Source organism: Streptomyces sp. H27-C3, from assembly GCF_030063415.1.
GTDB lineage: Bacteria > Actinomycetota > Actinomycetes > Streptomycetales > Streptomycetaceae > Streptomyces.
Map to the genome: position 1 here is coordinate 11,100 of NZ_JASITA010000032.1, position 53,877 is coordinate 64,976.

Annotated in this window: 62 protein-coding genes, 1 tRNA gene and 4 pseudogenes; 41 read left to right on the plus strand and 26 right to left on the minus strand. The window is 67.4% G+C overall.

Annotated features, from left to right (window positions below; translation table 11 throughout):
* Positions 1-70: 70 nt before the first annotated feature.
* Complete coding sequence (locus QMK30_RS27380; protein ID WP_283521008.1) at positions 71-1,126, plus strand: UDP-N-acetylmuramate dehydrogenase; 1,056 nt, start codon at positions 71-73, stop codon at positions 1,124-1,126.
* Positions 1,127-1,327: 201 nt separating this feature from the next.
* On the opposite strand, the gene QMK30_RS27385 is transcribed toward QMK30_RS27380, so the two are convergent.
* On the minus strand, positions 1,328-2,404 hold the full coding sequence (locus QMK30_RS27385; protein ID WP_283521009.1) for an adenosine deaminase: 1,077 nt from the start codon (positions 2,402-2,404) through the stop codon (positions 1,328-1,330).
* Positions 2,405-2,523: 119 nt separating this feature from the next.
* A complete protein-coding gene (locus tag QMK30_RS27390; protein WP_283521010.1) occupies positions 2,524-3,750 on the minus strand; it encodes a pyridoxal phosphate-dependent aminotransferase in 1,227 nt (408 codons plus the stop codon).
* Between the two features lie 182 nt (positions 3,751-3,932).
* Between QMK30_RS27390 and QMK30_RS27395 the strand changes: the two genes are divergently transcribed.
* The 9 genes from QMK30_RS27395 to QMK30_RS27435 all read left to right on the plus strand — a co-directional run bounded on the left by QMK30_RS27395 (position 3,933) and on the right by QMK30_RS27435 (position 16,304).
* A tRNA-Trp gene (locus QMK30_RS27395) sits at positions 3,933-4,005 on the plus strand.
* A 106-nt stretch (positions 4,006-4,111) separates the two neighbouring features.
* Complete coding sequence (secE, locus tag QMK30_RS27400) at positions 4,112-4,399, plus strand: preprotein translocase subunit SecE (RefSeq protein ID WP_283521011.1); 288 nt, start codon at positions 4,112-4,114, stop codon at positions 4,397-4,399.
* 74 nt (positions 4,400-4,473) lie between these two features.
* Positions 4,474-5,451 carry a transcription termination/antitermination protein NusG gene (gene nusG / locus QMK30_RS27405; protein ID WP_283521012.1) on the plus strand — a complete coding sequence of 326 codons (978 nt, stop codon included), beginning with the start codon at positions 4,474-4,476 and terminating at the stop codon, positions 5,449-5,451.
* A 169-nt stretch (positions 5,452-5,620) separates the two neighbouring features.
* Positions 5,621-6,058, plus strand: a complete 438-nt coding sequence (rplK, locus tag QMK30_RS27410) for a 50S ribosomal protein L11 (protein ID WP_283521013.1) — start codon at positions 5,621-5,623, stop codon at positions 6,056-6,058.
* 79 nt (positions 6,059-6,137) lie between these two features.
* Positions 6,138-6,860, plus strand: a complete 723-nt coding sequence (gene rplA / locus QMK30_RS27415) for a 50S ribosomal protein L1 (protein ID WP_283521014.1) — start codon at positions 6,138-6,140, stop codon at positions 6,858-6,860.
* A 377-nt stretch (positions 6,861-7,237) separates the two neighbouring features.
* Positions 7,238-7,798 carry a 50S ribosomal protein L10 gene (rplJ, locus tag QMK30_RS27420; protein ID WP_283521015.1) on the plus strand — a complete coding sequence of 187 codons (561 nt, stop codon included), beginning with the start codon at positions 7,238-7,240 and terminating at the stop codon, positions 7,796-7,798.
* 83 nt (positions 7,799-7,881) lie between these two features.
* Positions 7,882-8,259: a 50S ribosomal protein L7/L12 gene (gene rplL / locus QMK30_RS27425; RefSeq protein ID WP_283521016.1), complete on the plus strand. Its 378-nt coding sequence runs from the start codon at positions 7,882-7,884 to the stop codon at positions 8,257-8,259.
* Positions 8,260-8,823: 564 nt separating this feature from the next.
* On the plus strand, positions 8,824-12,306 hold the full coding sequence (gene rpoB, locus QMK30_RS27430; protein WP_283521017.1) for a DNA-directed RNA polymerase subunit beta: 3,483 nt from the start codon (positions 8,824-8,826) through the stop codon (positions 12,304-12,306).
* A gap of 98 nt (positions 12,307-12,404) precedes the next feature.
* Positions 12,405-16,304 carry a DNA-directed RNA polymerase subunit beta' gene (locus tag QMK30_RS27435; RefSeq protein WP_283521018.1) on the plus strand — a complete coding sequence of 1,300 codons (3,900 nt, stop codon included), beginning with the start codon at positions 12,405-12,407 and terminating at the stop codon, positions 16,302-16,304.
* 110 nt (positions 16,305-16,414) lie between these two features.
* Here QMK30_RS27435 and QMK30_RS27440 read toward each other — a convergent pair whose 3' ends face one another.
* The 9 genes from QMK30_RS27440 to QMK30_RS27480 all read right to left on the minus strand — a co-directional run bounded on the left by QMK30_RS27440 (position 16,415) and on the right by QMK30_RS27480 (position 24,425).
* The gene (locus QMK30_RS27440; RefSeq protein ID WP_283521019.1) at positions 16,415-16,678 is read right to left on the minus strand and encodes a hypothetical protein; all 264 of its coding nucleotides are present in this window, start codon (positions 16,676-16,678) and stop codon (positions 16,415-16,417) included.
* On the minus strand, positions 16,675-16,938 hold the full coding sequence (locus QMK30_RS27445; RefSeq protein WP_283521020.1) for a hypothetical protein: 264 nt from the start codon (positions 16,936-16,938) through the stop codon (positions 16,675-16,677). Before QMK30_RS27445 ends, QMK30_RS27440 begins: the two co-directional genes overlap by 4 nt.
* Before the next feature lie 40 nt (positions 16,939-16,978).
* Positions 16,979-17,845: a peptidoglycan-binding protein gene (locus QMK30_RS27450; RefSeq protein ID WP_283521021.1), complete on the minus strand. Its 867-nt coding sequence runs from the start codon at positions 17,843-17,845 to the stop codon at positions 16,979-16,981.
* A 107-nt stretch (positions 17,846-17,952) separates the two neighbouring features.
* Complete coding sequence (locus QMK30_RS27455; protein ID WP_283521022.1) at positions 17,953-18,603, minus strand: hypothetical protein; 651 nt, start codon at positions 18,601-18,603, stop codon at positions 17,953-17,955.
* On the minus strand, positions 18,600-18,860 hold the full coding sequence (locus QMK30_RS27460) for a hypothetical protein (RefSeq protein ID WP_283521023.1): 261 nt from the start codon (positions 18,858-18,860) through the stop codon (positions 18,600-18,602). The genes QMK30_RS27455 and QMK30_RS27460 overlap by 4 nt, the downstream gene beginning before the upstream one ends.
* Complete coding sequence (locus QMK30_RS27465) at positions 18,853-21,231, minus strand: hypothetical protein (RefSeq protein ID WP_283521024.1); 2,379 nt, start codon at positions 21,229-21,231, stop codon at positions 18,853-18,855. Before QMK30_RS27465 ends, QMK30_RS27460 begins: the two co-directional genes overlap by 8 nt.
* A complete protein-coding gene (locus tag QMK30_RS27470) occupies positions 21,218-22,486 on the minus strand; it encodes a hypothetical protein (protein WP_283521025.1) in 1,269 nt (422 codons plus the stop codon). Before QMK30_RS27470 ends, QMK30_RS27465 begins: the two co-directional genes overlap by 14 nt.
* Before the next feature lie 38 nt (positions 22,487-22,524).
* Positions 22,525-23,682, minus strand: coding sequence for a hypothetical protein (locus QMK30_RS27475; RefSeq protein ID WP_283521026.1), 1,158 nt, complete (start codon positions 23,680-23,682; stop codon positions 22,525-22,527).
* A gap of 20 nt (positions 23,683-23,702) precedes the next feature.
* Positions 23,703-24,425 (minus strand): hypothetical protein, encoded by a 723-nt coding sequence (locus QMK30_RS27480; protein ID WP_283521027.1) that lies wholly within the window; start codon positions 24,423-24,425, stop codon positions 23,703-23,705.
* A 39-nt stretch (positions 24,426-24,464) separates the two neighbouring features.
* Here QMK30_RS27480 and QMK30_RS27485 point away from each other — a divergent pair, with 39 nt between their 5' ends.
* On the plus strand, positions 24,465-24,902 hold the full coding sequence (locus QMK30_RS27485; protein WP_283521028.1) for a hypothetical protein: 438 nt from the start codon (positions 24,465-24,467) through the stop codon (positions 24,900-24,902).
* 15 nt (positions 24,903-24,917) lie between these two features.
* Here the strand turns inward: QMK30_RS27485 and QMK30_RS27490 are convergent, their stop codons facing one another.
* The 4 genes from QMK30_RS27490 to QMK30_RS27505 all read right to left on the minus strand — a co-directional run bounded on the left by QMK30_RS27490 (position 24,918) and on the right by QMK30_RS27505 (position 26,834).
* Positions 24,918-25,268 carry a hypothetical protein gene (locus QMK30_RS27490; protein ID WP_283521029.1) on the minus strand — a complete coding sequence of 117 codons (351 nt, stop codon included), beginning with the start codon at positions 25,266-25,268 and terminating at the stop codon, positions 24,918-24,920.
* Positions 25,269-25,333: 65 nt separating this feature from the next.
* A complete protein-coding gene (locus QMK30_RS27495; RefSeq protein ID WP_283521030.1) occupies positions 25,334-25,624 on the minus strand; it encodes a hypothetical protein in 291 nt (96 codons plus the stop codon).
* A 103-nt stretch (positions 25,625-25,727) separates the two neighbouring features.
* The gene (locus QMK30_RS27500) at positions 25,728-26,318 is read right to left on the minus strand and encodes a phage tail tube protein (protein ID WP_283521031.1); all 591 of its coding nucleotides are present in this window, start codon (positions 26,316-26,318) and stop codon (positions 25,728-25,730) included.
* A 108-nt stretch (positions 26,319-26,426) separates the two neighbouring features.
* On the minus strand, positions 26,427-26,834 hold the full coding sequence (locus tag QMK30_RS27505; protein ID WP_283521032.1) for a phage tail termination protein: 408 nt from the start codon (positions 26,832-26,834) through the stop codon (positions 26,427-26,429).
* A gap of 309 nt (positions 26,835-27,143) precedes the next feature.
* Here QMK30_RS27505 and QMK30_RS27510 point away from each other — a divergent pair, with 309 nt between their 5' ends.
* Positions 27,144-27,416 (plus strand): hypothetical protein, encoded by a 273-nt coding sequence (locus QMK30_RS27510; RefSeq protein WP_283521033.1) that lies wholly within the window; start codon positions 27,144-27,146, stop codon positions 27,414-27,416.
* Between the two features lie 119 nt (positions 27,417-27,535).
* Here QMK30_RS27510 and QMK30_RS27515 read toward each other — a convergent pair whose 3' ends face one another.
* From QMK30_RS27515 to QMK30_RS27525, 3 genes are read right to left on the minus strand one after another with little or no spacing between them, the layout of a single operon-like run.
* A complete protein-coding gene (locus QMK30_RS27515) occupies positions 27,536-27,760 on the minus strand; it encodes a MerR family transcriptional regulator (RefSeq protein WP_283521034.1) in 225 nt (74 codons plus the stop codon).
* On the minus strand, positions 27,757-28,533 hold the full coding sequence (locus QMK30_RS27520) for a hypothetical protein (protein ID WP_283521035.1): 777 nt from the start codon (positions 28,531-28,533) through the stop codon (positions 27,757-27,759). The genes QMK30_RS27515 and QMK30_RS27520 overlap by 4 nt, the downstream gene beginning before the upstream one ends.
* A gap of 56 nt (positions 28,534-28,589) precedes the next feature.
* Positions 28,590-28,856 (minus strand): WhiB family transcriptional regulator, encoded by a 267-nt coding sequence (locus QMK30_RS27525; protein ID WP_283521036.1) that lies wholly within the window; start codon positions 28,854-28,856, stop codon positions 28,590-28,592.
* A 200-nt stretch (positions 28,857-29,056) separates the two neighbouring features.
* Between QMK30_RS27525 and QMK30_RS27530 the strand changes: the two genes are divergently transcribed.
* From QMK30_RS27530 to tuf, 6 genes are all read left to right on the plus strand, one after another.
* Positions 29,057-29,536 (plus strand): helix-turn-helix domain-containing protein, encoded by a 480-nt coding sequence (locus QMK30_RS27530; RefSeq protein WP_283521037.1) that lies wholly within the window; start codon positions 29,057-29,059, stop codon positions 29,534-29,536.
* A gap of 146 nt (positions 29,537-29,682) precedes the next feature.
* On the plus strand, positions 29,683-30,342 hold the full coding sequence (locus QMK30_RS27535; protein ID WP_283521038.1) for a hypothetical protein: 660 nt from the start codon (positions 29,683-29,685) through the stop codon (positions 30,340-30,342).
* A gap of 361 nt (positions 30,343-30,703) precedes the next feature.
* Entirely contained in the window at positions 30,704-31,075 is a 372-nt protein-coding gene (gene rpsL, locus QMK30_RS27540; protein WP_003948652.1) for a 30S ribosomal protein S12, read from the plus strand.
* A 2-nt stretch (positions 31,076-31,077) separates the two neighbouring features.
* Complete coding sequence (rpsG, locus tag QMK30_RS27545) at positions 31,078-31,548, plus strand: 30S ribosomal protein S7 (RefSeq protein WP_283521039.1); 471 nt, start codon at positions 31,078-31,080, stop codon at positions 31,546-31,548.
* Positions 31,549-31,586: 38 nt separating this feature from the next.
* A complete protein-coding gene (gene fusA, locus QMK30_RS27550) occupies positions 31,587-33,716 on the plus strand; it encodes an elongation factor G (RefSeq protein WP_283521040.1) in 2,130 nt (709 codons plus the stop codon).
* A gap of 150 nt (positions 33,717-33,866) precedes the next feature.
* Positions 33,867-35,060 carry an elongation factor Tu gene (gene tuf / locus QMK30_RS27555; protein ID WP_283521041.1) on the plus strand — a complete coding sequence of 398 codons (1,194 nt, stop codon included), beginning with the start codon at positions 33,867-33,869 and terminating at the stop codon, positions 35,058-35,060.
* Between the two features lie 102 nt (positions 35,061-35,162).
* Here tuf and QMK30_RS27560 read toward each other — a convergent pair.
* The 6 genes and pseudogenes from QMK30_RS27560 to QMK30_RS27585 form a co-directional block, all read right to left on the minus strand.
* Positions 35,163-37,237 (minus strand): annotated as a pseudogene (locus tag QMK30_RS27560) (PIG-L family deacetylase).
* A gap of 174 nt (positions 37,238-37,411) precedes the next feature.
* Positions 37,412-37,951: a hypothetical protein gene (locus QMK30_RS27565; RefSeq protein ID WP_283521042.1), complete on the minus strand. Its 540-nt coding sequence runs from the start codon at positions 37,949-37,951 to the stop codon at positions 37,412-37,414.
* The gene (locus QMK30_RS27570; protein WP_283521043.1) at positions 37,948-38,871 is read right to left on the minus strand and encodes a hypothetical protein; all 924 of its coding nucleotides are present in this window, start codon (positions 38,869-38,871) and stop codon (positions 37,948-37,950) included. Before QMK30_RS27570 ends, QMK30_RS27565 begins: the two co-directional genes overlap by 4 nt.
* Positions 38,872-38,970: 99 nt before the next feature.
* Positions 38,971-39,558 (minus strand): Uma2 family endonuclease, encoded by a 588-nt coding sequence (locus QMK30_RS27575; RefSeq protein WP_283521044.1) that lies wholly within the window; start codon positions 39,556-39,558, stop codon positions 38,971-38,973.
* A 49-nt stretch (positions 39,559-39,607) separates the two neighbouring features.
* Positions 39,608-40,438 carry a helix-turn-helix domain-containing protein gene (locus QMK30_RS27580; RefSeq protein WP_283521045.1) on the minus strand — a complete coding sequence of 277 codons (831 nt, stop codon included), beginning with the start codon at positions 40,436-40,438 and terminating at the stop codon, positions 39,608-39,610.
* Positions 40,439-40,635: 197 nt separating this feature from the next.
* The gene (locus tag QMK30_RS27585; protein WP_283521046.1) at positions 40,636-41,115 is read right to left on the minus strand and encodes an ATP-binding protein; all 480 of its coding nucleotides are present in this window, start codon (positions 41,113-41,115) and stop codon (positions 40,636-40,638) included.
* A 160-nt stretch (positions 41,116-41,275) separates the two neighbouring features.
* On the opposite strand from QMK30_RS27585, the gene QMK30_RS27590 reads away from it, so the two are divergent.
* The 3 genes from QMK30_RS27590 to QMK30_RS27600 are packed head-to-tail and all read left to right on the plus strand — an operon-like array spanning position 41,276 to position 42,542.
* Positions 41,276-42,148 (plus strand): helix-turn-helix domain-containing protein, encoded by an 873-nt coding sequence (locus QMK30_RS27590; RefSeq protein WP_283521047.1) that lies wholly within the window; start codon positions 41,276-41,278, stop codon positions 42,146-42,148.
* Entirely contained in the window at positions 42,145-42,354 is a 210-nt protein-coding gene (locus QMK30_RS27595) for a DUF397 domain-containing protein (RefSeq protein ID WP_283521048.1), read from the plus strand. Before QMK30_RS27590 ends, QMK30_RS27595 begins: the two co-directional genes overlap by 4 nt.
* A 5-nt stretch (positions 42,355-42,359) precedes the next feature.
* Positions 42,360-42,542, plus strand: a complete 183-nt coding sequence (locus QMK30_RS27600; protein WP_283521049.1) for a DUF397 domain-containing protein — start codon at positions 42,360-42,362, stop codon at positions 42,540-42,542.
* Positions 42,543-42,647: 105 nt separating this feature from the next.
* Here QMK30_RS27600 and QMK30_RS27605 read toward each other — a convergent pair.
* Both QMK30_RS27605 and QMK30_RS27610 read right to left on the minus strand, forming a co-directional pair.
* Positions 42,648-43,413 (minus strand): annotated as a pseudogene (locus QMK30_RS27605) (HARBI1 family protein).
* 113 nt (positions 43,414-43,526) lie between these two features.
* Positions 43,527-43,783: pseudogene (locus QMK30_RS27610) on the minus strand (2-oxo acid dehydrogenase subunit E2); the annotation flags it as partial.
* A gap of 410 nt (positions 43,784-44,193) precedes the next feature.
* Between QMK30_RS27610 and QMK30_RS27615 the strand changes: the two are divergent.
* The 20 genes and pseudogenes from QMK30_RS27615 (at position 44,194) to rplR (ending at position 53,838) form a co-directional block, all read left to right on the plus strand.
* Complete coding sequence (locus tag QMK30_RS27615) at positions 44,194-44,403, plus strand: hypothetical protein (protein WP_283521050.1); 210 nt, start codon at positions 44,194-44,196, stop codon at positions 44,401-44,403.
* Positions 44,404-44,679: 276 nt separating this feature from the next.
* A pseudogene (locus QMK30_RS27620) lies at positions 44,680-44,878 on the plus strand (DUF397 domain-containing protein).
* Positions 44,879-45,326: 448 nt separating this feature from the next.
* On the plus strand, positions 45,327-45,635 hold the full coding sequence (rpsJ, locus tag QMK30_RS27625) for a 30S ribosomal protein S10 (protein ID WP_014054162.1): 309 nt from the start codon (positions 45,327-45,329) through the stop codon (positions 45,633-45,635).
* A 14-nt stretch (positions 45,636-45,649) separates the two neighbouring features.
* Entirely contained in the window at positions 45,650-46,294 is a 645-nt protein-coding gene (gene rplC, locus QMK30_RS27630; protein ID WP_283521051.1) for a 50S ribosomal protein L3, read from the plus strand.
* A gap of 7 nt (positions 46,295-46,301) precedes the next feature.
* A complete protein-coding gene (gene rplD / locus QMK30_RS27635) occupies positions 46,302-46,952 on the plus strand; it encodes a 50S ribosomal protein L4 (protein WP_283521052.1) in 651 nt (216 codons plus the stop codon).
* Positions 46,952-47,362 (plus strand): 50S ribosomal protein L23, encoded by a 411-nt coding sequence (gene rplW, locus QMK30_RS27640; protein ID WP_283521053.1) that lies wholly within the window; start codon positions 46,952-46,954, stop codon positions 47,360-47,362. The genes rplD and rplW overlap by 1 nt, the downstream gene beginning before the upstream one ends.
* Positions 47,363-47,401: 39 nt before the next feature.
* The gene (gene rplB, locus QMK30_RS27645; RefSeq protein WP_283521054.1) at positions 47,402-48,238 is read left to right on the plus strand and encodes a 50S ribosomal protein L2; all 837 of its coding nucleotides are present in this window, start codon (positions 47,402-47,404) and stop codon (positions 48,236-48,238) included.
* Between the two features lie 12 nt (positions 48,239-48,250).
* Positions 48,251-48,532 (plus strand): 30S ribosomal protein S19, encoded by a 282-nt coding sequence (gene rpsS / locus QMK30_RS27650; protein ID WP_283521055.1) that lies wholly within the window; start codon positions 48,251-48,253, stop codon positions 48,530-48,532.
* A gap of 41 nt (positions 48,533-48,573) precedes the next feature.
* On the plus strand, positions 48,574-48,921 hold the full coding sequence (gene rplV / locus QMK30_RS27655; RefSeq protein ID WP_283521083.1) for a 50S ribosomal protein L22: 348 nt from the start codon (positions 48,574-48,576) through the stop codon (positions 48,919-48,921).
* Positions 48,921-49,787, plus strand: a complete 867-nt coding sequence (rpsC, locus tag QMK30_RS27660; RefSeq protein ID WP_283521056.1) for a 30S ribosomal protein S3 — start codon at positions 48,921-48,923, stop codon at positions 49,785-49,787. Before rplV ends, rpsC begins: the two co-directional genes overlap by 1 nt.
* Positions 49,788-49,792: 5 nt before the next feature.
* Complete coding sequence (gene rplP / locus QMK30_RS27665; protein ID WP_119286204.1) at positions 49,793-50,212, plus strand: 50S ribosomal protein L16; 420 nt, start codon at positions 49,793-49,795, stop codon at positions 50,210-50,212.
* Positions 50,212-50,436, plus strand: coding sequence for a 50S ribosomal protein L29 (gene rpmC, locus QMK30_RS27670; protein WP_138894199.1), 225 nt, complete (start codon positions 50,212-50,214; stop codon positions 50,434-50,436). The genes rplP and rpmC overlap by 1 nt, the downstream gene beginning before the upstream one ends.
* Positions 50,436-50,726 (plus strand): 30S ribosomal protein S17, encoded by a 291-nt coding sequence (gene rpsQ / locus QMK30_RS27675; RefSeq protein WP_283521057.1) that lies wholly within the window; start codon positions 50,436-50,438, stop codon positions 50,724-50,726. The genes rpmC and rpsQ overlap by 1 nt, the downstream gene beginning before the upstream one ends.
* A gap of 104 nt (positions 50,727-50,830) precedes the next feature.
* Positions 50,831-51,199, plus strand: a complete 369-nt coding sequence (rplN, locus tag QMK30_RS27680) for a 50S ribosomal protein L14 (RefSeq protein ID WP_073768975.1) — start codon at positions 50,831-50,833, stop codon at positions 51,197-51,199.
* 2 nt (positions 51,200-51,201) lie between these two features.
* Positions 51,202-51,525, plus strand: a complete 324-nt coding sequence (rplX, locus tag QMK30_RS27685; protein ID WP_283521058.1) for a 50S ribosomal protein L24 — start codon at positions 51,202-51,204, stop codon at positions 51,523-51,525.
* Positions 51,525-52,082, plus strand: a complete 558-nt coding sequence (rplE, locus tag QMK30_RS27690; protein WP_028812366.1) for a 50S ribosomal protein L5 — start codon at positions 51,525-51,527, stop codon at positions 52,080-52,082. The genes rplX and rplE overlap by 1 nt, the downstream gene beginning before the upstream one ends.
* Positions 52,083-52,084: 2 nt before the next feature.
* Positions 52,085-52,270 (plus strand): type Z 30S ribosomal protein S14, encoded by a 186-nt coding sequence (locus tag QMK30_RS27695; RefSeq protein WP_004571834.1) that lies wholly within the window; start codon positions 52,085-52,087, stop codon positions 52,268-52,270.
* A 221-nt stretch (positions 52,271-52,491) separates the two neighbouring features.
* On the plus strand, positions 52,492-52,890 hold the full coding sequence (gene rpsH / locus QMK30_RS27700; RefSeq protein ID WP_283521059.1) for a 30S ribosomal protein S8: 399 nt from the start codon (positions 52,492-52,494) through the stop codon (positions 52,888-52,890).
* Positions 52,891-52,911: 21 nt separating this feature from the next.
* Positions 52,912-53,451: a 50S ribosomal protein L6 gene (gene rplF / locus QMK30_RS27705; protein ID WP_283521060.1), complete on the plus strand. Its 540-nt coding sequence runs from the start codon at positions 52,912-52,914 to the stop codon at positions 53,449-53,451.
* A gap of 3 nt (positions 53,452-53,454) precedes the next feature.
* Positions 53,455-53,838: a 50S ribosomal protein L18 gene (rplR, locus tag QMK30_RS27710; RefSeq protein ID WP_283521061.1), complete on the plus strand. Its 384-nt coding sequence runs from the start codon at positions 53,455-53,457 to the stop codon at positions 53,836-53,838.
* Positions 53,839-53,877: the final 39 nt, after the last annotated feature.

Consider the following 53,877-nt stretch of genomic DNA (forward strand, 5'->3'; position numbering starts at 1 on the left):
GCGGGTGGGGGGGGGGTGCGGTGGGGGCCCCCCCCGGCGGGGGGGGCCCACGGACCGTACCCTTGTCCCTGTGCAGGAACTTCATGACGCCCCCCTCGCCCCCCTGACCACCTTCCGTCTCGGCGGCCCCGCGACCCGACTCATCACGGCCACCACCGACACCGAGGTGATCGCCGCCGTGCGCGAGGCGGACGCCGCGGGCACCCCGCTGCTGATCATCGGCGGCGGCAGCAACCTGGTCATCGGTGACAAGGGCCTCGACGGCACCGCCCTGCGCATCGCCACCCGGGGCTTCGACCTCGATGGCGCCTCGCTGGAACTGGCGGCCGGCGAGGTATGGACCGACGCGGTGGCCCGCACCGTCGAAGCGGGACTCGCGGGCATCGAATGCCTCGCAGGGATCCCCGGCTCCGCGGGCGCGACGCCGATCCAGAACGTCGGGGCGTACGGCCAGGAAGTCTCCAGCACGATCACCGAGGTCGTCGCGTACGACCGCTCCACGGGGGACACGGTCACGCTCACCAACGCCGAGTGCGACTTCTCGTACCGGCACAGCCGCTTCAAGCAGGACCCCGCGCGTTACGTCGTCCTGCGCGTCCGCTTCGAGCTGGAGGACGCGGGCGGGCTCTCGGCGCCCATCAAGTACCCCGAGACCGCGCGCGTCCTCGGGGTGCGGGCGGGCGAGCGGGTCGCGGCGGCGGTCGCGCGCGAGACGGTGCTGAAGCTGCGGGCGGGCAAGGGCATGGTCCTGGACGCCGAGGACCATGACACCTGGTCTGCGGGGTCCTTCTTCACCAACCCGATCCTGACGGCCGAGGAGTACGCGGCGTTCCGCGCCCGGGTGTACGAGAAGCTCGGCCCCGAGGTCGCCCCGCCGGCGTTTCCGGCGGGGGAGGGGCTCACCAAGACGTCCGCGGCATGGCTCATCGACAAGGCGGGCTTCACCAAGGGATACGGGAGCGGGCCCGCCCGTATCTCCGGCAAGCACACGCTGGCTCTCACCAACCGGGGCGCGGCCACGACCGAGGATCTGCTGGCGCTCGCGCGGGAGGTCGTTGTCGGGGTGCGGGAGGCGTTCGGGGTGACGCTGGTCAATGAGCCGGTGACGGTGGGCGTCAGCCTGTAGGGGGCCGGGCCGGGTGGCGGGTGTGGGTTGCCTGCGGCACCTTTCCCGTACCCGCCCCTTCCCACAACCGGGGCTCCGCCCCGGACCCCGGTCATCGAACGCCGGACGGGCCGGAGTGGTCGGGGTGGGACGCCGGACGGGCTGAGTGGGCGGGGACACGTCCGGGCACTGGTCCGGAGTGGTCCGGGTGCGCGGTCGGACTCAGCTCACCACCCACTCCTCGATCCCCGCCAGCAGCTTCGCCTTCGTGTCCTCCGGCGCTGCCGAGCCGCGTACCGACTGCCGTGCCAGCTCCGCCAGTTCCGGGTCCGTGAAGGCGTGGTGGCGGCGGGCGAGGTCGTACTGCGCGGCCAGCCTCGATCCGAAGAGCAGCGGGTCGTCCGCGCCCAGCGCCATCGGTACCCCGGCGTCGTACAGCGTGCGCAGCGGTACGTCCTCGGGCTTCTCGTAGACGCCCAGCGCCACATTCGACGACGGGCACACCTCGCAGGTCACCCCGCGCTCCGCGAGCCGGCGCAGCAGCCTCGGGTCCTCGGCCGCCCGTACGCCGTGCCCGATCCGTGAGGCGTGCAGATCGTCCAGGCAGTCCCGTACGGAAGAGGGGCCGGTCAGCTCCCCGCCGTGCGGCGCCGCGAGCAGGCCGCCCTCGCGGGCGATGGCGAAGGCGCGGTCGAAGTCCCTGGCCATGCCGCGGCGCTCGTCGTTGGAGAGCCCGAAGCCCACGACGCCCTGGTCCGCGAACCGCACCGCGAGCCGTGCCAGCGTCCGCGCGTCCAGCGGATGCTTCATCCGGTTCGCCGCGACCACCACCCGTATCCCCAGGCCGGTGTCCCGGGCCGCGCTCCGCACCGCGTCGAGGATGACCTCCAGCGCGGGGATCAGGCCGCCGAGCGTGGTGGCGTACGACGTCGGATCCACCTGGATCTCCAGCCAGCCCGAGCCGTCCCGCACATCCTCCTCGGCCGCCTCCCGCACGAGCCGCTGGATGTCCTCCGGCGACCGCACGCAGGACCGCGCGATGTCGTAGAGCCGCTGGAAACGGAACCAGCCCCGCTCGTCGGTGGCCCGCAGTTTCGGCGGCCTACCGCCGGTCAGCGCCTCCGGCAGGTGTACGCCGTACTTGTCGGCCAGCTCGATCAGGGTCCCGGGCCGCATCGATCCGGTGAAGTGAAGATGCAAGTGAGCCTTCGGCAGCAGACGCAGGTCCCGGTCGGCGGCCGGGTCACGGGCACAGACACTCGAAGGGTTGAGGGGGTGTCCCCCTGGTGAGGCCAACATCCCAAGATCTTGCCGCACGCACGCGCCCCCGGGAAGCGCCTTTCTCCCAACGAGTACTTGCCCGAACGCAGAAACGGGCTCCCGGCCGGAGCCGGGAGCCCGTCACAGCGCAGGAGGGATCAGTCGCGCGCTTCCGCGAGGAGCTTCTGCATCCGCGAGACACCCTCGACCAGGTCCTCGTCGCCCAGCGCGTAGGAAAGCCGCAGGTAGCCCGGCGTACCGAAGGCCTCGCCCGGTACGACCGCGACCTCGGCCTCGTCCAGGATCAGCGCGGCGAGCTCGACCGTGGTGGCCGGGCGCTTGCCACGGATCTCCTTGCCGAGCAGCGCCTTCACCGACGGGTACGCGTAGAAGGCACCCTCCGGCTCCGGGCACAGCACGCCGTCGATGTCGTTCAGCATGCGCACCACGGTGTGGCGGCGGCGGTCGAAGGCGGTACGCATCTCGGCGACCGCGTCCAGGTTGCCGGAAACGGCGGCCAGCGCCGCGATCTGCGCGACGTTGGAGACATTGGACGTGGCGTGCGACTGGAGGTTCGTCGCGGCCTTGACGACGTCCTTCGGGCCGACGATCCACCCGACACGCCAGCCGGTCATGGCGTACGTCTTGGCGACGCCGTTGACCACGATGCACTTGTCGCGCAGCTCGGGCACGATCGCCGGCAGCGAGGTGAACTTCGCGTCGCCGTAGACCAGGTGCTCGTAGATCTCGTCCGTCAGCACCCACAGACCGTGCTCGACGGCCCAGCGGCCGATCGCCTCGGCGTCGGCCTCGTTGTAGACGGCGCCCGTCGGGTTGGACGGCGAGACGAAGAGCACGACCTTCGTGCGCTCGGTACGGGCCGCCTCCAGCTGCTCGACGGAGACCCGGTAGCCGGTGGTCTCGTCGGCGACGACGTCGACGGGGACACCGCCCGCGAGCCGGATCGACTCGGGATACGTCGTCCAGTACGGCGCCGGGACGATGACCTCGTCGCCCGGGTCGAGGATCGCGGCGAAGGCTTCGTAGATGGCTTGCTTGCCGCCGTTGGTGACCAGGATCTGCGAGGCGTCCACCTCGTAGCCCGAGTCACGCAGCGTCTTCGCTGCGATCGCGGCCTTGAGCTCCGGGAGCCCCCCGGCAGGTGTGTAGCGGTGGTACTTCGGGTTGGAGCAGGCCTCGATCGCGGCCTCGACGATGTATCCGGGCGTCGGGAAGTCGGGCTCGCCGGCGCCGAAGCCGATGACCGGACGACCCGCCGCCTTCAGGGCCTTGGCCTTGGCGTCGACGGCAAGGGTTGCGGACTCGGAGATCGCGCCGATTCGGGCGGAAACCCGGCGCTCGGTGGGAGGAGTTGCAGCGCTCATACGGCCCATCGTCCCAGACGGGAAACCCGCGCGGCACACAGGTTTCAAAGGGCGGACAGGAGCTTTCTGTTCGACGCCGGGCCGACGACCACGTACACTCACCTGTCGTTGGCCCTCACCGACCACACCGCCGTGCGCACTCCGTGCACTCGGTCGGATGCGGTAGGTTGGGCGAACCACAAAGGGTCGTAGCTCAATTGGTAGAGCACTGGTCTCCAAAACCAGCGGTTGGGGGTTCAAGTCCCTCCGGCCCTGCTACACACTCCTTCGCCGGGATGTGTGCGCATGTACGTATTTCTATGGACTGCCGTGCGGCTCGACCGGGCGCGGCACGGCCACGACCCGGAATCAGGTGAGAAGCGTGACGGACGCCGTGGGCTCCATCGACATGCCTGATGCCCAGGACGAGACGCCGGATTCCAAGAAAAAGTCCCGCAAGGGCGGCAAGCGCGGCAAGAAGGGCCCCTTCGGCCGTCTCGCGCTTTTCTACCGCCAGATCGTTGCCGAGCTGCGCAAGGTCGTCTGGCCGACTCGCAACCAGCTGACGACCTACACCGCCGTGGTGATTGTTTTCGTCGTCGTCATGATCGGCATTGTTACCGTGATCGACATGGGCTTCGCCGAAGCCGTCAAATACGTCTTCGGCTAACCCGGCGTAGGGCGCCTCTCCGGGCGCCCCTTTCGCACGTTCCACCCATATGTATCCAGGAAGAAGCAGCCACCGTGTCTGACCCGAACCTGAACGACGCCGCTGAGTCGGGCGTGAGCTTCGAGTCCGCAGAGGACGAACTCGACATTGTCGAGGCGGCTGACGCTGTCGACCCGGACGAGGCCGAAGCGGCCGACGCCGCCGCCGAGCCGGCCGAAGAGGCCGCCGTGCACATCGAGTCCCCCGAGGACATCGCCGGCGTCGATGAAGTCGTCAACGCCGAAGAGATCGCCGAACCGGAGGCCGACGAGGTCGCCGCCGCTGTCGACGAGGTGGCCGAGGCCGAGGCTGACGCCGAGGAAGAGGGCGTCGTCGCCGAGGTGTCCGAGGACACCGATGAGGCCGAGCCCGCCGTGGAGGCCCCCGAGGCGCCGGCCGACCCGACCGCAGCGCTCCGTGAGGAGCTGCGCGCCCTGCCCGGCGAGTGGTACGTCATCCACACGTATGCCGGGTACGAGAAGCGCGTGAAGGCCAACCTGGAGCAGCGCGCCGTCTCGCTGAACGTCGAGGAGTTCATCTACCAGGCGGAAGTGCCCGAGGAAGAGATCACTCAGATCAAGAACGGCGAGCGCAAGAACGTTCGCCAGAACAAGCTTCCCGGCTACGTCCTGGTCCGCATGGACCTCACCAACGAGTCCTGGGGCGTTGTCCGCAACACCCCCGGTGTCACCGGCTTCGTGGGCAACGCCTACGACCCGTACCCGCTGACGCTGGACGAGATCGTCAAGATGCTCGCCCCCGAGGCCGAGGAGAAGGCAGCCCGCGAGGCCGCCGAGGCCGAGGGCAAGCCGGCTCCGTCCCGCAAGGTCGAGGTCCAGGTGCTGGACTTCGAGGTGGGCGACTCGGTCACCGTCACCGACGGTCCCTTCGCGACCCTCCAGGCGACGATCAACGAGATCAACGCCGACTCGAAGAAGGTCAAGGGTCTCGTCGAGATCTTCGGCCGCGAGACCCCGGTCGAGCTCAGCTTCGAGCAGATCCAGAAGAACTGACACCTTCCGGACCCCCCCCGCTTCCGACCAGGTCAGATCGGCTCTCAAAGCCGGTCTGACCTGCTTGGTTTCAGCCTGCACAGCTCTACCCGTTATTGTTGTGCGGTATGCCTTCGTCCGGTTCGTCGGACGGATGGCTGAAAACTCTCACTAGGACCCGGAGAGAGCAATGCCTCCCAAGAAGAAGAAGAAGATCACAGGGCTGATCAAGCTCCAGATCAATGCCGGTGCGGCCAACCCGGCGCCGCCGGTCGGTCCCGCACTGGGCCAGCACGGCGTCAACATCATGGAGTTCTGCAAGGCCTACAACGCCGCGACCGAGTCGCAGCGTGGCATGGTCGTGCCGGTGGAGATCACGGTCTACGACGACCGTTCCTTCACCTTCATCACGAAGACTCCGCCGGCCGCGAAGCTGATCCTCAAGGCCGCAGGTGTGGACAAGGGATCGGGCGAGCCGCACAAGACCAAGGTTGCCAAGCTCACCGGCGCCCAGGTCCGCGACATCGCCACGGTCAAGATGCCCGACCTGAACGCCAACGACCTGGAAGCCGCGTCGAAGATCATCGCCGGCACCGCCAGGTCGATGGGCATCACCGTCGAGGGCTGACCGTCCCCGTAGCACCTCAGTGGTAGGGCCAAGCGCTGGTCCGTGCCACGACTCCACCTCCATAACAACAGGAGCAGAAGTGAAGCGCAGCAAGAACTACCGCGCTGCGGAAGCCAAGATCGACCGGGAGCGCAACTACGCCCCGCTCGAGGCTGTCCGTATCGCCAAGGACTCCTCCGCGACCAAGTTCGACGGCACCGTCGAGGTCGCCATGCGTCTGGGTGTCGACCCGCGCAAGGCCGACCAGATGGTCCGTGGCACCGTGAACCTCCCGCACGGCACCGGCAAGACCGCCCGGGTCCTGGTCTTCGCGACCGGCGACCGTGCCGAGGCAGCGCGCGCCGCGGGCGCCGACATCGTCGGCTCCGACGAGCTCATCGACGAGGTCGCGAAGGGCCGTCTGGACTTCGACGCCGTCGTCGCCACCCCGGACCTCATGGGCAAGGTCGGCCGCCTCGGCCGCGTGCTCGGCCCGCGTGGTCTGATGCCGAACCCGAAGACCGGAACGGTCACCCCGGACGTGACGAAGGCTGTCACGGACATCAAGGGCGGCAAGATCGAGTTCCGCGTCGACAAGCACTCGAACCTGCACTTCATCATCGGCAAGGTCTCCTTCGACGAGACCAAGCTGGTGGAGAACTACGCCGCGGCGCTGGACGAGATCCTTCGTCTGAAGCCGTCCGCCGCGAAGGGCCGCTACATCAAGACGGCGACCCTGACCACCACGATGGGCCCCGGCATCCCGCTGGACTCCAACCGCACCCGCAACCTCCTCGTCGAGGAGGACCCGGCCGCCGTCTGATCCTGACGGCAGTCGCGGACCGCGTGCTGTAGCCGGGCCCCGCACCTCTCAGGAGGCGCGGGGCCCGGTTTCGCGTCCCCGGGCACCCGGGGCCGCCGACGGGGCGCGAGAGGGGCCCAGGGGGCGATTTGCCTGACGTGGATCCGTTCGCGTACTCTTCGGAAGAAGCCAAAGACCGCTGGTCGTTGCCGTGACTTCGCAAGAAGGTGCGGCGGCCGAAGGATCCGCCAGGCGCGGACGTCCTGCACAGGTAATTCGTGGAAAAGCTCCCGGGATTCGTTCCGGTTGAGCCCGCCCCGTGCGCCTGCGCCGGGGCGTTTCGTTTTGCCCAGCCCCTTCTGAGCGGTCCTCATCACCCGGAAGGAGGCCGACGCTCTATGGCAAGGCCCGACAAGGCTGCCGCGGTAGCCGAGCTCACGGACAAGTTCCGTAGCTCGAACGCCGCCGTGCTGACCGAGTACCGGGGTCTCACCGTGGCTCAGCTCAAGGAGCTGCGCCGTTCACTCGGTGAGAACGCCCAGTACGCCGTGGTGAAGAACACGCTGACCAAGATCGCGGCCAACGAGGCCGGGATCGACACGCTGGACGACCTGTTCGTGGGTCCGACGGCGGTTGCCTTCGTCACCGGTGACCCGGTGGAGTCGGCGAAGGGTCTTCGTGACTTCGCCAAGGAGAACCCCAACCTCGTCATCAAGGGCGGTGTCCTTGATGGTAAGGCGCTGACCGCTGATGAGTTCAAGAAGCTCGCGGACCTTGAGTCCCGCGAGGTTCTGCTCGCCAAGGTGGCCGGTGGAATCAAGGCGTCGATGGCCAAGGCCGCGGCGACTTTCCAGGCTCCTCTCACGGAGTTCGTCCGCACCGCGGACGCGCTTCGCGCCAAGGTCGAGCAGGGCGGTGCCGGTACGCCGGCTCCCGCCGAGGCCGAGGTGGCGGAGTAACTCCCGCCCTTTGGTCACAGCGGGCCCGTACGCCCGCCTCCATATACACCCGGCACCTGCCGAATTAGTGGAAGGACGCCATCATGGCGAAGCTGTCCCAGGACGAGCTGCTCGCGCAGTTCGAGACCCTGACCCTCATCGAGCTCTCTGAGTTCGTCAAGGCCTTCGAAGAGAAGTTCGACGTCAAGGCTGCCGCCCCCGTCGCCGCCGCCGGCCCCGCCGCCGCCGCCGCCGAGGCCCCGGAGGAGCAGGACGAGTTCGACGTCATCCTCACCGGTGCCGGCGAGAAGAAGATCCAGGTCATCAAGGTTGTGCGTGAGCTCACCTCGCTGGGTCTGAAGGAGGCCAAGGACCTCGTCGACGGCGCTCCGAAGCCGGTCCTCGAGAAGGTCGCCAAGGAGGCCGCTGAGAAGGCCGCCGAGTCCCTCAAGGGCGCGGGCGCGTCTGTCGAGGTCAAGTGACCTTGTTGAGTCTCTGACTCAGCAGTTCCAGTTTTGAGGGCGATCACCCATCCGGGTGGTCGCCCTCAGGCGTTCCCGTAGTGCCTGCCTTGCTCTTCGCTCCGTGACGAGTAGGGTGATCATCGCCGTTGCCTGACGGTGTCCGAGCGCCGTTCTCCGGGCCGTACTCCGCAGTAGCGGGCGGCGACGATCTCCACGGAGGACGGGGGGCCTTGACGAACCGCACGAGGCGCGCAATTCTCAGGATGCGTCGTTCACACCGATCCGGATCCGAGGCATGGATCGGCGACGCAGAGGGCAGTACTGATATGCGCTAGCAGCGCGTGGCTTGCAGCAGGAGTTGAGTACAGCGAGGGTCTCCAAAAACCCGCTCTGGACATCAGTGGGCCAAGTGGCTACACTGACCCTTTGCGCTGCCTGTTAGCTGCCTCCTGCCCGTCACCAGGGGCATACCCAAAGCTTGAGCACCGATGATCGACTTCCCCTTTTGGGGATTTCTGTCGCTGTGCCCATCTTGGGACCGGTACGCGCGTAGTGAGTCCGAGCCCTCGGAAGGACCCCCTCTTGGCCGCCTCGCGCAACGCCTCGACCTCCAATACGAACAACGGCGCCAGCACCGCCCCGCTGCGCATCTCCTTTGCAAAGATCAAGGAGCCCCTCGAGGTTCCGAACCTCCTTGCGCTGCAAACCGAGAGCTTTGACTGGCTGCTCGGCAATGCCGCTTGGAAGTCTCGCGTCGAGGCCGCTCTTGAGAGCGGACAGGACGTCCCCACCAAGTCAGGTCTGGAAGAGATCTTCGAGGAGATCTCGCCGATCGAGGACTTCTCCGGGTCGATGTCGCTGACGTTCCGTGACCACCGCTTCGAGCCGCCCAAGAACTCGATCGACGAGTGCAAGGAGCGCGACTTCACGTTCGCCGCTCCGCTCTTCGTCACCGCCGAGTTCACCAACAACGAGACCGGCGAGATCAAGTCCCAGACGGTCTTCATGGGCGATTTCCCGCTCATGACGAACAAGGGCACCTTCGTCATCAACGGCACCGAGCGTGTCGTGGTGTCGCAGCTGGTCCGCTCGCCGGGTGTCTATTTCGACTCCTCGATCGACAAGACGTCCGACAAGGACATCTTCTCCTCCAAGATCATCCCTTCCCGGGGTGCCTGGCTGGAGATGGAGATCGACAAGCGCGACATGGTCGGTGTCCGCATCGACCGCAAGCGCAAGCAGTCCGTCACCGTCCTGCTCAAGGCTCTCGGTTGGACGACCGAGCAGATCCTTGAGGAGTTCGGCGAGTACGAGTCGATGCGCGCCACCCTGGAAAAGGACCACACCCAGGGCCAGGACGACGCACTGCTCGACATCTACCGCAAGCTGCGTCCCGGCGAGCCGCCGACGCGTGAGGCTGCTCAGACGCTGCTCGAGAACCTCTACTTCAACCCGAAGCGCTACGACCTCGCGAAGGTCGGCCGCTACAAGGTGAACAAGAAGCTCGGCGCCGACGAGCCGCTGAACGCGGGTGTCCTCACCAGCAAGGACATCATCGCCACCATCAAGTACCTCGTCCGGCTGCACGCCGGCGAGGTCGAGACGGTCGGCGAGAGCGGCCGGTCGATCGTTGTCGAGACCGACGACATCGACCACTTCGGCAACCGTCGTCTGCGCAACGTCGGCGAGCTCATCCAGAACCAGGTCCGTACGGGCCTGGCGCGGATGGAGCGCGTCGTGCGTGAGCGCATGACGACTCAGGACGTCGAGGCGATCACGCCGCAGACCCTGATCAACATCCGGCCGGTCGTCGCCTCCATCAAGGAGTTCTTCGGCACCAGCCAGCTGTCGCAGTTCATGGACCAGAACAACCCGCTGTCGGGTCTCACCCACAAGCGCCGCCTGTCGGCGCTTGGCCCGGGTGGTCTCTCCCGCGAGCGGGCCGGCTTCGAAGTCCGTGACGTGCACCCCTCGCACTACGGCCGCATGTGTCCGATCGAGACCCCTGAAGGCCCGAACATCGGCCTGATCGGCTCGCTCGCCTCCTACGGCCGCGTCAACGCGTTCGGCTTCATCGAGACGCCGTACCGCCGGGTGACCGGCGGCTTCGTCACCGATGACGTCGACTACCTGACGGCCGACGAGGAAGACCGCTTCGTCATCGCGCAGGCCAACGCGACGCTCTCCGAGGACATGCGCTTCGAGGAGTCCCGCGTCCTGGTCCGCCGCCGCGGCGGCGAGATCGACTACATCCCGGGCGACGACGTCGACTACATGGACGTCTCGCCGCGCCAGATGGTGTCGGTCGCGACCGCGATGATCCCGTTCCTCGAGCACGACGACGCGAACCGCGCGCTCATGGGCGCGAACATGATGCGTCAGGCCGTGCCGCTGATCACGTCCGAGGCGCCGCTCGTCGGCACCGGCATGGAATACCGCTGTGCGGTCGACGCCGGTGACGTCATCAAGGCGGAGAAGGCGGGGGTGGTCCAGGAGGTTTCCGCGGACTACATCACCGTCACCAACGACGACGGCACGTACACCACGTACCGCATCGCCAAGTTCTCCCGCTCGAACCAGGGCACGTCGGTCAACCAGAAGGTTGTCGTCGACGAGGGCGCCCGGGTCGTAGAGGGTCAGGTCCTCGCCGACGGTCCCGCCACCCAGCAGGGTGAGATGGCACTCGGCAAGAACCTGCTCGTGGCGTTCATGCCGTGGGAGGGCCACAACTACGAAGACGCGATCATCCTCAGCCAGCGTCTGGTGCAGGACGACGTCCTCTCCTCGATTCACATCGAGGAGCACGAGGTCGACGCCCGCGACACCAAGCTCGGCCCGGAGGAGATCACCCGGGACATCCCGAACGTCTCCGAGGAGGTCCTCGCGGACCTCGACGAGCGCGGCATCATCCGTATCGGTGCCGAGGTTGTCGCAGGCGACATCCTGGTCGGCAAGGTCACGCCCAAGGGCGAGACCGAGCTGACCCCGGAGGAGCGCCTGCTCCGCGCGATCTTCGGCGAGAAGGCGCGCGAAGTGCGCGACACCTCGCTGAAGGTGCCCCACGGCGAGATCGGCAAGATCATCGGCGTGCGGGTCTTCGACCGCGAAGAGGGCGACGAGCTGCCGCCGGGCGTGAACCAGCTGGTTCGCGTGTACGTCGCGCAGAAGCGCAAGATCACCGATGGTGACAAGCTCGCCGGCCGTCACGGCAACAAGGGCGTCATCTCGAAGATCCTGCCGATCGAGGACATGCCGTTCATGGAGGACGGCACCCCGGTCGACATCATCCTCAACCCGCTGGGTGTGCCGTCCCGAATGAACCCGGGACAGGTCCTCGAAATCCACCTGGGCTGGCTCGCCAGTCAGGGCTGGAAGGTCGAGGGCAGCGAGGACTGGATGGAGCGTCTGAAGGTGATCGGCGCCGACGAGGTCGCCGCCGGCACCAACGTCGCCACCCCGGTCTTCGACGGTGCGCGCGAGGACGAGATCTCCGGTCTCTTCGAGGCCACGATCCCGAACCGCGACGGCAACCGGATGGTCATGCCGTCCGGCAAGGCCAACCTGTTCGACGGCCGCTCGGGTGAGCCTTTCCCGGCGCCGGTCTCGGTCGGGTACATGTACATCCTCAAGCTCCACCACCTGGTCGACGACAAGCTCCACGCCCGTTCGACCGGTCCGTACTCGATGATCACTCAGCAGCCGCTGGGTGGTAAGGCCCAGTTCGGTGGCCAGCGCTTCGGTGAGATGGAGGTGTGGGCGCTTGAGGCTTATGGCGCCGCTTACGCCCTCCAGGAACTGCTGACCATCAAGTCCGACGACGTGACCGGCCGCGTGAAGGTCTACGAGGCCATCGTCAAGGGCGAGAACATCCCCGAGCCCGGCATTCCTGAGTCCTTCAAGGTGCTCATCAAGGAAATGCAGTCGCTCTGTCTCAATGTGGAGGTGCTGTCCTCGGACGGCATGTCCATCGAGATGCGCGACACGGACGAGGACGTCTTCCGCGCAGCGGAGGAGCTCGGTATCGACCTGTCCCGGCGTGAGCCGAGCAGCGTCGAAGAGGTCTGACGGGCTGGCCGGTCGCCGCTTCACCGCGGCGGCCGGCTCTCCCCGGACCCGTTCAGACCATGATTGAGACTCGACCCCGAAAGAGGGATTGACGACAAGTGCTCGACGTCAACTTCTTCGACGAGCTGCGGATTGGCCTCGCCACCGCGGACGACATCCGGACCTGGTCGCACGGCGAAGTGAAGAAGCCGGAGACCATCAACTACCGCACGCTCAAGCCCGAAAAGGACGGACTCTTCTGCGAGAAGATCTTCGGTCCTACCCGGGACTGGGAGTGCTACTGCGGTAAGTACAAGCGTGTCCGCTTCAAGGGCATCATCTGCGAGCGCTGCGGCGTCGAGGTAACTCGCGCCAAGGTGCGTCGTGAGCGGATGGGCCACATTGAGCTGGCCGCCCCTGTCACGCACATCTGGTACTTCAAGGGCGTTCCTTCGCGCCTCGGGTACCTGCTCGACCTCGCGCCGAAGGACCTCGAAAAGGTCATCTACTTCGCCGCGTACATGATCACATTCGTGGACGAGGAGCGCCGGACGCGCGACCTGCCCTCGCTGGAGGCACATGTCTCCGTCGAGCGTCAGCAGGTCGAGAACCGTCGCGACTCGGACCTCGAAGCCCGCGCCAAGAAGCTCGAGACCGACCTGGCCGAGCTTGAGGCCGAGGGCGCCAAGGCCGACGTACGCCGCAAGGTGCGCGAAGGTGCCGAGCGTGAGATGAAGCAGCTGCGTGACCGTGCGCAGCGCGAGATCGACCGTCTCGACGAGGTGTGGAGCCGCTTCAAGAGCCTCAAGGTCCAGGACCTTGAGGGCGACGAGCTGCTCTACCGCGAGCTGCGTGACCGTTTCGGCACGTACTTCGACGGCTGCATGGGCGCCGCGGCGCTGCAGAAGCGCCTGGAGACCTTCGACCTCGCAGAGGAGGCCGAGCGCCTCCGCGAGATCATCCGCAGTGGCAAGGGCCAGAAGAAGACCCGTGCGCTCAAGCGCCTCAAGGTCGTCTCCGCGTTCCTGCAGACCAGTAACAAGCCCAAGGGCATGGTGCTGGACTGCGTGCCGGTCATCCCGCCGGACCTGCGTCCGATGGTGCAGCTGGACGGTGGCCGCTTCGCGACCTCCGACCTGAACGACCTGTACCGCCGCGTGATCAACCGCAACAACCGCCTCAAGCGTCTCCTTGATCTCGGTGCTCCCGAGATCATCGTGAACAACGAGAAGCGGATGCTGCAGGAGGCCGTCGACGCACTGTTCGACAACGGTCGCCGCGGTCGCCCGGTCACCGGTCCCGGTAACCGCCCGCTGAAGTCCCTGAGCGACATGCTCAAGGGCAAGCAGGGTCGATTCCGTCAGAACCTTCTCGGCAAGCGTGTGGACTACTCCGCGCGTTCCGTGATCGTCGTCGGCCCGCAGCTGAAGCTGCACCAGTGCGGCCTGCCCAAGGCCATGGCGCTGGAGCTCTTCAAGCCGTTCGTGATGAAGCGCCTGGTGGACCTGAACCACGCGCAGAACATCAAGTCGGCGAAGCGCATGGTCGAGCGCGGCCGCACGGTCGTCTACGACGTACTCGAAGAGGTCATCGCCGAGCACCCGGTTCTGCTGAACCGTGCGCCGACGCTGCACCGCCTCGGCATCCAGGCCTTCGAGCCCCAGCTGGTCGAGGGCAAGGCCATCCAGATCCACCCGCTCGTCTGCACCGCGTTCAACGCGGACTTCGACGGTGACCAGATGGCCGTGCACCTGCCGCTTTCGGCAGAGGCACAGGCCGAGGCCCGCATCCTGATGCTGTCCTCGAACAACATCCTGAAGCCGGCAGACGGTCGTCCCGTCACCATGCCGACCCAGGACATGGTGCTGGGCCTGTTCTTCCTCACGACCGACGAGGAAGAGCGCAAGGTCATCGGTGAGGGCCGTTCCTTCGGCTCATCGGCCGAGGCCACCATGGCGTTCGACAACCGTGAGCTCTCGCTCCAGGCGAAGGTCGACATCCGCTTCCCGGTGGGCACCATCCCGCCGCGCGGCTGGACCCCGCCGGTGCGCGAAGAGGGCGACCCGGAGTGGCAGCAGGGCGACACCTTCCGGCTGCGTACGACCCTGGGCCGCGCGCTCTTCAACGAGCTGCTGCCCGAGGACTACCCGTTCGTCGACTACTCGGTGGGCAAGAAGCAGCTCTCCGAGATCGTCAACGACCTGGCCGAGCGCTACCCCAAGGTCATCGTGGCGGCAACGCTCGACAACCTGAAGGCGGCCGGCTTCCACTGGGCGACCCGTTCCGGCGTCACCGTCGCTGTTTCGGACATCGTCGTCCCGGAGGCCAAGAAGGCCATCGTCAAGGGCTACGAGGCCCAGGACGAGAAGGTCCAGAAGCAGTACGAGCGCGGTCTCATCACCAAGGAAGAGCGCACTCAGGAGCTCATCGCGATCTGGACCAAGGCAACCAACGAGGTTGCCGAGGCGATGAACGCGAACTTCCCTAAGACGAACCCCATCTTCATGATGGTTGACTCGGGTGCCCGAGGAAACATGATGCAGATGCGTCAGATCGCCGGTATGCGTGGTCTGGTGTCGAACGCCAAGAACGAGACGATTCCTCGTCCCATCAAGGCGTCGTTCCGTGAGGGTCTGTCCGTGCTGGAGTACTTCATCTCCACCCACGGTGCCCGTAAGGGTCTGGCCGACACCGCCCTGCGTACCGCCGACTCGGGTTACCTGACCCGTCGTCTGGTGGACGTCTCGCAGGACGTGATCATCCGCGAAGAGGACTGTGGCACCGACCGCGGCCTCAAGCTGAAGATCGCGGAGAAGGGTGCCGACGGCATCCTCCGCAAGACCGACGACGTCGAGACGAGCGTGTACGCACGCATGCTCGCCGAGGACGTCGTCATCGACGGCAAGGTCATCGCGCCTGCCAATGTCGACCTCGGTGACGTGCTCATCGACCAGCTGATCCTGCACGGCGTGGAGGAGGTCAAGACCCGCTCGGTCCTGACCTGCGAGTCCACGGTCGGTACCTGTGCGTTCTGCTACGGCCGTTCGCTGGCCACCGGCAAGCTGGTCGACATCGGTGAGGCGGTCGGTATCATCGCCGCCCAGTCCATCGGTGAGCCCGGTACCCAGCTGACGATGCGTACCTTCCACACCGGTGGTGTGGCGGGTGACGACATCACGCAGGGTCTGCCCCGAGTCGTCGAGCTCTTCGAGGCTCGTACGCCCAAGGGTGTCGCCCCGATCTCGGAGGCGGTCGGCCGCATCCGTATCGAGGAGACCGAGAAGACGAAGAAGCTCGTCGTCGTCCCGGACGACGGCAGCGAAGAGACGCCGTTCCCGATCTCCAAGCGTGCTCGTCTGCTCGTGGGCGAGGGCGACGCGGTCGAGGTGGGCCAGAAGCTCACCGTCGGTGCGACCAACCCGCACGACGTCCTGCGGATCCTCGGTCAGCGCGCGGTCCAGATCCACCTGGTCGGCGAAGTCCAGAAGGTCTACAACAGCCAGGGCGTGTCGATCCACGACAAGCACATCGAGATCATCATCCGGCAGATGCTGCGCCGCGTGACGATCATCGAGTCGGGCGACGCCGAGCTGCTTCCGGGCGAGCTCGTCGAGCGCGGTCGCTTCGAGGGCGAGAACCGTCGTGTGGTCACGGAAGGCGGCCACCCGGCCTCCGGCCGTCCGCAGCTGATGGGTATCACCAAGGCCTCGCTGGCGACCGAGTCGTGGCTGTCGGCGGCGTCCTTCCAGGAGACGACCAGGGTTCTGACCGACGCGGCGATCAACGCCAAGTCGGACTCCCTGATCGGCCTCAAGGAGAACGTCATCATCGGCAAGCTCATCCCGGCCGGTACGGGCCTCGCCCGCTACCGCAACATCCGGGTCGAGCCGACCGAGGAAGCCAAGGCAGCGATGTACTCGGCCGTCGGTTACGACGACATCGACTACTCGCCCTTCGGCACCGGCTCCGGCCAGGCGGTTCCGCTGGAGGACTACGACTACGGTCCGTACAACCAGTAGGACCTGGTAGTACGAGCAGTACGAGCAGTACGAGTACGAGCAGTACGTCCGCAGGGCGGTCATCCTTCACGGGGTGGCCGCCCTGCGGCGTTTCCGCGCCCTGGCGCGGCCTATCGGGTGGAGAGCTGCCAGAGGGACAGCAGGACGCCGACGCCGCCGGTCACTACGGCCACGCTGGGCAGGGGCCAACGGGCCCGCTCCAGGGTGTCGAGCCGTGACTCGTGGTCTGCGAGCTGCCGGTCGCTCTGGTCGGTGCGCTGTACCAGGAGGGCCAGCGAGCCGTCGACCCGGGCGAACCCGACCTCGACGGTGCCCCGCAGGCGCTCCAGCTCCAGAGCTACGGCTGCCGGTTCACTCTGCCGGGTCGCGGTCATTCGCGCCCCCGGTGTTCCGGGAGGAGGGCGAGGAGCTCGCGGTCGCCCGCGACGCCGGTGCGCAGCGCCGGAGGGAGCAGGCGCTGGACGGAGCCGAGCGCCATCACCCGGCTCAGGGCGCCCGCGGCGGCGACTGCGCCGGCCGCCCAGGGCAGGCTTTCGCCGAGGCCGGACGCCTCCACGATCGCGGGGAGTGCTACGGCGAGGGCGACGGCGCTCTGGAGAAGGGTGCGGAGGGCCCGCCGGTTGGCTTCCGACATGGGGTGCTGCCTTTCTGGAGGGTGGGGGGAGGCCGGGGGGTCATCGGGTATGCGGGACCTTCAGCGCGGCCCAGGAGGCGGGGCCTGGCGCGCCGTCCGCGTCCGTGCCCCGGTAGCCGAGCTTGCGCTGCCAGGCGGCGTACGAGCGCCGGTCCGCCTCGCCCCACACGGGACCGGGGCCGACGGTGTAGTGCCCGCAGCCCTCGGCGACCAGACGTTTGCCGACCGCGGTGCACAGCGGGCTGCGCCGGCCCGGCCTGAAGTAGCCGGCGCCGGGGAAGGGCGCCCGCGTGGGTGCCGGGTCGGGTGCCGGGTCGGGGCGGCCGGGGGAGCCGAGACGGGCTGCGATGCGCGAGCGCATGGCGTTCATCGAGAAGGACGGGTCGATCTTGCGGCGGGTCCACTCCTTGTGGCCGATCACGCCGGCCGCGGACCAGCCGTGCGCCCGGCAGAGTGCGGCCGACAGCCGCTCGACGGCGTCGAGCTGCGCGGCGGGGTAGGGGTCGCGGCCGTTGCCGAGGTTCTCGATCTCGAAGCCGTAGAAACGGGCGTTGCCGTCCACGGCGTCCGGCCCGGTGGTGGGGAGCGCGGTCTCGGCGCGTACTGCTTCGAGGACCGCGGCCGAGCCGTTACCCGCGTGGTTCGTGCGGCCGTATCCGACCAGGTTGACCGTGCCGTCCTTGGTGATGACGCCGACGCACAGCGGGCCCGGCAGCTCGGTGGTGCCGCGGTGGCAGAAGCCGACGCTGGAGGAGCCGGCGGTGTGGTGGAGCATGACGCCGTGCACGGGGCCCCAGGCCCCCTTGTGGTTGCGGTTGTGGGCGCGCCAACCGGCGTGCTGGGTGCTGCGGACGCCTTCGGCGCGCAGGGCGCGCACGAAGGCATCGGCGGACAGCGGGGCTGCCATGGAGATACCTCCTGGTGATGCTGGCTTGGTGCTGGGCAACGGAAACGGCCCCGGCCCGCCGCGGGGGGATGCGGCGGGCCGGGGCCGGGGGAGGGTGGCTCAGGGCGTCACATGATCGGGTCGACGCGGATGTAGCGGGTGTCGAAGTTGCCGGTGTTGGTGGCCGCGCCCGACCGGTAGGCGGGCGTGGCGGTGTGCGAGGTGCCGACGGTCAGACCGGAGACCAGGAACTGGGTGGAGACGGACGCCCGGTTGGGGGAGTTCACGAGCGCGGCACGGTTGTCGTCGGCGCTGAGCACCACGGCGTCCGCGGCGTTGCGGATGTTCGCCGACATGTAGGAGCCGACGCCCGTGGCCGAACTGAACATGTAGCAGCCGACCGTGACGATGACCTGGCCCGAGGCGGGCACGGTGAACGAGGCCCTCATCGGGTCTCCCCCGGCGTTGGTCAGGGTCTCGGCGTAGGTGACGGACTTGGTGTCGCCGCCGTCCAGGTTGACCCGGAAGACCGGTACCGCGCCCACCGGCACCCAGGCGGAGCCGGTGTAGTTCATCAGCCGTCCGGGCGAGGCGATCCACGCCACCGTGCCCGCGACGGGCGTGGGGAGCTTGGCGTCCCGCTCGGCCGTGGTGCCGAAGAGCAGGAGCGTACGTCCGTCCAGCGACTGGGCGAGTGACTGGAGGTGCGCGGGAAGGTCGGCGGGATCACTCGGCTGCGGGTAGGGCAGGTTGCTGAGAGGCGTGTACTGAGTGGTCATGCGAGGCCCTCCTCCTTGGTCGGTACGGGGATGACGGGGACACCGGTCTCGATCGGCGGAGCCTCGGGAACCGGGGCCTGAGGGTGCAGTTCGAGAGATACGGAGACGGGCTGGCCCGGGTCGGTCGGCTCCACCACGGGAACGCCCAGGTGAGTGGCGAGCGCCGCGGCCACTGAGGAGGCGAGCCGCAGCAGCTGCTGATCGTCGAGGGTCACCGCTGTGCTCTCGGGTGTGGATTCCGGTGGGGTCTCAGACATCGGTGTCCTCCTTCACCTGTCGCCAGGTCCGGCCGCCGGTGGCAAGAGCGTCGAGGGTCGGGTACGCCGCAGCGACGGCGGCGTAGGCGGGCCCGGCGGGAACGGGCGTGTGGTCGGCGTGCGTGTCGGGGGTCAGGTCCTCGTCGACGGGGACGCCGTTGGACTTCGTGCCGCGCAGGGTCAGCGTCTGCTGCATGGTCCCGGCAGCGGTCGACGCGGTCTTGATGCCAACCACCCAGGCCAGGGTGTCCAGCTCGGCGCCGCTGGAGTCCAGCAGCCGGATCACGTCTCCCAACTGGATGCGTGGGTCGTACAGCACCTCGACCTCACCGATGACCGGGACCGGGTACTGTCCGGCCGCGCGCATCGCGTCGGCGAGACTCCATGCCGCCCGGTACTCCTGCACCCAGTCGCTCGACTCGCCGAAGAACTCCTGCCGGCCGTAGAACCTCTCACTGGCGCTGCCGGGCGCCCAGGAGGTCGCCCGGCGCTCGATGGGCTCCGCCGACGGCTTGAGGGTCTGTATGTAGACGGACGGCTTGCCGTTCTCCAGCACGGTGTAGAGCCGCTGGGAGGTGCGGTTGGTGAACCGCAGGACCAGATGCCCCTCCTCACGGCGGGCCAGTACGTCCACCGCGCCCTTGACGGCGTCCGCGCCGGCCGCGTTGGCCGCTGCGAACCGCACGGAGAATCCGAGGGCGACGCTCTCGTCGTCGTCGACATTGGGCGGTCCGATGTCGAACTCTTCCTCGGCGAGCAGGTACTCGACCGTCACCGAGCTGTTGCCGGGGATCTCACGGACCGCCGTATCGGTGTAGACGGTTCCGCTGACCACGCCGATCGATGTCCAGTCCTTGTACGGCTGCACGCAGTAGTTGCGGCAGGCGTCGATCTCCTCGGTGACGGTGAGCGACGCGATGTCCCGTACTGACGTCAGAGTGAGGTCGGGGCTCGTCGGCACCTTGGCGAACCGCGTGTAGTTGCGCCAGCGGAAGATGCCCCGCTCGTCGAATTCGGCCGTGGACATGGTGGCCTTGGCGATCTGGGTGAGTGACTCCCACTGCGACCCGGAGATGCGGGGGATCGAGTAGAGCGGCAGGATCGCCTCGTCGAGTACGGCCCCCTTGGACCATGTGCCGTTCTGGGTGAACTCGTCCTTGGTCGGCGCGGCGGCCAGGCCGCTGGAGAGCTGGACCCCCTCGGTGGCCATGGTCGTGATGAGCCGCAGCTGGTACAGCTCCGAAACCGGCTGGCCGGCGGACGGGTCGACGAAGGTGGCCGGGTTGCAGGGGTAGTACGTCCCGTCGGGCCCGGTGATCCGGGGCTGCACGGTGGGCATGGAGACCGACCCGGCCCCCGTCGTGTCGAACATTCCGCCGATGTGCCACACACCGGGCTGCGCCTTCAGCTGCGGCAGGCCCCACGTGAAGTTCCACCCCCCGTTGTTCCGGGTGCCGGAGTGCATGGTGATCTCCCCCTTGGAGAAATCCACGGACATCCGCAGCCGTCCCGTCTCGACCCCCTCGCGGTTGAGATCCAGCTCCAGGGCGACGGAGCCGCCGATACCGACCGCGCTGTTGACCCACGCCTCGGCGAAGAGCCTGCTCCCCGGTACGGTCACCCGGCTGCGGGGGAACCAGGAGGCGGTCATCCCGCCTGTATCGGGCGCCGCCGCGTGCGGTACGAGCGCCATCTCGTGCGGAGCGCCCTGCCTGGTCCAGCTGTAGTGCCGGGGGTCGGGGACGATCTCCGGCTGCCCGTACGGGGCGGCGAAGCCGCCGTGCAGCGACGCGTACACCAGGGTGAGCGGCTTGTTCGCGTCGAAGTCCGGGTAGCGCACCGGCGGGGACGTGAGGACCCCGGACTGGCGCAGCAGCTCGTCGACGCACCAGGTGGCGGTGGCGATGGGGCGGCGCCAGTAGAACCCCGCGTACGGCTTGGGGAGTTCGGCCGGACCGTGCAGCCGCTCGGCCCCGTCCAGCGCGGTGAGGACCACCGTGTCGGTGCCGGAGGCGGCGGAGCGGTTGCGCAGGGTGCCCCGGAAGGCCGGCAGGATACCGGCGTCTGTTCCGTACGCGTGGACCACGGACTGGCCGGGACGGGCGACATCGCCGGTGTGGCGCCGGGCCCAGGGCGAGTAGAGCTCGGGCGCCGAGGCTCCGTCCTTGCCCGAGATCTGGAGCTGCAGTTGCGCCGAGGAACTGCCGGAGAAGGCACGCATCGCGTCCGGCAGATCGGTGCTGTAGCTGCGCTCCAGCTGCCAGGACTGGACCTGCTCGGTCACGTCCTTGCCGCCGAGACGGGTGCTGTGCGCCGTGATTCTCGATCCGGCGTCGAGGGCGTCGGTCAGTTGTGGATCAGACGCTCGCATCGGTCACCTCCGTCAGATCGATCGAGATGTTGCGGTACGGGAGTGGACGGCCCGGGGAGTCGGTGTACGCCGTGACCGCCATCGCCGGGCAGCCGTCGCCGGCGAGCTGCGGCACCGAGGTGTCGAGATGCTGCAGCTTGGCGGGGCCGAGCCGGGCGGAGAACGCGGTGGCCGCGGCGCCGAAGGACACCGTGGCCGAGACATGCCTGGCAAGGGCCGGCACGGTTGCCGGGCTCCAGGTCGCGGACGAGCCCAGCGACGCACCCGCGGCGTCGAAGAAGGCGAAGGAGCAGTTCTGCGCGCGAGCGCGGACCGCCGCGGGCAGCACGAGGCCGACAAGGCCCGAGCCGGGCAGCGGATGGCCCTTCTGGCCCGCGAACACAAAGGTGAGCGAGCCCGCGGTGTTCACCGGCAGGGCCGCCACGACGTACCCCTCGGCGTCCGTCGACAGCGTGCAGCCGGTCGCCGTCCACTGGGTCGGCGTGCCTCGGCCCGCCGCCTGGTCGGCCGGGAGCAGGTTGACCGGAGCGGTGGGCACATGGGCGTCGTTGATGGTGAGCACGGCCCCGTCGAGTGCGTACGTACCGACTTCGCCCGCGACCCCCGACGGGGTGACGAGCGCCGCTCCGGCCGGGACGGTCGCGCTGAGGGTGTGGCTCGCGACGGCCGCCGACGACAGGTAGGTGCCGGCGGCGTCCCGCCAGTGCAGACGGGTCGCGCACGGGCCGGACCGCCAGGACTTGGGCAGCGTGAACCGCACCGACATTCCCGGCGCCACCGGGAATCCGGCGCCCGGCCGGCGGTGCCAGTTGAGCTGCGCGGTCGTCGAGTTGGCTGTCCAGGTGTACGTGCCGGGCGCCGTGCCGGGCGCCGCGCCGGGCGCCGTGGACAGCTGGAGCTTGCCGTCGGCGCTGTTGGAGAGGTACCAGTGCGCGGCGGCGGTGCCGCCGGGGCAGCGGCCCTCGGCCTGGAGCGGGTCGAGCAGGTTGCGTGCCACCGGGTCGATGACCACGATCGGGCCGGGTCCGTCGATGCGCCGGGCGAGGCGGTCGAGGTGGGCCGCGTCGTCCTCGGTGAGCCGGTCGAAGGTGAACTTCGTCTTGCGGGCGGTGCGTTGCGGGGCGAGCGTGGTGACCTGCCCGCCGAGCGAGGTGAACTGGGTGACGCCGAGTTCGGCGCCGCGTTCGAAGGCGGTGGCCGCCTGGCTGATCTCCCGCAGTCGTCCGGGCAGGCCGATCCAAAGATTGCGTGTCATGTGCCGTGCCTCCTTCTTGTTTCCTTATTCGCTCTTCGCTACCTGCGGGCCAGTTGCCGGTGTCCGGAGAGCACGGCGCGGGCGATGGTCTGGCCGTCCACCTGCACATGGACGGGCCGCTCGGCGAGCCGCTCGACGGCGGCGGTGAGCCGGGCCATCTGGGCGCGGTTGCCGGCGCCGGAGCCGAGCATCCGCTCCAGCCTGCTGAGCGGGATCACGGCCTCGGACTCGCCGGCCTCGCCGAGGACGGCGAGGGTGCCGCCGTTGCGGGGCTGGACGACGCCGCCCTTGGCCAGGTGCGGGATGGGGATCTTCGGGAGGCTGATGGAGAAGCTCTTGCCGCCGAAGACGGGGACCCAGCCGGGGATGGAGACCTTGAAGCCGTTGAGCGCGCCGATGATGGTGTTGACGGCGGTGGCGAAGGCGCGGAAGGGCGCGAGCAACACGTTGCCGATTCCCTTGAGGATCGGACCCATCACCCCTATCGCGGTGGAGACCGCGCTCGACGCCGCCTTCATCCCCGACTTGAAGCCCCTGCTGACCACCGCGACGATCTTGTCGACGTTCACGAACTTGGCGATGAGCGGTGCGAGCAGGGCCATGATCAGGCCGAACGGGCTGGCCATCATGGCGAGGTTGAGGCCCTTCTGCGCGAGGCCCGCTCCCTTGAGGCCCTTGGCGAGGCCGCCGCCCATGGACTTGCCGGTCTTGTCGGCGTTCTTGCCGGCCTTGCCGACGGACTTCTCGACGGCGTCGGCCTGGCCCTTTACACCACGCAGGGCGGTCTTGGCCTTGTCGGCGGAGCTTTTGAGCTTGTCGAGGGAGGTCTTGAACTTGTCCGAGGCACTCTTCGACTTGCCGAGGGCACCATCGGTCTGCCCGAGGGAGGTCTTGAACTTGCCGATGCCGCTTGCGTTCTTCGTGACCGAGGACTGGAGCTTGCCCAGCGAGCCCTGGAGCCTGTCGGTGGTGGTTTTGGATTTGCCGAGCGGCCCGTCCATCTGGCTGACGGATCCGCGCAGCTTCCCCACCGCGGTGCCGAGCCTGGTGGCGCCACTGCCCATGTTCTTGAAGGCGGTGGTGCCCTGATTGGTGCTCGTCCGCATCTTCGAGACGGATCCGCTGCTCTGCGAGAGGGACTGGGTGAATCTCTGGGTGGCGGAGGTCGCAGTCCTGAGACTGGTGGCCAATGACATTTAGTTCACCTTTTCCTGCATCAGCCGATACTCGAACCGAGGTTCGCCATTTCACTTCGGGTGCTGCGCATCTCTCTCGAAAGACCGGTCAGGCTCTTCCGAGAATCGCGGGCCGCTTCCACTATGTTCTTCCGGTCGACTACGGCCTGCTTCTTGGCACGGTCGAGACTGTCCAGCTTCGCCTGTATTTCGCTGATCCTGTTGATCTCGCGGACTTTCTTTCGCACCACCCCTTCGGCTTTTTCGACGCCTGTGATCAGTCGTCCGACCTCGGTCCTGAGGCGGAACACATCAGTTTTATTGCCAGATTTGTGCGCCTCTCTCGCCTCGGCTTTCTTATCGGCTATCCCCTCCTTCAGTCTGCCGATCCTGTCCAGTTCGCTCTGTATCTTTGCGGCTCTCTTGTCGATCTTGCTGTCCTGGCGATCGAGCCGCTCCTCCAGCCGCTTCTTCTGGTCCACCCAGGGGAAAGTAATCCACTGCTTCCCTCCGATGGTGATGCCCTTTTCGTCCACTTTGGCCAGGGTGAAATCTGCCTTAACCAGCGTGAGCCCGAGCGCTATGGCGGTCATATCGAACTTGAGACCTGTGAAACTGTTGCTCAAGGCGGTAACGTCGATCTTGAGGAGGGCTACGCTGTGGCTGATGTCGCGATAGACCTCTTTGTAGTGCAGCGATTCCTTGGGGTCGATCCAGGACGGCTGCCACTGGGGGTCGTTGCCGCCCGGTGCGGGTGGAGACATAAGTCCTCTCCTTTGTCATTGTTGACAGGGTGAAACTGTTTGGGGGAACTCGTGATCATTGGCCCATGGATCGCCTGGACCATGGCGCTCGGGCCCGCTGTGGCGGTAGCTCCGTTCGCTGCATTTACGCTGTATGTGTACCTGCGCCTGAAGATCAAAGGCGTACAGGTCGAAGCGGAGTGCGAGACCTACCGTTTGGTGGGGGACAAGCATTGTCTTAAGTACCGGTACGCGGACCAGGCCGAGCGGGAGCGCGTACGAATCGTAAATCTGTCATTCCCCGTGCCGCGTGCGAAAAAGGGGCGGCCACTGGAAGTGGTGTACGACCCTGCGAGGCCGGCCAGATCCCGGTCTCGGCACGAACTGAACCGTTGGATTCCCTGGGCAGGGGTAACCGTCGGCACCTACCTGTTCGTGCAGCTGGTGCTCGGGATTATTGGGGGCGCGTTCCTGTACGTCGGAATGTTCGACAGATGACTGTCCGGCGGGGCTTCAGGCGAAGAACTGACTGAGCTCCGCAACGCCGGGCCGCCGCGGCGGCCCGGCGTCTTCCGGTGCCGTCCCGGTCGCTTCCGATTCGTCCGCGGAATCACCCGAAGGCCGCGCCACCGGCACCGGATACTCCAGCGGCTCCGCTTCCTCGTCCTGGTTGACCGTCGCGAACATCCAGTTGGATTCGGCGAGTTGGTCGACCGTGGTGGCCAGCAGATAGTCGGTCACCGACCACTCCGCCGACTCGCCGTGCAGGTCGCGGACGACGGCGCTGTCGCGTGGCATGTGCTTGACGAGCACCGCGAGTCGGCGGGAGGAGAGCCGGCCGCGGTGCCAGTCGAGCAGGTCCACGCCGTAATGGCGCAGCAGGTCAGCCTCAAGGGCCTCGGCGTGTTCGTCGACGAACTCGCCGAGGCTCAGCTTTCCCCCAGGCCCAGCCCCGTCTCCTTGCCGTATGCCTCAAGGATCGCGGCGATGTCCTGCATCGTGACGTCGAGCCGGTCGAAGCGGGTGAACTGCTGCTCGCCGAGGAGGAGCCGGAGCAGGCCGTCCACGTCGTTGTCGTCGAGCTCGCGCAGCTTGCGGGCGGTGGAGCGGGACAGCTCGGTGGGCAGTTCGAAAGTGGTGTCGTCGAGCTCGAACGACCAGGCGCGGCCGAGCGCTTCGAGGCGCTGGGCGCGCGCCGCGTTGACGTTGAAGGTGGACATCTCAGTTCTCCTTGCAGCGGATTGGTGCGTCGGTGGTGGGTCCGGTGGTCCGGCGCGCGGCAGAACGCGCCGCGCGCCGGACCACCGGGGGAGGGACAGGGAGTTACGCGGACGCGTACGACTTGTCCTTCATGAGCCACGTCGCCAGGTTGGAGCTGCCTTCCGCGGCGAGCGCCGTGAAGGTCACGCCGAGCTTCAGCGCCCCCGTGCGGGTCAGCGCGATCTCCTCGGTCTCGGTGACCTGACCGCGCGGAATGATGAAGCGGTACGTGACATCCGCGCCGTCGCTGAACTCGATGCCCAACTGGCGCTCGTCCCGCTGCGGCTCGGCGGCCAGCTTGTACTCGAAGGTGTCCACGGCGCCGGTCGCGACCACCGGGGTCACCGCGCTGCCGCCCATGAAGAACGGCAGGGTGTCCTTGTTGAACTGGAGCAGCTGGAACTTCACCGTCAGGTCGCGGTCGGAGTAGATGAACCGCGCCGGGCTCACCGACTGCCAGGTGTCGACCGGGTCGATCTTGTCCTTCTTGTTGAACTTGATCCCGTCGGTGGTGGTGTAGCCCAGCTCGGTCCAGCCCGCCGGCCACGCGTCGGCGGTGTGCTTGGGGGCGGCCGGGGGAGTGGCGCCGGCCGACGCGACCAGGATGCGGCCGGTGCCTGCGACGCGGATCTGGCTGCCGTTGTTGTTCGCCATGAGTGCTCCTTGGTGGTGAGTGGTGTGTGGTGAGTGAGGCGCGCTGGGTACGACAAAGCCCCGCCGCGCATGCGGCAGGGCCGGTTCTGGGGTGCGTGAGGTGCGCGGCTACGCGGGACGGACGGAAATCCGGAACGTGGAGACATAGCGGCTGGCTTGGGGCCGGACGAAGTCGGGCAGCCAACGCGGCCCGTCCGCCTCGGTGATGTCGGTGAGCGTCGTGGTGCCGCGGACTGTGCCGGTGGCGGCCAGTAGCGCCGCCCTCGCCGTGTTGGCGAGCGTGTGCGCCGTGGTCTTGTCCGGGCCGTAGACCTCCAGCTCGACCAGTGGCTGATCGAGGTGCAGATCGTCGATCCAGGCCCCGCCGACGCGGGAGACGAGAACGGCCTTGGCCGTGCCGTCGAAACCGGCCGGCGGTGACTCGTCCACGATCACGCCCGCCAGTTCCGAGCGGTCGGCGAGGAGGTCCACAACGAGAGCCTGCACATCGGGGAAGACGCTCGGGGGAGAGGGCATGACAGGGGCACTCCTTTCGTAGGGGGCGCAGAAGGGGCTGACGTGCAGCGGCGGAGCTGCACCCCGGAGGGAGGGGGCACAGCTCCGCCGCTGCACTTATTGTGATCCATCTCGTGCGTGCGCGCAACTAACTAGATGGAGATCGATGTGCTCCGCACTTTCAGTGGTCGCTGCGCTACGCTGCGATCAATAGAACGTACATACGAGAGAGTGCGATGTGATGCGCGAAGTGCCGTACGGGGCGTGAGGAGCGGTGGGCGTGAAGTTCAGCACGACGACAGGGCGGACAGCGGGCGGTGAGCGCCTGTGGTGATCAGTGGGCATGAGCGACTGACCGATGTGGTGGCGGCTGCTGTGGAGGTGGCCGCCGAGGCCGCGGAGGCCGGGACGTACACCGCGGACGTGGGCCGGACCCTCACCGATGTGGTCGGCAAGGTCGGCGCCCGCATCGCACTCGACGCGGAGGTGCGCGGCTTCACCAGTGGCTGGCAGGAGGCCATGTCACTGGCGGCGCCCAAGGCGTCGCCCGAGGCCCAGGTCCTGCGGATGCCCGGCTCCCCGGACCGCGCGGAGAGCCCCTGACGGGGCTCGTCCCGCCCCGTCCGGAGCGCTTTCCAACGGCCCGCGGACACAGCGAAGGCGCCGGGCCGGCCACCCTTGGAGGGGGTGGCCGGCCCGGCGCCTTTCTCGTACCTGCGACTTCAGTTCCGCGGTGTACGCGGCCTGCGGCGCGCAGCCCGTTCCGCGGCGAACACGTCCGCCAGCCGGAAGAGCTGGGCGCGCCCGCGGTGCCCGGCGGGCGCCAGGTGTCCGAGCTGCACCCACTTGCGGATGGTGGCCGGCGCGACGTCCGCCTCCTGGGCCGCGAGCGTGCCGGTGACGAGCGCGGCCCGTGACGGGGCCGACGGCTGCTGACGGGCGTTCATCGCGCCCCGCCAGGTGCGTCGTCCGGGGAGTTGTCCGGTACGTCGCCCGACATCCGCGCGATGATCTCCCGCGCGTCGGCGCCCGCCGTCCGCGCCAGCTCCGGCCACGCGCCCTCCGTCCAGATGTGCCGAAACGCCGGATCGGTCGGGCAGTCGCACTGCGGATCCGTGCACCGGCAGGCCGGGTTGACGCACAGGACGGCCCGGCGCTCGGGGAAGGCGCGCATCGACACCGAGTCGCACCACGGGCAGCGCCCGCGCACCCGCACCATCGACTCGGCCTCGCCCAGGGCCCTGGCGCAGCGCCTGGCCATGCGACGCATCTCGTCCCGTACGTGCCCGGCCAGGACCGGGTCGCCCGCTACTCGCTCGCGCAGCGACATGAGGCGCAGCAGCCGCTGCGGCACGGCGGCGCGGCTCGGCCTTCCCAGGCCGAGCCGGTCGTGGACAGCCTCGTCCAACTCGACCACGCCGTCCGTGATGTCACGGATGGCATCGGATATGTGCAGCCGCACCGGCGCGGCCGAGTGGCCGGGTACGGCCAGCCCGTGCCGCTGCTCGTTCAGCAGCGCCTCGCGCTTCTCCTCCCGGGTGCGCGATGCGCGGGCGGACAGCTCCGCCGCTCCGGGCTGACGCGGTTCCCCGCTCAACGACCCTCGGCCAGGGGCGAGTTCGGTAAGAAGCTCGGGGAACTGGCGGATCAGCATCTCGGTCCACAGCGAGGCGGCGCGCGCCGCGCCACTGCCGTCGTCGGGGGTCGGATTCGTCTTCATGGAGTGCTCCGTATCTGCGTCCGGGTTCGGTTCCGCGCGGCTCCCGCCGGCCCCGCTCATCGGCGTCCCTCGACCGCGACCGGCCGCCCGTTGCGCCACAGCCGCCCGGCACTCACGCCGTCGAACCAACTGGTCGCGGGCGCCACGGACTCCTCGCACTGCCGCAGCACGGGGCAGCGGGCGCAGGCCCGCAGCGCGGGCTCGGCGTCCGCCACCCGTCGTGCGAAGACGACGGCGGGCGGCAGGCCCGAGCAGGCGGCAGACGCCCGCCAGCCGGAGAACTCCGGGACGTCGGGGGCCGGAACAGTGCGTAATGCGGGCATGGTGGTGCTCCCAAAGCGCGGCCGAAGCTGATCGCAACAATGTGTTGCGAGCTCGCACACTGGCACGTTGCGATCGGGCGCGCAATCATGATTCGGGGTGCGCGCGTGCGAAATCCTCACAATTGCTTGCTCGCAAGCGCGTAGTTCCGTGCGCGCAAGCGCGTTAGTCTGGGATCCGCTTCGGAGGGAGGCGTCCACCCGTGACCGCCAGCGAACTGGAACAGTTCACCGCCTGGATCGAAGACCTGATCCGCCGACGGGGATATGACATCGACAGCCCGCGCGGCGGCGGCAAGTCGCGTCTCGCCGACGAGGCGGGCGTGCACCGCGCGGCCATCACGCGACTGCTTCAGCGCCAGAGCATGCCGGACCTGGAGACCACCCGGCGGCTCGCCCAGGTGTTGCAGGTGTCGGTGCGCGAAATGCTGATCCGGTCCGGCCGGCTGTCCGAGGAGGACCTGCCGCTGCCCGACGTGCCGGACGGCCCGTCCCGTGACACCACCGCGCACCGGCTCACCCTGGAAGAGGCCGCGGAGGGCCTGGGCGTCCCGGCCGACCAATGGGACATGTTCATCAAGGTCGCGGGCCAGTTCCTGCCGGCGTCTGAGGCGGCCTGGTCCGAGCGGGCCGCGGCGGCGCGAGGCGCGTCGACGGCCGTGAAGGGTGCCCGGAAGGGCTGAGACCGGGCCCGTATGCTGGTCCGGGCCTGTCCCCCCACTCACGCAGGCTCAACGCCGTTCGGGGCCGTACCGGCTCAGCGGCGCTAGCAGCGGGTAGCACCGCCCCGATGTGCGCCGGCCTGATGTCACCGGCGGGATGGGCAGTGATGGGACGCGAAAGTGAGCCGGGTACGGCGAAGGGCAAAGAGCGCTCCCGCCCGCCGGGTGGCCCCCGCGAACGCGACAAGGGAGCGCCGACGTTCCGTGGCGCCCCGCATCCGCGCAATGCCGTCCGGGCTCCGCCCGAGCCGCCGGACGAGCTCCCGGACCTGCTCGCCACGCTCGGTGAGTACTTACGGGACCACCCTCCCGAGGACGTCGCGATCCTCCTTCGCGCGGAGCTGGAACAGCGCGAGTTCCGGGCGTACGCGAACGGCTGGCAGGACGCCGCCGACGAGTACGAGCCCGCCCTGGAGCAGGCCCGCCGCGCCACGCAGGCGCGCAGACTGCGCCTGGTCGGCCGCACCCCGGGCCAAGCCGCGCTCATCCCCTTCCCGCAGGACCCGCGAGGCCCGCAGGACCCGCGAGGCCCGCAGGACCATCGAGGCCGGCAGGACCCGACGCCGGTCCGTAAGGACGACGACGTAACGGCGGACACCGAACCCGTAGCCGTAGCGGCGCACGAAGAAGCGGACCACAAGACGCCCACCCCCGAGGCCACCCCCACGGAGCACCGCCCCGGCCTTGTGGTGAAGAATGGGAACTCCCGCGTCCCCACCATCCCGCGCCTCCCCGCGCACCGCCCCGTCCGCCGCGACCGCCCGTGAACCTGCCGAGGCGCCCGCCGGTGACCCGGCCGCGCGACCGCCCGTCACCCCACCGTGAACACCCCGTGAACCCGCCGCCACTGAAAGTGCTGGACGGAGCGGACGCATCGGTACAGATCCGGGCGTGGGCATTTGTTTTGACCGGAGTCGATGAGGTAGGTACGCTCAACCCTTGTGCCTGGGGTGTGCCTGGGCTCTGGGACGTGCCTATGTCCGTTCCAAGAGCCAGGGCGATTTCGCCGCAATCTGCAGCTTCTCTGTTCCGCGGGGTTGTTCGCAGTGTTCGACACACCCGACCGCGTGGGTCGGTGGTGTTCCAGGTTAGTTTCACAGTGATCGGCACACAGAAACCGGAGAAGTAGTGCCTACGATCCAGCAGCTGGTCCGCAAGGGCCGGCAGGACAAGGTCGAGAAGAACAAGACACCCGCGCTTGAGGGTTCGCCCCAGCGTCGTGGCGTCTGCACGCGAGTGTTCACGACCACCCCGAAGAAGCCGAACTCGGCCCTGCGTAAGGTCGCGCGTGTGCGTCTGACCAGTGGGATCGAAGTCACCGCTTACATCCCGGGTGAGGGACACAACCTGCAGGAGCACTCGATCGTGCTCGTGCGTGGCGGCCGTGTGAAGGACCTGCCGGGTGTTCGTTACAAGATCATCCGCGGCTCCCTTGACACCCAGGGTGTCAAGAACCGCAAGCAGGCCCGCAGCCGCTACGGCGCCAAGAAGGAGAAGTAAGAATGCCTCGTAAGGGCCCCGCCCCGAAGCGCCCGGTCATCATTGACCCGGTCTACAGCTCTCCTCTTGTCACCTCCCTCATCAACAAGATCCTGCTCAACGGCAAGCGTTCCACTGCCGAGCGGATCGTGTACGGCGCCATGGAAGGCCTCCGCGAGAAGACCGGTAACGACCCGGTCATCACGCTGAAGCGTGCCCTCGAGAACGTGAAGCCTTCTCTCGAGGTCAAGTCCCGCCGTGTCGGTGGCGCCACGTACCAGGTGCCGATCGAGGTCAAGCCCGGTCGTGCGGGCACTCTCGCGCTGCGTTGGGTCGTGGGTTACTCCCGCGCCCGCCGTGAGAAGACCATGACCGAGCGCCTCATGAACGAGCTGCTCGACGCCTCCAACGGTCTTGGCGCTGCTGTCAAGAAGCGCGAGGACACCCACAAGATGGCCGAGTCGAACAAGGCCTTCGCGCACTACCGCTGGTAGTCGCTTTCCCCATCGAGACCGAGAGAAGATTGAGCCTTATGGCCACCACTTCGCTTGACCTGGCCAAGGTCCGCAACATTGGGATCATGGCCCACATCGACGCGGGTAAGACGACCACCACCGAGCGGATCCTCTTCTACACCGGTGTGAGCTACAAGATCGGTGAAGTCCACGACGGCGCAGCCACGATGGACTGGATGGAGCAGGAGCAGGAGCGCGGCATCACGATTACGTCTGCCGCGACGACCTGTCACTGGCCGCTCGATGAGGTTGATCACACGATCAACATCATCGACACCCCGGGTCACGTCGACTTCACCGTCGAGGTGGAGCGTTCGCTCCGCGTCCTCGACGGTGCCGTCACCGTGTTCGACGGTGTGGCGGGCGTCGAGCCCCAGTCCGAGACTGTCTGGCGACAGGCGGACCGCTACGGCGTGCCGCGTATCTGCTTCATCAACAAGCTCGACCGTACGGGCGCCGAGTTCCACCGTTGTGTGGACATGATCTCCGACCGCCTCGGCGCGGTCCCGATCGTGATGCAGCTGCCCATCGGTGCCGAGATGGACTTCCAGGGCGTCGTCGACCTCGTGACGATGAAGGCCTTCGTGTGGTCCGCCGAGGCCGCCAAGGGCGAGGCGTACGACATCATCGACATCCCCGACACGCACGTCGAGGCTGCCGACGAATGGCGCGGCAAGCTCCTTGAGACCGTGTCCGAGCACGACGACGCGATGATGGAGCTGTACCTCGAGGGCCAGGAGCCCACCGTGGAGCAGCTGCACGCCGCGATCCGTCGTATCACCCTGGCTTCCAAGGGCGCCGCGGACTCCATCACGGTTTCCCCGGTGTTCTGCGGTACCGCGTTCAAGAACAAGGGCGTTCAGCCCCTGCTCGACGCGGTCGTGCGCTACCTGCCTTCTCCCCTTGACATCGACGCCATTGAGGGTCACGACGTCAAGGACCCCGAGAAGATCATTTCGCGTCAGCCGTCCGACGACGAGCCGTTCTCCGGTCTTGCGTTCAAGATCGCGAGCGACCCGCACCTCGGCAAGCTCACCTTCGTCCGGGTTTACTCGGGCCGCCTCGAGGCCGGCACTGCGGTGCTGAACTCGGTGAAGGGCAAGAAGGAGCGCATCGGGAAGATCTACCGCATGCACGCGAACAAGCGTGAGGAGATCCCCTCGGTGGGCGCCGGCGACATCGTCGCCGTCATGGGTCTGAAGCAGACCACCACGGGCGAGACGCTCTGTGACGAGAAGAAGCCGGTCATCCTGGAGTCCATGGACTTCCCGGCCCCGGTCATTCAGGTCGCCATCGAGCCGAAGTCCAAGGGTGACCAGGAGAAGCTGGGTGTAGCCATCCAGCGGCTCTCGGAGGAGGACCCCTCCTTCCAGGTCCACTCGGACGAGGAGACCGGCCAGACCATCATCGGTGGTATGGGCGAGCTCCACCTTGAGGTGCTCGTCGACCGCATGCGACGCGAGTTCCGCGTCGAGGCGAACGTCGGCAAGCCGCAGGTCGCCTACCGCGAGACCATTCGTAAGACCGTCGACCGCATCGACTATGTGCACAAGAAGCAGACTGGTGGAACAGGCCAGTTCGCGAAGGTGCAGATCTCGATGGAGCCCATCGAGGGTGGCGACGCGTCCTACGAGTTCATCAACAAGGTCACTGGTGGCCGCATCCCCAGGGAGTACATCCCCTCGGTGGACGCCGGTGCGCAGGAAGCCATGAAGTTCGGCATCCTGGCCGGTTACGAGATGGTCGGTGTTCGCATCACCCTTCTCGACGGTGGCTACCACGAGGTCGACTCTTCGGAGCTGGCCTTCAAGATCGCCGGTTCGCAGGCGTTCAAGGAGGGTGCCCGCAGGGCCTCTCCCGTGCTCCTGGAGCCGATGATGGCTGTCGAGGTCACTACGCCCGAGGACTACATGGGCGATGTGATCGGCGACCTCAACTCCCGCCGTGGCCAGATTCAGGCCATGGAGGAGCGCAGCGGCGCTCGCGTCGTGAAGGGCCTCGTGCCCCTCTCGGAGATGTTCGGCTACGTCGGAGACCTCCGCAGCAAGACGTCGGGTCGCGCAAGCTACTCGATGCAGTTCGACTCCTACGCCGAGGTTCCGCGGAACGTCGCCGAGGAGATTATTGCGAAGGCCAAGGGCGAGTAGCTCCCCCGAGTGCCCGCTTTAGGCTTGACACCGACCGCCGGGATTTTCCCGCATTTGCCGTGTGGGAGACCCCCCGGCGGTCGGCATCCCAGCAAAATCACCTGGCGCCGATGAAGCAAGGCGTACAGAACCACTCCGCAGGAGGATCCAGTGGCGAAGGCAAAGTTCGAGCGGACTAAGCCGCACGTCAACATCGGCACCATCGGTCACATCGACCACGGTAAGACGACCCTTACGGCCGCCATTACCAAGGTGCTGCATGACGCGTTCCCGACTCTGAACGAGGCCTCGGCCTTCGATCAGATCGACAAGGCACCCGAAGAGCGTCAGCGCGGTATCACGATTTCGATCGCGCACGTGGAGTACCAGACGGAGTCGCGTCACTACGCGCACGTCGACTGCCCCGGTCACGCTGACTACATCAAGAACATGATCACGGGTGCGGCGCAGATGGACGGCGCCATTCTCGTCGTCGCCGCGACCGACGGCCCGATGCCGCAGACCAAGGAGCACGTGCTCCTGGCCCGCCAGGTCGGCGTTCCGTACATCGTCGTCGCGCTGAACAAGGCCGACATGGTGGACGACGAGGAGATCCTGGAGCTCGTCGAGCTCGAGGTTCGTGAGCTCCTCTCCGAGTACGAGTTCCCGGGCGACGACCTTCCGGTCGTCAAGGTCTCGGCGCTCAAGGCGCTTGAGGGCGACAAGGTCTGGGGCCAGACCGTTCTCGACCTCATGAAGGCCGTCGACGAGTCGATCCCGCAGCCCGAGCGCGACGTCGACAAGCCGTTCCTGATGCCGATCGAGGACGTCTTCACGATCACGGGTCGTGGCACGGTCGTCACCGGTCGTATCGAGCGTGGCATCCTCAAGGTCAACGAGACTGTTGACATCGTGGGCATCAAGGAGACCAAGACCACCACCACGGTCACGGGTATCGAGATGTTCCGCAAGCTGCTCGACGAGGGTCAGGCCGGCGAGAACGTGGGCCTCCTCCTCCGTGGCATCAAGCGCGAGGACGTCGAGCGCGGCCAGGTCATCATCAAGCCGGGTTCGGTCACGCCGCACACCCAGTTCGAGGCCCAGGCCTACATCCTGTCGAAGGACGAGGGTGGCCGTCACACCCCCTTCTTCAACAACTACCGCCCGCAGTTCTACTTCCGCACCACGGACGTAACGGGCGTTGTGACCCTCCCCGAGGGCACCGAGATGGTCATGCCTGGCGACAACACCGTCATGACCGTCGACCTCATCCAGTCTGTCGCGATGGAAGAGGGCCTGAAGTTCGCCATCCGTGAGGGTGGCCGGACCGTCGGCGCCGGCCAGGTCACCAAGATCACCAAGTAGTCCGGTGGTCTGACCTGGTTGCTCGATCAGAGCACCAAGAAGGGCCCCTGTACCGCCGTTCGCGGCGGTACAGGGGCCCTTCTGTTTGTCCTGTCTATGTCCCTACGGTCGCCAGAGCCAGGGGACCGCGTCCGCCCCGAGGCCCACCACGACCGGGCCCTTCGGCCCGAGGTGCAGCGCGGCTCCCTCCAGGGCGGCCGGGCCTGCCTTACGTCGTACCAGGCGCCCACCCGCGAGCAGCTGGACCCGCCCCTTGCCGTCCCGGCCCAGCAGGACGGGGCCCGAGGGGGCCGATACGGCGCCCACCGCGCCGTACCCGTCGAAGCGCAGGCGCCCCCGGCTGCCGCCGCCCACCCGTACCTTCGTCAGCCGGGCCGTCGCGGGCCGCCGGTAGACCAGGTCGATGCCGCCGTCCGGTGCGGCCAGGGCGGTGGGGGAGTCGCCGGGGGCGGGCAGCCCCGGCGCCGGGCGGGCCCGGACCGGCCTGCCCGGTGCGTTTTGCGTCCAGTGGTGCACGGCGTCGCGGCCGGCCGCGAACACATGGACGCGGCCTTCACTGTCGGCCACCGCCGCCAGGCCGTCCTGGATCTCGCCGCCGCCGAGGTCGCGCCAGGCGTCCCAGCGCCCGGCCGTGTCCCGGACGCGCGTACTGATGCCCTGGTCCGCGTTGCGTACGAAGAGATGGACGCGGCCGTCACCTGCCGTCACGGCGACGGGGGAGCCGATGCGCCGGCCGCGGTCCCGGTGCTTCTCCGGGTTGCCCAGGCCGGTCCAGGCGCCGAACTCCCCACCCGGCGTGCGCTGTTCGAGCAGCACGATCTCCCGGGTGTTGGCCGCGCCGTGGCCGGCCAGCGCGGCGAAGCGCAGCCCGAACAGCAGCTGCCTGCCGTCCTTCAGCGCCGCCGCGCCGAGTGCGGGGGCCAGCGGCCCGCCGCCCAGATCGTCCGGCGGACCCCATACGCCGCTGCCCGGCGCGGTCTCGCGGTGGCGTGCGACGCGCAGGCCGAGCACGCTGTAGGCCGTCAGCCGCCCGTCCGGCGCGGTGGAGACGGCGGGGCGGGCGCCCGGGTAGCGGTAGTGGGTGGAGCGGACCCAGCCCTTGCGGTTGGTGAGGGGGCGGTCGCCGCCGACGTTGTAGTCGCCGCAGCCCGCCGCGTTCCCGCACTCCCAGGCGGGATCGCCGCCGTACGGGACGAGGTGCGCGGCCTTCTCGCGCAGGACCTTGCCCGGCAGGTTCTTCGGCCAGTGGCGGTTGTAGTAGCCGCGGAAGGACGTGGCGACGAAGCCGGGCACGTCACCGCCGTCCTTGGTGGCCTCGGCGACCCGGCGGATCATCGCGGCCCAGGCGAAGGACGCGACGGCGGTGTGGTCCGCGTAGTCGGAGTAGCCGCGCTGCTCGCTGTCGCGGCGGCGGGTGGCCTCGTCGCTGTGCTGGATGTCGGGGTCGGGATCGAGGGTGTGCACCAGCGTGGGCCGGTAGTGCTCAAGCAGCCCCGCGAGTACGTCGATGAGCTCGTCGTAGTCGTACGAGCCGGCCTTCCGCAGCGGCGATTCGTCGGACACCACGGTCCGCAGCGAAAGCCCCCTGGCCTCCCACAGGCTGGGCAGGCCGAGGCGCCCCCACGAGGTGTGCATGCCAGATTGAGGAAGATCAGCTCCACCCGGCGGCCGTTGTGGGTGAGCGTGTTCAGCTCGGCCTTCCGCTCCCCGCGCAGCGTGGCGACGGACCGCTCCCACGGGGAGAACCGGGGGAGGCCGAGGAGGGTCGCGTACGCCTGTCGCAGTCCCTGATGCCGGGAGGAGGAGTACGCCGTCTTGTCCGCGGCGGGACGGGCCTCGCCGGGGCTCTTGTTGACCCCGTTGGCCTCGCCGGCCGTGACGTACACGCTGACCAGCGGGACTCCGGAGTCCAGCGTGCGCTGGGTGTCCGGGTTCATGAAGTACAGGTCGTCGTCCGGGTGGGCCAGGACCTGCAGCACCAGCGCGTGCCGGGAACGGGCGATCGGCTTGCCGGGCGCGGGATCGGCGGCGGGGGAGGTGCGGCGGGGCGCGGGCACGGAGCATGAGGCGAGAGCGGCGGCAGCGGTGGCCGCTGCGGAGGCGATGAGGGTGCGCCGGGCGGGCCCGGACGTGTGCACCTCTGGCGGGCATGCCCTCTGTTCGTTCGCGCTGGTCAACGCCGCTGCTCCGTCCGCTTCCCCCGCAGCGGTCGGTCCCTTTCGCTGCGTTCTGTGAAGCTTGACGAAGATTCGGCGGCAGAGGTTGCTTACGCGCGGTGGTGGGCGCTGGGGGTGACCCGCCGGGTCGCGCTCGTGGCGACCCGGCGGAGGCAGGTGCGGTGGCGGCCGTACTTACCCGGTGGTCGCGGGTGCGGTGAAGAGTTCGTCGGCGGAATTGACCGTGATCACGTGGTTGAGCCAGAGGTCCAGCGTGCTCAGGTGGGTGCAGTCGCGGATCCGTTGCACGGCGGCCTCGGAGACGGGGACGCCACGGGCGGCCAGTACCCGCAGCAGCGCGGTGGCCCTGCCCATGGCCCTGCCCATGGCCCTGCCCATGGCCCTGCCCATGGCCCTGCCTTTGGCTTCGCCATCGTCTTCGCCCCGGAGGAGATAGGGCTGTTCGGTTACCTCCGCACCGGCGAACAGTTCCTCGCCGGTGGCGGCTGTGATCGCAAGGTCGAACCAGTGGCGCAGGACATTGAGGTCGGTGCATTCGATGATCCGCCGCGAGTCCGCTCGGGAGATGAACACCCTGCGGCCGTCCAGCAGTCGCAGCACCGCATCGGACCAGGCGCGGACTTCACCTTGGGGCAGACCTTCCGCCTTACCCTCCAGGAACTTCTGCTCGACAATGGTTCCCCGGCCGGGGAAGAAGCTGCCGTTCACCGTCATCGCTCGGTGCTCTCCGCCCGGTCTGCTTCGGTGAACAGTTCGTCAGCGGTGGCGACGGTGATGACGAGGTCGAGCCAGCGGTCCAGGGTGTCGAGGTCGGTGCAGTCGGTGATCCGCTGTGCGGCAGCCTCGGAGACGGGGACACCACGGGCGGCCAGTAGCCGCAGGATCGACTTGGCCTCTCCCTTGGCCTCTCCCTTGGCTTCGCCATCGGCCTCGCCCCTGAGGTAGGTCTCCTCGACGAGGGTCCCGCGACCAGGGAAGTAGCTGGCTTTGTTCATCAGGTTCCTCCAGATGTCCCGTGCCGGGGTCGCCCCCAGGCCGACTTCCAGCATTTCCGCGTAGTAGTTGATGGAGTGCGGGTCCGAGCGCCCCAAAGCGGTCACCAGCGCCTTCAGTATGGCCGTGGTGTTCCGGCCTTTTCCATGTGTCATGGCCGAGAACGTGGCCAGCGTGAGATCGCGGGCCGCCTCGGCCGGATCGGTGATCATCGGTACGTTGTTGGGCCCGAGGACGAGAGGGTGGGTGCTCAGGGCTGTCCAGCCCTTCACTCCGACCCTGAAAGGTCCCGCCGCCCATTCGGCGGTGAACTCGTCCTGGCAGACGACCAGGAGAAGAGCCGGCATGTCGTACTTCGCCTGGAGAAAGGCGAGGTAGTACGTCCAGCTGGACCCTTTGTCCACGTCACGGCGGCCCTGCGCTTCGATTGCGAGCAGGAACCCTTCCTCCCCGGGCGGTTGAACGCGCAGCACGCTGTCCACGCGCCGTTCCAGGGGTCTGATCTCGGTGGCGTCCGGGGTGAGCACCTCGACGGATGGCTCGTCGGACAGGGGTACGCCCAGGATCCGGAAGACCGGCGCGAGGAGCTCGGGGCGGTCCTGGAAAATCCGGTGCCAGGCCTCATGCGATGAACTGACCATGTACGAGAACCTAGGCTCAGAAATGCCTCGGGCATTGACCTTTGGCATATGACCACTCGTGTGGGTGACCCCGATGGTCAGGGGGGACCTTCGACGGCGCTACGCGTAGCGCGGCAGGCCCTCGGTCGAGATCGTCCAGTCGCCGATGGTGACGTCCTCGCCGTAGACGAAGTCCTTGCGGGTGGCGTAGCGCGGCCCTTGCGCCGTCGGGTGGATCTCGGAGAGGACGGCGCCTGTGCCCGTGCGCGGGTCGAAGATCGCGTAGATGGGGATGCCGAGGAGGGGGTAGTCCCGCATCTTGCTCACCCAGTCGTTGTCCGGGTTGGAACGAGACACGATTTCGATGGCGGCGATGAGCGTACGGGGGTCGAAGGAGCCCTCGCCTTCCATGTCCTCCAGGGCGAGCACCATGACATCAGGGTGGCGTTTGATGCCCTCCGGCTCACTCTCCACATCGGGTGTGCCCGTGAACGCCCAGATCCCGTCCGGCATGGTCTTCTCCAGGCGGCGGCTGACCAGCCCGGCGGTGAACTCGTGAGGACGCCCCGGAGCCATCCTGTCGTGGACGATCCCTTCTTTGGTGATCTCGAATTTGCCGGGAAGGGAGTCCCGCATCTGATCGACGCTGTCGCGCATCGCCCGGTACTGGGGGCTGCCCTTTTGTGTGTTGTCCGGGGTGCTGGTCATGGCGTGCGCTCCTCGTCCGTGCCCAGGGGCAAGAGTCGTCACGTTCATGCTAGGCGGCCTCCTTGAGGTCGGGTCGGCAGTCGCGGCAGCGGCCCGGTGAAGGTGCGCGGAACGCTCGGTCGCAGTTGTCGCAGTTCTGGAGTGGGTCCGGGCGTGCCGGGGGCGGGGCCGTCGGCAGGAACGGTGGCATCAGCTCCGTGAGGCGGTAAGCGAGCAGGCCGGCCGGGTGTTGCAGGTCCTCCGGGACGGTCGCGGCCAGGGTCCGCTGTACGGCGCCGGGTCCGGCTCCGCCCTCCAGCCAGGCCTCGACGCCCGGAGCGAGGCGGCGTACGTCCCGTTCCGCCAGCAGTAGCCGGGGGTCGTGCCGGTGCAGGTCCGTGAGCAGGCCCACCGCCGTGTGGTGTCGCGCGGGGTCGGACGAGCGTGGCTGGGGGAGCGGGCGCGCTGCGGCTTCTCGGGGGGCGGCGGGCGGCCGGGGTGCCGGGGGCTCGGGCGCTGCCCGTTCGGTGGGCTCCGCGCCCGGCTGGTTGTACGACACCGTGCGCGTGACGACCTTGCCGCTGGGGAGGCGCTCGCGGGTGCGTTCCAGGTAGCCGTACGACTCCAGCTCCCGCAGCGCGGCGGCGATGCGGTGCTCGCTCTCCGGGAAGCGGGCCGTCAGGAGCTTGATGCCGATCCGGGCGCCGACCGGCAGCGACTGGATGTGGACGGCGAGCCCGATCGCGAGGAGTGACAGCTCGCGGTGCTGGGCCAGGTGGTTGCCGACGACGGTGTAGCGGCTGCTGTGCCGGACATTGACGTGAACAACACCGGATCGGGGGCCGCCACCGGGATCGGCGGACGATGCGCGCGAGGGCGCGTTAAAGTGCTTCGAAGCCATCGGGAAGGTATCGCTTCCTCGTTGGTCAGGCCCTCGATCGGGATGCCAGTCCCGGCCGGGGGCCGTCGCATGTCTGTGGTGGTCGAGCCGAGCATATGCCCGGCAACCGGCAGGAAATCCAGCCCAGTTGCCACAGATCACCCGTGTGAGTGACGGGAGGCTGGAGGGGTTGGTAGGAGTATTTTCCCCTCCGGGATTTAAAGAACTACATGTCGTGGGTCACCAGGTCGCGGACAACCGGGTCGCGGCTGTTGCGATCCGGTGGGCAGGTCGATTTCCGCCCATACGGTCTTGCAGGGAGCGGGCCCCTCAGTCACTCCCCAGCGATCGGCGAGCGCCTCGACCAGCAGCAGTCCACGCCCCGACTCACCCTCGGCCGGCTCCTGCGCAGGCGCGGGCATGCGGTCGCCGCGCGGATCGATCACCTCGATACGCAGTACGTCGTCGCCCACGACGGCCAGCGTGAGCCGGAAGTCCCGCCCCGGCAGATGCCCGTGCAGCGCGGCGTTGGCCGCCAGCTCGGCGATGACGTGCGCGGGTGCCTCCAGGGGCAGCCCCCAGGCGCGCAGCTCCTCGACCGCCAGCAGCCGGGCGAGCCGGGCGCCCCGGCGGGTGGCGGAGAGCTGGATGGCGAACTGCCGGGTGCCGGTGCCGGGTTGGGTGAGTTCTCGGTTCATGTCACTCAGCGTGGCCGCGCGTGCGTACCGTGAACAGTGATGACGCGCTTGCGTACGGTGACTGTCCAGCGCTTGTCCGGCGTTGTCCGGGCTGTCCGGGGTGACCTGTTGGGTACGCACAGGCGTTGAGGATGGGCTGCACGTCGGAGGTGGGCGCGGGATGAGCGTGGACGGTACGGAGCGCGGGGACGGCGGGGCGGACGAGCCCGGCTGGGACGTGGACCCGGACGACGAGTCGGGAGCGGCGGTCGTCGCGGCGGTGGGCCGCCAGATCAAGGTCTGGCGCGAGGCGGCGGGGCTGCGCGCGACGGAGTTCGGCACGGCGATCGGGTACGGCGAGGACCAGGTCTACAAGGTGGAGGGCGGGAAGAGGATCCCCCGGCCGGAGTTCCTGGACAGGGCGGACGAGGTCCTGGGCGCGGGCGGGAAGCTGGCCGCGATGAAACGGGATGTGGCGGAGGTCCGGTACCCGAAGAAGGTGCGCGAGCTGGCGAAGCTGGAGGCGCAGGCGGTTGAGCTGGCGGCGTACGGGAACCACAACATTCACGGGCTCTTGCAGACGCGGGAGTACGCGCAGGCATTGTTCGGGATGCGTCGCCCTGCTTTCGCGCGCGACGAGGTGGAGAGGCTGGTGGCTGCTCGGGTGGCTCGACAGTCCATTTTCGAACGATCACCTGCTCCGGAACTGAGCTTTGTTCAGGAAGAGGTGACGCTACGCCGCTCTCTCGGGGGCAGAATGGTGCTGCGTCAGCAGCTCGAACGCCTCTTGGAACTAGGGCGGTTGCGGAACGTTGAGCTCCAGGTGATGCCGACTGCCCGTGCCGACCACGCTGGCATGGGCGGGGAGATGCAGGTACTGAAGTTCGGCGACGGTTCGGCGGTAGGGCGCTCCGAGGGGGACTTCGGCAGTCGCCCCGTCTCCGACCCGAAACACCTCCGGATCATTGAGCTGCGGTGTGGCATCATCCGGGCTCAGGCGCTCCCACCAGGGGAATCGCTGGCCTTTGTTGAGCAAGTGCTGGGAGAGACATGATCCGCAAGACCTCTGCCGGGGGCACCTCCGAGCTGGAGTGGTTCAAGAGCAGCTATAGCGATAGCAGCAACAGCAATGAGTGCGTCGAGGTCGCTGCTGCCCCTGGCTCGGTCCACGTTCGCGACTCCAAGAACCTGCTCGGCCCCCGCCTGGCCTTCGCTCCCGGAGCGTGGGCCGGCTTCATCTCGTACGCCTCTGAGGAGTGACCACGATGACGCCGCTGGAGTGGTTCAAGAGCAGCTACAGCAGCAGCAGCGAGGGTGACTCCTGTGTTGAGGTGGCGACCGCCCCCGGCTCGGTCCACGTCCGCGACTCCAAGAACCCGCCTGGTCCGCGCCTGGCCTTCGCTCCCGCAGCCTGGGCAGGATTCATCTCGTACGCCTCAAGCGAGTGACCATGACGACGACGTCACTGAAGTGGTTCAAGAGCAGCTACAGCGACAGCAGCAACAGTAATGAGCCCTTCTCGGTAACGGCTCGTGACGGTTTGTGATCTTCGTTCAGGTGATGCGTCCGGTTTCCAGCTGGAGCAGGACGAGGGCTGCGCGGGCGATTCTGGTGATGCTGCTTGGTCGAGGCTGACCCTGTGCAGGGCCTTGAAGGTGACCTTGAGCAGGGAGTCGGCCCGTTCGGCGACGCCGTGGATGCCACGGATGACCTTGTGAACGTCTGCTGCTTGGTGGTGAGTTCGCGCCCCTGGGGCTTCTTGGCCGGGTGCCGGAATCCGGGGCCTGCGTTCTCGTAGCCCAAGTCGGTCAGGGTGGGGATGCCCAGGGTGGTCGCGAGTCGGTCGAGGCCGTCGATCAGGCCGTGGTGGCGGGCGCAGGTGGTGTCGTGCTCGCGGCCGGGACGTACCGGCGAGACCCAGATCGGCCAGCCAGCAGGAGCAGAGATGACCTGGACGTTGCCGCCGTGGTGTTGGTGTTTTCCCGACCACCAGAGGTCGGCCTTATGGGGGCCGGGGGCAGCGACGCGGTCGGTGCGGATGACGGTGCCGCCCAGGTTGAGGTGGGTGTATCCGGCGGCCGCTGCCCGCTCCAGGGCGGTGGACAGGTCCGGGGCGTGATCGGCCAGCACGGTCAGCCCCTCGTGGAGGTAGCGGTAGGCAGTCGGGATCGATATCCCGTCGTCCCGGGCGAGTTGGGACAGTCGCGCGCCGTCGATGAACCACCGCAGCACGAGCATGGCCTGCTTGAAGACGCCCAGGGAGCGAGTGCCCTTGCGGGTTCCGAGCCGATCGCGATACCCGTGCGGGAGCCGGGTCAAGGTCTCGGCTGTCTCCTCCGTGCCATGGCCGGAGACGTCGTCGGTCGGTTTCCCGGGGTCGGCCGCCTGCTCAGTGGGCGGCATGACCGTGATGCGTGTGGTGTCAGTCATGGGGCAAGAATGGCGGAGTGCGCGTCCTCTGGTCCGGCGTGCCGGTTGTCGGCGCCGAAGACGCCGACGTTGGTGACCGTGCCACCCGACATGGCGGCGGGCGAGGTCTTGCCGTCCCGGGCTGTGGTGATCAAGTTGCCCAGCGCGGCCGAGAGTTCCGGCAGCGCCATGGTGTGGGCGTCCTTGATGTTCGGGACATCGGGCCGCGCGGTGTCGCCGCCGCGATGCCCAGGTTGACGTACCGCTTGTGCACGATCTCAGCAAACCTGCACATCGCATACGCGCGAGAGACACAGCACCTAACGGGATCTCAGTTCTCCCGGGAGCGTCAAACCTTAAGCGCAGGTATGTCCGATCTGAATTGACGACAGCAACTGCCATAAGAACCGGATCCAATGGATCATGTGAAGGAGTCGTCGCCATCCAGTGGGCGAAGCTGCACGTCAGCACATTGTGGCAGTCGAATATCAGGGAACTCGGGTGGCCGGGGAGGCTGTTGGCATGATTTCATCTGGCGCTATGCGGGAGTTGCACATTCCGGTTCTCGGCTCCCGGGCGCCGGGCTACCGCTGAGCTGGCCAGATCGGACTGATCCGGGATAAATCTCGGATCAGTCAAGGCGGTCGGCAGTTATTCACGACACCCATAACGAACAAGGGATACACCCTCATGCGTAACGACTTCACCGCCCAGGTCGAGACCCGCGAGATCGCCGACACCGACCTGGACAACGTGTCCGGCGGATTCGCCGGTGCCAGTGCCTCGGCCCTCGGCTTCGGCGCCTCTGTCGGCGTCGGCGACGTTGTTGGGACTGCCGAATCCATCGTGCCCGCTTCGCAGCTGACCGGCCTCGCCACAGTGACGACCGCCGGCATCTGACGGAGACGTTTGGTACCAGGCGTCATTGCCGGGAGCGTCACTCAACCCACCGGCATATCTGAATGCCAGTAGGGTCGCCAGGTCCCCGTCCTCGGCGGTCGGCGGCGGCGTGATCCGGGACCGGCGACAGGCCGTCCCCGGGCGGGTCCGGTGGGTGGGGCCTTCCCTGCCGCCGGGTGCGGGCGCGTCTCGCGGGCTGCGCCTACGGGACGGGGGCTGGCGGCGCGGCCGACAGGTGACCACGGCGACCTTCACCGAGTGAGTGGTGGGAGAGACGTGATCCGCGAAACCGCAGCCGAGAGCCCCTCCGAGCTGGAGTGGTTCAAGAGCAGCTACAGCAACAGCGGCGAGAGTGACTCCTGCGTGGAGGTGGCCACCACTCCCCACGCGATCCACGTCCGCGACTCCAAGCCCCCGGCTGGCCGTCGCCCCGACCGCCTGGGCCCGTTTCCTCTCGTACGCCGCCAAAACCTGACCCGTATGGACCATGGGGTACGCTTTCTCGCCCCGATTGGCGCCCGCGCTGACCCATATGGCACACTGTTCAGGTTGCTCGGTTGAGTGCCGATGCTGCGCGTCTCCCGTCGGGAGGACCGGAAGCTAGTCCCACAGTACTCGTCGTCCCAACTGCCCTCTGGGCAGCGCTGGGGCGGACGTACGGGAATCTTTCGGGAAGCGTCAGCGGGGTGCAGACCAGGCTCCCGGTGGGTGTTCTGCCCCCGACGCTCTTCATTGAGCACTGCGCGGTCTTCGGCCCCGCACCCCCTTGGTTGGGATCTTCTTCGGGAGATTTTCGTAGAGGGGATGCGACACGCCCGACCGCGTGGGTCGGTCCAGAACAGCGGTTTTCGGAATACGGACTCTGAAAAGCGTCAGACCCTCGGGATCCAGGGCGTGACGAAAGACAGGACTACGAAGTAGCCATGGCGGGACAGAAGATCCGCATCCGGCTCAAGGCCTACGACCACGAGGTCATCGATTCCTCGGCGAAGAAGATCGTCGAGACGGTGACGCGTACTGGTGCGTCGGTCGCGGGCCCGGTGCCGCTTCCCACTGAGAAGAACGTGTACTGCGTCATCAAGTCGCCGCACAAGTACAAGGACGCGCGCGAGCATTTCGAGATGCGCACCCACAAGCGCCTGATCGACATCCTCGACCCGACGCCCAAGACCGTTGACTCGTTGATGCGCCTGGACCTTCCGGCCGGCGTTGACATCGAGATCAAGCTCTGAGAGGCGCGGGAACGATGGCAAAGCAGATTAAGGGAATCCTGGGCGAGAAGCTCGGCATGACCCAGGTCTGGGACGAGAACAACCGGATCGTTCCGGTGACCGTCGTCAAGGCTGGGCCCAATGTCGTGACCCAGGTCCGCACGAATGACCGCGACGGCTACGAGTCGGTCCAGATCGCCTTCGGCGAGATCGACCCTCGCAAGGTGAACAAGCCCCTCAAGGGCCACTTCGCCAAGGCCGATGTGACCCCGCGCCGCCACATGGTGGAGCTCCGGACCTCCTTCGCCAGCGAGTACTCGCTCGGCCAGGAGATCACTGCCGATCTGTTCGAGTCCGGCGTCAAGGTTGACGTCACGGGCAAGAGCAAGGGCAAGGGCTTCGCCGGTGTCATGAAGCGTCACAACTTCAAGGGCGGCCCCGCATCCCACGGTGCCCACCGTATGCACCGCAAGCCCGGCTCGATCGGTGGCTGCGCCACCCCGGGTCGCGTCTTCAAGGGCATGCGCATGGCAGGCCGTATGGGTAACGAGCGCGTCACCACCCAGAACCTGACCGTGCATGCCGTTGACGCGGAGAAGGGCCTGCTCCTGATCAAGGGAGCGGTTCCTGGTCCCAACGGTGGCCTCGTCCTGGTCCGTACCGCGGCCAAGGGGGTTTGAGGAACCGATGAGCACCATTGACATCCTTTCGCCGACTGGCGACAAGACCGGGACCGTCGAGCTCCCCGCGGAGATTTTCGACGCCAAGGTCAGCATTCCGCTGATCCACCAGGTCGTAGTCGCTCAGCTGGCAGCTGCCCGTCAGGGCACGCACAGCACGAAGACTCGCGCCGAGGTCCGAGGCGGCGGCCGCAAGCCGTACCGCCAGAAGGGCACCGGCCGCGCCCGTCAGGGTTCGACCCGTGCGCCGCAGTTCGTTGGCGGTGGCGTCGTACACGGCCCGCAGCCGCGTGACTACTCGCAGCGGACCCCCAAGAAGATGAAGGCCGCCGCGCTTCGCGGTGCCCTCTCCGACAGGGCCCGCAACGCTCGTATCCACGTCGTCACCGACGTGGTCGAGGGTGTTGCTTCCACGAAGGCCGCAAGGTCCCTGCTTGGCAAGATCAGCGAGCGTAAGAACGTGCTCCTGATCGCCGAGCGTTCCGACCTGGCCGCGTGGCAGTCCGCCCGCAACCTGCCCCAGGTGCACCTCCTGGCGCCGGGCCAGCTGAACACGTACGACGTGCTCGTCTCGGACGACGTGGTCTTCACCAAGGCCGCTTTCGAGTCCTTCGTGTCTGGCCCCAAGGCCGTTGAGACCGAAGGGAGCGAAGCCTGATGGCTACGCGACACCCGAGCATTGCTTCCAAGGCGGCCAAGGCTGCCAAGGTCGCCCGTAACGCCAAGGCGCGCCGGGAGACGGTAGCTTCCGAGCCCGTCCCGCCGAGCAAGGCCTTCACGGACCCGCGTGACATTCTTGTCAGGCCGGTTGTGTCCGAGAAGAGCTACGCGCTCCTGGACGAGAACAAGTACACGTTCATCGTCTCGCCCGGCACCAACAAGACCCAGATCAAGGAAGCCGTTCAGGCGGTCTTCTCGGTCAAGGTCACCGGGGTCAACACGATCAACCGGCAGGGTAAGCGCAAGCGGACCAAGACCGGTTTCGGCAAGCGCGCTGACACCAAGCGCGCCATCGTGACCCTCGCCGAGGGCGACCGTATCGACATCTTCGGCGGCCCGACCTCCTGACGGAGGTCGAGTCGTCCGGAATCGGACGAGGACTGAGAAATGGGAATCCGCAAGTACAAGCCGACTACGCCGGGCCGCCGTGGCTCCTCCGTAGCCGACTTTGTCGAGATCACGCGGTCCACGCCGGAGAAGTCGCTGGTTCGCCCGCTGCACAGCAAGGGCGGCCGTAACAACGCCGGTCGGATCACCGTTCGCCACCAGGGTGGCGGACACAAGCGTGCCTTCCGAGTGATCGACTTCCGTCGGCACGACAAGGACGGCGTGCCGGCCAAGGTCGCGCACATCGAGTACGACCCGAACCGCACCGCGCGCATCGCGCTGCTCCACTACGTGGACGGCGAGAAGCGTTACATCCTGGCTCCGGCCAAGATGACGCAGGGCGACAAGGTCGAGAACGGCGCCGGCGCAGACATCAAGCCCGGCAACAACCTGCCGCTGCGCAACATCCCGGTGGGTACGACCATCCACGCCATCGAGATGCGTCCCGGCGGCGGAGCGAAGATTGCCCGTTCCGCGGGTGCTTCGGTCCAGCTGCTGGCGAAGGAAGGCGCTATGGCGCACCTTCGTATGCCGTCGGGCGAGGTCCGTCTGGTCGACATCCGCTGCCGCGCCACCATCGGCGAGGTCGGCAATGCCGAGCAGTCGAACATCAACTGGGGCAAGGCCGGCCGTATGCGCTGGAAGGGCGTTCGCCCGACCGTTCGCGGTGTGGCGATGAACCCGGTCGACCACCCGCACGGTGGTGGTGAGGGCAAGACTTCAGGTGGTCGCCACCCGGTCAGCCCGTGGGGTCAGAAGGAGGGTCGTACTCGCTCGCCGAAGAAGGCATCGAGCAAGTACATCGTCCGCCGCCGCAAGTCGAACAAGAAGCGCTAGGAGCGGGTTTAGATGCCGCGTAGTCTCAAGAAGGGGCCCTTCGTCGACGGACACCTCATCAAGAAGGTGGACGTCCAGAACGAAGCTGGCACCAAGACCGTTATCAAGACCTGGTCCCGGCGCTCGATGATCATCCCGGCAATGCTGGGTCACACCATCGCGGTGCACAACGGCAAGATCCATATCCCGGTGTTCGTCACCGAGTCCATGGTCGGCCACAAGCTCGGCGAGTTTGCGCCGACCCGCACCTTCCGCGGCCACGTCAAGGACGACCGCAAGACGAAGCGCCGCTAAGGCGGGGTGCGAAGACTATGAACGACACCGAAGGGACAACCATGGAAGCCAGGGCCCAGGCGCGGTACATCCGCGTCACGCCCATGAAGGCCCGCCGCGTGGTGGACCTTATTCGTGGCATGGATGCCACGGATGCTCAGGCAGTCCTGCGTTTCGCCGCGCAGGCCGCGAGCGTGCCGGTCGGCAAGGTGCTTGACAGCGCCATCGCCAACGCCGCACACAACTACGACCACACGGACGCCAAGTCGCTGGTTATCAGCGAGGCGTACGTGGACGAGGGCCCGACCCTGAAGCGCTTCCGTCCGCGTGCGCAGGGCCGTGCCTACCGGATCCGCAAGCGGACCAGCCACATCACCGTGGTCGTCAGCAGCAAGGAAGGAACCCGGTAATGGGCCAGAAGGTAAACCCGCACGGGTTCCGCCTCGGCATCACCACGGACTTCAAGTCGCGGTGGTACGCCGACAAGCTGTACAAGGACTACGTCAAGGAAGACGTCGCCATCCGCAGGATGATGACGTCCGGCATGGAGCGCGCCGGCATCTCGAAGGTTGAGATCGAGCGCACCCGTGACCGTGTGCGTGTGGACATCCACACCGCGCGTCCGGGCATCGTCATCGGCCGCCGTGGCGCCGAGGCCGACCGCATCCGCGGCGACCTCGAGAAGCTCACGGGCAAGCAGGTGCAGCTGAACATCCTCGAGGTCAAGAACCCCGAGATGGACGCGCAGCTGGTTGCTCAGGCCGTTGCCGAGCAGCTCTCCTCCCGTGTCTCCTTCCGTCGCGCCATGCGTAAGAGCATGCAGGGCACGATGAAGGCCGGCGCCAAGGGCATCAAGATCCAGTGCGGCGGTCGCCTCGGCGGCGCCGAGATGTCCCGGTCGGAGTTCTACCGCGAGGGTCGTGTGCCCCTGCACACGCTCCGCGCGAATGTGGACTACGGCTTCTTCGAGGCCAAGACGACCTTCGGTCGTATCGGCGTGAAGGTCTGGATCTACAAGGGCGACGTCAAGAACATCGCCGAGGTCCGCGCCGAGAACGCCGCGGCCCGTGCGGGTAACCGCCCGGCCCGTGGTGGCACCGGCGGGGGTCCCGCCGGTGGCGGCGACCGTCCGGCCGGTGGCCGTGGCGGAGCCCGCGGTGGCGAGCGTGGCGGCCGCGGCCGCAAGCCGCAGCAGTCCGCGCCGGCAGCGGAGGCCCCCAAGGCCGACGCTCCCGCCGCAGCTGCTCCGGCTGAGAGCACTGGAACGGAGGCCTGACCGACATGCTGATCCCTCGTAGGGTCAAGCACCGCAAGCAGCACCACCCCAAGCGCAGCGGTATGGCAAAGGGTGGCACTGAGGTCGCATTCGGTGAGTACGGCATCCAGGCGCTGACGCCGGCATACGTGACGAACCGCCAGATCGAGGCTGCTCGTATCGCGATGACCCGCCACATCAAGCGTGGCGGAAAGGTCTGGATCAACATTTATCCGGACCGCCCCCTGACGAAGAAGCCTGCCGAGACCCGCATGGGTTCCGGTAAGGGTTCTCCCGAGTGGTGGATCGCGAACGTCAAGCCCGGTCGTGTGATGTTCGAGTTGTCCTACCCGAACGAGAAGATTGCTCGTGAGGCGCTCACCCGCGCTGCTCACAAGCTTCCGATGAAGTGCCGGATTGTGCGGCGCGAGGCAGGTGAGTCGTGATGGTGGCCGGTACGAAGGCGACTGAGCTGCGCGAGCTGAACGACGAGGACCTCGTCGCGAAGCTTCGTGAGGCCAAAGAAGAACTGTTCAACCTCCGCTTCCAGGCGGCGACCGGGCAGCTCGAAAATCACGGCCGGCTCAAGTCCGTCCGTAAGGACATCGCCCGGATCTACACCCTGATGCGTGAGCGCGAGCTGGGCATCGAGACGGTGGAGAGCGCCTGATGAGCGAGAAGACTGTGACTGAGACGAACGCGAACGAGCAGCGCGGCTTCCGCAAGACCCGTGAGGGCCTTGTGGTCAGCGACAAGATGGACAAGACCGTCGTCGTCGCTGTCGAGGACCGTGTCAAGCACGCTCTGTACGGCAAGGTCATCCGCCGTACGAACAAGCTCAAGGCACACGACGAGGCCAACGCCGCGGGTACCGGCGACCGTGTTCTCCTGATGGAGACCCGGCCGCTGTCCGCCACGAAGCGCTGGCGCGTCGTCGAGATCCTCGAGAAGGCCAAGTAGTAATTCCTGAGCCTTCCGGCTCAGGTCAGTTCCGCCAGGCTCGGTGAGGGGCGCTCCGCAAGGAGCCCCCTCGCCGGGAACCGGCAGACGATCAGGAGATAGACGTGATCCAGCAGGAGTCGCGACTTCGTATCGCCGACAACACGGGTGCGAAGGAAATTCTCACCATCCGTGTTCTCGGTGGCTCGGGTCGCCGCTACGCGGGTATCGGCGATGTCATTGTCGCCACCGTCAAGGACGCGATCCCCGGTGGCAATGTGAAGAAGGGTGACGTCGTCAAGGCGGTCATCGTTCGCACTGTCAAGGAGCGTCGCCGTCCCGACGGCTCGTACATCCGCTTCGACGAGAACGCCGCCGTCATTCTGAAGAACGACGGCGACCCTCGCGGCACCCGTATCTTCGGCCCGGTTGGCCGTGAGCTGCGCGAGAAGAAGTTCATGAAGATCATCTCTCTCGCGCCGGAGGTGCTGTAAGCATGAAGATCAAGAAGGGCGACCTGGTTCAGGTCATCACCGGTAAGGACAAGGGCAAGCAGGGCAAGGTCATTCTGGCCGTCCCCCGCGAGAACCGCGTCCTGGTCGAGGGTGTCAACCGGGTCAAGAAGCACACGAAGGCCGGCCAGACCGCTCGCGGTTCGCAGACCGGTGGCATTGTGACGACCGAGGCTCTGGTCCACGTCAGCAACGTGCAGCTGGTTGTTGAGAAGGACGGCAAGAAGGTCGTCACTCGCGTCGGCTTCAGGTTTGACGACGAGGGCAACAAGATCCGCGTTGCCAAGCGGACCGGTGAGGACATCTGATGACTACCACCACCGCACCGCGCCTCAAGCTGCGCTACCGCGAGGAAATCGCGGGCAAGCTGCGTGAAGAGTTCTCCTACGAGAACGTCATGCAGATCCCCGGCCTCGTCAAGATCGTGGTCAACATGGGTGTGGGCGACGCCGCCCGCGACTCCAAGTTGATCGATGGCGCCATTCGCGACCTCACCACGATCACCGGCCAGAAGCCTGCTGTCACCAAGGCCCGGAAGTCCATCGCGCAGTTCAAGCTGCGCGAGGGTCAGCCGATCGGCTGCCACGTCACCCTCCGCGGTGACCGCATGTGGGAGTTCCTGGACCGTACGCTGTCGCTCGCGCTTCCGCGTATCCGTGACTTCCGTGGTCTGTCGCCGAAGCAGTTCGACGGCCGTGGCAACTACACCTTCGGTCTCACGGAGCAGGTCATGTTCCACGAGATCGACCAGGACAAGATCGACCGGGTCCGGGGCATGGACATCACCGTGGTCACCACGGCGACCAATGACGACGAGGGCCGTGCCCTCCTTCGTCACCTCGGCTTCCCGTTCAAGGAGAACTGACCGTGGCGAAGAAGGCTCTGATCGCTAAGGCGGCCCGCAAGCCCAAGTTCGCTGTGCGCGCGTACACGCGTTGCCAGCGATGCGGCCGGCCGCACTCCGTCTACCGCAAGTTCGGCCTGTGCCGCGTGTGCCTTCGTGAGATGGCCCACCGTGGCGAGCTGCCGGGCGTGACCAAGAGCTCCTGGTAGTCAGTACTGCCCTTTGGGCGTACTGAATACCTCGTGCTCTCGGTAAGTATCTGGTCGGTGGGAGCCCTCCTCCGCATGCCGTAGGCTTGTGGGGTTGGGCGCCTGCCGCCCTGACCGACTTACTACGCCGTAGGTCCCCGCGCCGCACCCGTCCTGCCTCTGAGTAGGGAGAAGGATGGCGCATACAGGAAACCCCGGCGAGAGAGGCCGAAGGCCACTACATGACCATGACTGATCCAATCGCGGACATGCTCACGCGTCTGCGTAACGCGAACTCGGCGTACCACGACACCGTGGGTATGCCGCACAGCAAGATCAAGTCGCACATCGCGGAGATCCTCCAGCAGGAGGGCTTCATCACCGGCTGGAAGGTCGAGGACGCCGAGGTTGGCAAGAACCTCGTTCTCGAGCTGAAGTTCGGCCCGAACCGCGAGCGTTCGATTGCCGGCATCAAGCGCATCTCGAAGCCGGGTCTGCGTGTATATGCGAAGTCCACCGGCCTGCCGAAGGTTCTGGGCGGCCTGGGAGTGGCGATCATCTCCACTTCCCACGGTCTCCTGACCGGCCAGCAGGCAGGCAAGAAGGGCGTAGGTGGGGAAGTCCTCGCCTACGTCTGGTAGTCGGGAACGGAGGAAAAGCTAATGTCGCGAATCGGCAAGCTCCCCATCCAGGTTCCCGCCGGTGTGGACGTCACCATCGATGGCCGCACGGTCGCGGTGAAGGGCCCGAAGGGTTCCCTCTCGCACACCGTCGCCGCGCCGATCGAGGTCTCCAAGGGCGAGGACGGCGTTCTCAACGTCGTTCGTCCGAATGACGAGCGTCAGAACAGGGCCCTCCACGGCCTGTCCCGCACGCTGGTGGCGAACATGATCACCGGCGTGACCGCGGGATACAGCAAGGCGCTCGAGATCAGCGGTGTGGGTTACCGCGTCCAGGCGAAGGGCTCCAACCTGGAGTTCGCGCTCGGATACAGCCACCCCATCGTTATCGAGGCTCCCGAAGGCATCACCTTCAAGGTCGAGTCGCCCACGAAGCTCAGCGTCGAGGGCATCGACAAGCAGAAGGTCGGCGAGGTCGCCGCTAACATCCGCAAGCTGCGGAAGCCCGACCCGTACAAGGCCAAGGGCGTCAAGTACGCCGGCGAAGTTATCCGCCGCAAGGTCGGAAAGGCGGGTAAGTAAGCCATGGCATACGGTGTAAAGATTGCCAAGGGCGACGCGTACAAGCGCGCCGCCATCAAGCGCCGCCACATCCGCGTCCGCAAGCACGTCTCCGGTACGCCGGTACGTCCTCGCCTGGTCGTGACCCGCTCCAACCGCAACATCGTGGCTCAGGTCATCGACGACATCGCGGGCCACACGCTCGCGTCGGCGTCGACCCTGGATGTCTCGATCCGCGGCGGCGAGGCGGACAAGAGCGCCAAGGCTCAGCAGGTCGGCGCGCTTGTCGCCGAGCGTGCGAAGGCTGCCGGCGTCGAGACCGTCGTGTTCGACCGTGGTGGCAACAGGTACGCAGGGCGCATTGCCGCTCTGGCTGACGCCGCCCGCGAAGCCGGGCTGAAGTTCTAAGCCCCGGTTCCGGGACTGGACGTAACAGAGAGAGGTAAA

What these genes read in the sequence shown, in the direction of transcription:
- QMK30_RS27600 (WP_283521049.1), top strand. Translation starts at nt 42,360, where the DNA reads ATGACGCCGCTGGAGTGGTTCAAGAGCAGCTACAGCAGCAGCAGCGAG.
- rplC (WP_283521051.1), top strand. Translation starts at nt 45,650, where the DNA reads ATGGCAAAGCAGATTAAGGGAATCCTGGGCGAGAAGCTCGGCATGACC.
- QMK30_RS27445 (WP_283521020.1), bottom strand. Translation starts at nt 16,938, where the DNA reads ATGTCGGAAGCCAACCGGCGGGCCCTCCGCACCCTTCTCCAGAGCGCC.
- QMK30_RS27495 (WP_283521030.1), bottom strand. Translation starts at nt 25,624, where the DNA reads ATGTCCACCTTCAACGTCAACGCGGCGCGCGCCCAGCGCCTCGAAGCG.
- rplF (WP_283521060.1), top strand. Translation starts at nt 52,912, where the DNA reads ATGTCGCGAATCGGCAAGCTCCCCATCCAGGTTCCCGCCGGTGTGGAC.
- QMK30_RS27575 (WP_283521044.1), bottom strand. Translation starts at nt 39,558, where the DNA reads ATGACCAGCACCCCGGACAACACACAAAAGGGCAGCCCCCAGTACCGG.
- rplB (WP_283521054.1), top strand. Translation starts at nt 47,402, where the DNA reads ATGGGAATCCGCAAGTACAAGCCGACTACGCCGGGCCGCCGTGGCTCC.
- rplR (WP_283521061.1), top strand. Translation starts at nt 53,455, where the DNA reads ATGGCATACGGTGTAAAGATTGCCAAGGGCGACGCGTACAAGCGCGCC.
- QMK30_RS27595 (WP_283521048.1), top strand. Translation starts at nt 42,145, where the DNA reads ATGATCCGCAAGACCTCTGCCGGGGGCACCTCCGAGCTGGAGTGGTTC.
- QMK30_RS27385 (WP_283521009.1), bottom strand. Translation starts at nt 2,404, where the DNA reads ATGTTGGCCTCACCAGGGGGACACCCCCTCAACCCTTCGAGTGTCTGT.
- QMK30_RS27460 (WP_283521023.1), bottom strand. Translation starts at nt 18,860, where the DNA reads ATGTCTGAGACCCCACCGGAATCCACACCCGAGAGCACAGCGGTGACC.
- QMK30_RS27615 (WP_283521050.1), top strand. Translation starts at nt 44,194, where the DNA reads ATGCGTAACGACTTCACCGCCCAGGTCGAGACCCGCGAGATCGCCGAC.
- QMK30_RS27475 (WP_283521026.1), bottom strand. Translation starts at nt 23,682, where the DNA reads ATGTCATTGGCCACCAGTCTCAGGACTGCGACCTCCGCCACCCAGAGA.
- rplV (WP_283521083.1), top strand. Translation starts at nt 48,574, where the DNA reads ATGGAAGCCAGGGCCCAGGCGCGGTACATCCGCGTCACGCCCATGAAG.
- rpmC (WP_138894199.1), top strand. Translation starts at nt 50,212, where the DNA reads ATGGTGGCCGGTACGAAGGCGACTGAGCTGCGCGAGCTGAACGACGAG.
- QMK30_RS27590 (WP_283521047.1), top strand. Translation starts at nt 41,276, where the DNA reads ATGAGCGTGGACGGTACGGAGCGCGGGGACGGCGGGGCGGACGAGCCC.
- fusA (WP_283521040.1), top strand. Translation starts at nt 31,587, where the DNA reads ATGGCCACCACTTCGCTTGACCTGGCCAAGGTCCGCAACATTGGGATC.
- rpsH (WP_283521059.1), top strand. Translation starts at nt 52,492, where the DNA reads ATGACCATGACTGATCCAATCGCGGACATGCTCACGCGTCTGCGTAAC.
- rplJ (WP_283521015.1), top strand. Translation starts at nt 7,238, where the DNA reads ATGGCAAGGCCCGACAAGGCTGCCGCGGTAGCCGAGCTCACGGACAAG.
- rplP (WP_119286204.1), top strand. Translation starts at nt 49,793, where the DNA reads ATGCTGATCCCTCGTAGGGTCAAGCACCGCAAGCAGCACCACCCCAAG.
- QMK30_RS27525 (WP_283521036.1), bottom strand. Translation starts at nt 28,856, where the DNA reads ATGCCCGCATTACGCACTGTTCCGGCCCCCGACGTCCCGGAGTTCTCC.
- QMK30_RS27535 (WP_283521038.1), top strand. Translation starts at nt 29,683, where the DNA reads ATGGGACGCGAAAGTGAGCCGGGTACGGCGAAGGGCAAAGAGCGCTCC.
- QMK30_RS27465 (WP_283521024.1), bottom strand. Translation starts at nt 21,231, where the DNA reads ATGCGAGCGTCTGATCCACAACTGACCGACGCCCTCGACGCCGGATCG.
- rplX (WP_283521058.1), top strand. Translation starts at nt 51,202, where the DNA reads ATGAAGATCAAGAAGGGCGACCTGGTTCAGGTCATCACCGGTAAGGAC.
- rpsQ (WP_283521057.1), top strand. Translation starts at nt 50,436, where the DNA reads ATGAGCGAGAAGACTGTGACTGAGACGAACGCGAACGAGCAGCGCGGC.
- QMK30_RS27520 (WP_283521035.1), bottom strand. Translation starts at nt 28,533, where the DNA reads ATGAAGACGAATCCGACCCCCGACGACGGCAGTGGCGCGGCGCGCGCC.
- rplD (WP_283521052.1), top strand. Translation starts at nt 46,302, where the DNA reads ATGAGCACCATTGACATCCTTTCGCCGACTGGCGACAAGACCGGGACC.
- QMK30_RS27455 (WP_283521022.1), bottom strand. Translation starts at nt 18,603, where the DNA reads ATGACCACTCAGTACACGCCTCTCAGCAACCTGCCCTACCCGCAGCCG.
- rplE (WP_028812366.1), top strand. Translation starts at nt 51,525, where the DNA reads ATGACTACCACCACCGCACCGCGCCTCAAGCTGCGCTACCGCGAGGAA.
- QMK30_RS27450 (WP_283521021.1), bottom strand. Translation starts at nt 17,845, where the DNA reads ATGGCAGCCCCGCTGTCCGCCGATGCCTTCGTGCGCGCCCTGCGCGCC.
- QMK30_RS27500 (WP_283521031.1), bottom strand. Translation starts at nt 26,318, where the DNA reads ATGGCGAACAACAACGGCAGCCAGATCCGCGTCGCAGGCACCGGCCGC.
- rplW (WP_283521053.1), top strand. Translation starts at nt 46,952, where the DNA reads ATGGCTACGCGACACCCGAGCATTGCTTCCAAGGCGGCCAAGGCTGCC.
- QMK30_RS27565 (WP_283521042.1), bottom strand. Translation starts at nt 37,951, where the DNA reads ATGACGGTGAACGGCAGCTTCTTCCCCGGCCGGGGAACCATTGTCGAG.
- QMK30_RS27580 (WP_283521045.1), bottom strand. Translation starts at nt 40,438, where the DNA reads ATGGCTTCGAAGCACTTTAACGCGCCCTCGCGCGCATCGTCCGCCGAT.
- QMK30_RS27515 (WP_283521034.1), bottom strand. Translation starts at nt 27,760, where the DNA reads ATGAACGCCCGTCAGCAGCCGTCGGCCCCGTCACGGGCCGCGCTCGTC.
- QMK30_RS27585 (WP_283521046.1), bottom strand. Translation starts at nt 41,115, where the DNA reads ATGAACCGAGAACTCACCCAACCCGGCACCGGCACCCGGCAGTTCGCC.
- QMK30_RS27505 (WP_283521032.1), bottom strand. Translation starts at nt 26,834, where the DNA reads ATGCCCTCTCCCCCGAGCGTCTTCCCCGATGTGCAGGCTCTCGTTGTG.
- QMK30_RS27390 (WP_283521010.1), bottom strand. Translation starts at nt 3,750, where the DNA reads ATGAGCGCTGCAACTCCTCCCACCGAGCGCCGGGTTTCCGCCCGAATC.
- rplL (WP_283521016.1), top strand. Translation starts at nt 7,882, where the DNA reads ATGGCGAAGCTGTCCCAGGACGAGCTGCTCGCGCAGTTCGAGACCCTG.
- rplK (WP_283521013.1), top strand. Translation starts at nt 5,621, where the DNA reads ATGCCTCCCAAGAAGAAGAAGAAGATCACAGGGCTGATCAAGCTCCAG.
- QMK30_RS27440 (WP_283521019.1), bottom strand. Translation starts at nt 16,678, where the DNA reads ATGACCGCGACCCGGCAGAGTGAACCGGCAGCCGTAGCTCTGGAGCTG.
- rpsS (WP_283521055.1), top strand. Translation starts at nt 48,251, where the DNA reads ATGCCGCGTAGTCTCAAGAAGGGGCCCTTCGTCGACGGACACCTCATC.
- QMK30_RS27470 (WP_283521025.1), bottom strand. Translation starts at nt 22,486, where the DNA reads ATGACACGCAATCTTTGGATCGGCCTGCCCGGACGACTGCGGGAGATC.
- QMK30_RS27570 (WP_283521043.1), bottom strand. Translation starts at nt 38,871, where the DNA reads ATGGTCAGTTCATCGCATGAGGCCTGGCACCGGATTTTCCAGGACCGC.
- rpsG (WP_283521039.1), top strand. Translation starts at nt 31,078, where the DNA reads ATGCCTCGTAAGGGCCCCGCCCCGAAGCGCCCGGTCATCATTGACCCG.
- QMK30_RS27480 (WP_283521027.1), bottom strand. Translation starts at nt 24,425, where the DNA reads ATGTCTCCACCCGCACCGGGCGGCAACGACCCCCAGTGGCAGCCGTCC.
- rpsJ (WP_014054162.1), top strand. Translation starts at nt 45,327, where the DNA reads ATGGCGGGACAGAAGATCCGCATCCGGCTCAAGGCCTACGACCACGAG.
- rpsC (WP_283521056.1), top strand. Translation starts at nt 48,921, where the DNA reads ATGGGCCAGAAGGTAAACCCGCACGGGTTCCGCCTCGGCATCACCACG.